Annotated in this window: 53 protein-coding genes and 2 pseudogenes (1 of these 55 only partly in view); 25 read left to right on the top strand and 30 right to left on the bottom strand. The window is 62.3% G+C overall.

Going from position 1 to position 57,051, the window contains the following annotated elements; translation table 11 throughout:
- Positions 1-109, top strand: the 3' portion of a protein-coding gene (locus tag ASD99_RS17835) for an NIPSNAP family protein (RefSeq protein WP_056593620.1). It extends 674 nt beyond the left edge of the window; 109 of the gene's 783 nt are visible here — the last part of the coding sequence; the start codon falls outside the window, past its left edge; it ends in the stop codon at positions 107-109.
- On the opposite strand, the gene ASD99_RS17830 is transcribed toward ASD99_RS17835, so the two are convergent.
- Both ASD99_RS17830 and choX read right to left on the bottom strand, forming a co-directional pair.
- Positions 106-930, bottom strand: coding sequence for an alpha/beta fold hydrolase (locus ASD99_RS17830; RefSeq protein ID WP_057144435.1), 825 nt, complete (start codon positions 928-930; stop codon positions 106-108). The genes ASD99_RS17835 and ASD99_RS17830 overlap by 4 nt on opposite strands.
- Positions 927-1,865, bottom strand: a complete 939-nt coding sequence (gene choX, locus ASD99_RS17825) for a choline ABC transporter substrate-binding protein (protein ID WP_057144434.1) — start codon at positions 1,863-1,865, stop codon at positions 927-929. The genes ASD99_RS17830 and choX overlap by 4 nt, the downstream gene beginning before the upstream one ends.
- 82 nt (positions 1,866-1,947) lie before the next feature.
- On the opposite strand from choX, the gene betI reads away from it, so the two are divergent.
- The gene (gene betI / locus ASD99_RS17820) at positions 1,948-2,586 is read left to right on the top strand and encodes a choline-responsive transcriptional repressor BetI (protein WP_056593611.1); all 639 of its coding nucleotides are present in this window, start codon (positions 1,948-1,950) and stop codon (positions 2,584-2,586) included.
- A 121-nt stretch (positions 2,587-2,707) separates the two neighbouring features.
- The gene (locus ASD99_RS17815) at positions 2,708-3,466 is read left to right on the top strand and encodes an SDR family NAD(P)-dependent oxidoreductase (protein WP_057144433.1); all 759 of its coding nucleotides are present in this window, start codon (positions 2,708-2,710) and stop codon (positions 3,464-3,466) included.
- Here ASD99_RS17815 and ASD99_RS17810 read toward each other — a convergent pair.
- Positions 3,451-4,449 (bottom strand): LysR family transcriptional regulator, encoded by a 999-nt coding sequence (locus tag ASD99_RS17810; protein ID WP_057144432.1) that lies wholly within the window; start codon positions 4,447-4,449, stop codon positions 3,451-3,453. The genes ASD99_RS17815 and ASD99_RS17810 overlap by 16 nt on opposite strands.
- A gap of 105 nt (positions 4,450-4,554) precedes the next feature.
- Here ASD99_RS17810 and ASD99_RS17805 point away from each other — a divergent pair, with 105 nt between their 5' ends.
- The 4 genes from ASD99_RS17805 to ASD99_RS17790 all read left to right on the top strand — a co-directional run bounded on the left by ASD99_RS17805 (position 4,555) and on the right by ASD99_RS17790 (position 7,733).
- Entirely contained in the window at positions 4,555-5,034 is a 480-nt protein-coding gene (locus ASD99_RS17805; RefSeq protein ID WP_056593605.1) for a cupin domain-containing protein, read from the top strand.
- A 156-nt stretch (positions 5,035-5,190) separates the two neighbouring features.
- Positions 5,191-6,588 carry a class II fumarate hydratase gene (fumC, locus tag ASD99_RS17800; RefSeq protein ID WP_056593602.1) on the top strand — a complete coding sequence of 466 codons (1,398 nt, stop codon included), beginning with the start codon at positions 5,191-5,193 and terminating at the stop codon, positions 6,586-6,588.
- A 174-nt stretch (positions 6,589-6,762) separates the two neighbouring features.
- The gene (locus ASD99_RS17795) at positions 6,763-7,185 is read left to right on the top strand and encodes a DoxX family protein (protein WP_057144431.1); all 423 of its coding nucleotides are present in this window, start codon (positions 6,763-6,765) and stop codon (positions 7,183-7,185) included.
- A 143-nt stretch (positions 7,186-7,328) separates the two neighbouring features.
- A complete protein-coding gene (locus ASD99_RS17790; protein ID WP_056593596.1) occupies positions 7,329-7,733 on the top strand; it encodes a DoxX family protein in 405 nt (134 codons plus the stop codon).
- Between the two features lie 39 nt (positions 7,734-7,772).
- On the opposite strand, the gene ppx is transcribed toward ASD99_RS17790, so the two are convergent.
- Together ppx and ASD99_RS17780 are read right to left on the bottom strand one after the other, a co-directional pair.
- Positions 7,773-9,308 (bottom strand): exopolyphosphatase, encoded by a 1,536-nt coding sequence (gene ppx, locus ASD99_RS17785; protein ID WP_056593593.1) that lies wholly within the window; start codon positions 9,306-9,308, stop codon positions 7,773-7,775.
- The gene (locus tag ASD99_RS17780; RefSeq protein WP_056593589.1) at positions 9,308-11,509 is read right to left on the bottom strand and encodes an RNA degradosome polyphosphate kinase; all 2,202 of its coding nucleotides are present in this window, start codon (positions 11,507-11,509) and stop codon (positions 9,308-9,310) included. Before ASD99_RS17780 ends, ppx begins: the two co-directional genes overlap by 1 nt.
- A 144-nt stretch (positions 11,510-11,653) precedes the next feature.
- On the opposite strand from ASD99_RS17780, the gene ASD99_RS17775 reads away from it, so the two are divergent.
- Together ASD99_RS17775 and ASD99_RS17770 are read left to right on the top strand one after the other, a co-directional pair.
- Positions 11,654-11,899 carry a zinc-finger domain-containing protein gene (locus ASD99_RS17775; RefSeq protein WP_056593585.1) on the top strand — a complete coding sequence of 82 codons (246 nt, stop codon included), beginning with the start codon at positions 11,654-11,656 and terminating at the stop codon, positions 11,897-11,899.
- Positions 11,900-11,914: 15 nt separating this feature from the next.
- On the top strand, positions 11,915-13,156 hold the full coding sequence (locus ASD99_RS17770; RefSeq protein WP_057144430.1) for an FAD-dependent monooxygenase: 1,242 nt from the start codon (positions 11,915-11,917) through the stop codon (positions 13,154-13,156).
- A gap of 28 nt (positions 13,157-13,184) precedes the next feature.
- Here the strand turns inward: ASD99_RS17770 and ASD99_RS17765 are convergent, their stop codons facing one another.
- The 7 genes from ASD99_RS17765 to ASD99_RS17735 all read right to left on the bottom strand — a co-directional run bounded on the left by ASD99_RS17765 (position 13,185) and on the right by ASD99_RS17735 (position 20,144).
- Positions 13,185-13,853, bottom strand: a complete 669-nt coding sequence (locus tag ASD99_RS17765; protein WP_057144429.1) for a TIGR02117 family protein — start codon at positions 13,851-13,853, stop codon at positions 13,185-13,187.
- A 115-nt stretch (positions 13,854-13,968) separates the two neighbouring features.
- Complete coding sequence (locus ASD99_RS17760) at positions 13,969-14,718, bottom strand: amino acid ABC transporter ATP-binding protein (protein ID WP_031260969.1); 750 nt, start codon at positions 14,716-14,718, stop codon at positions 13,969-13,971.
- Positions 14,719-14,796: 78 nt separating this feature from the next.
- Positions 14,797-15,954, bottom strand: coding sequence for an amino acid ABC transporter permease (locus ASD99_RS17755; RefSeq protein ID WP_056593576.1), 1,158 nt, complete (start codon positions 15,952-15,954; stop codon positions 14,797-14,799).
- 4 nt (positions 15,955-15,958) lie between these two features.
- A complete protein-coding gene (locus tag ASD99_RS17750; RefSeq protein WP_056593573.1) occupies positions 15,959-17,146 on the bottom strand; it encodes an amino acid ABC transporter permease in 1,188 nt (395 codons plus the stop codon).
- 63 nt (positions 17,147-17,209) lie between these two features.
- Complete coding sequence (locus tag ASD99_RS17745) at positions 17,210-18,238, bottom strand: amino acid ABC transporter substrate-binding protein (RefSeq protein ID WP_056593570.1); 1,029 nt, start codon at positions 18,236-18,238, stop codon at positions 17,210-17,212.
- A gap of 430 nt (positions 18,239-18,668) precedes the next feature.
- Positions 18,669-19,499 carry a DUF2182 domain-containing protein gene (locus ASD99_RS17740; RefSeq protein WP_057144428.1) on the bottom strand — a complete coding sequence of 277 codons (831 nt, stop codon included), beginning with the start codon at positions 19,497-19,499 and terminating at the stop codon, positions 18,669-18,671.
- Between the two features lie 9 nt (positions 19,500-19,508).
- Positions 19,509-20,144, bottom strand: a complete 636-nt coding sequence (locus ASD99_RS17735; protein WP_056593564.1) for a DUF1326 domain-containing protein — start codon at positions 20,142-20,144, stop codon at positions 19,509-19,511.
- 345 nt (positions 20,145-20,489) lie between these two features.
- Between ASD99_RS17735 and ASD99_RS17730 the strand changes: the two genes are divergently transcribed.
- The 5 genes from ASD99_RS17730 (at position 20,490) to ASD99_RS17710 (ending at position 24,754) form a co-directional block, all read left to right on the top strand.
- Positions 20,490-21,674 carry a cystathionine beta-lyase gene (locus tag ASD99_RS17730; RefSeq protein ID WP_057144427.1) on the top strand — a complete coding sequence of 395 codons (1,185 nt, stop codon included), beginning with the start codon at positions 20,490-20,492 and terminating at the stop codon, positions 21,672-21,674.
- Positions 21,675-21,925: 251 nt separating this feature from the next.
- A complete protein-coding gene (locus ASD99_RS17725; RefSeq protein WP_057144426.1) occupies positions 21,926-23,014 on the top strand; it encodes an HPP family protein in 1,089 nt (362 codons plus the stop codon).
- 104 nt (positions 23,015-23,118) lie between these two features.
- On the top strand, positions 23,119-23,793 hold the full coding sequence (locus tag ASD99_RS17720) for an RNA polymerase sigma factor (protein ID WP_057144425.1): 675 nt from the start codon (positions 23,119-23,121) through the stop codon (positions 23,791-23,793).
- Positions 23,794-23,909: 116 nt separating this feature from the next.
- Positions 23,910-24,434: a DUF4142 domain-containing protein gene (locus ASD99_RS17715; protein WP_057144424.1), complete on the top strand. Its 525-nt coding sequence runs from the start codon at positions 23,910-23,912 to the stop codon at positions 24,432-24,434.
- 11 nt (positions 24,435-24,445) lie between these two features.
- Entirely contained in the window at positions 24,446-24,754 is a 309-nt protein-coding gene (locus tag ASD99_RS17710; RefSeq protein ID WP_057144423.1) for a cupredoxin family copper-binding protein, read from the top strand.
- Here ASD99_RS17710 and ASD99_RS17705 read toward each other — a convergent pair.
- Complete coding sequence (locus tag ASD99_RS17705; protein WP_057144422.1) at positions 24,700-25,596, bottom strand: crotonase/enoyl-CoA hydratase family protein; 897 nt, start codon at positions 25,594-25,596, stop codon at positions 24,700-24,702. The two genes, ASD99_RS17710 and ASD99_RS17705, sit on opposite strands and share 55 nt — an antisense overlap.
- Positions 25,597-25,680: 84 nt before the next feature.
- Here ASD99_RS17705 and ASD99_RS17700 point away from each other — a divergent pair, with 84 nt between their 5' ends.
- Complete coding sequence (locus ASD99_RS17700; RefSeq protein WP_057144421.1) at positions 25,681-26,268, top strand: TetR/AcrR family transcriptional regulator; 588 nt, start codon at positions 25,681-25,683, stop codon at positions 26,266-26,268.
- A gap of 207 nt (positions 26,269-26,475) precedes the next feature.
- On the opposite strand, the gene ASD99_RS17695 is transcribed toward ASD99_RS17700, so the two are convergent.
- On the bottom strand, positions 26,476-26,778 hold the full coding sequence (locus ASD99_RS17695; protein ID WP_056593542.1) for an antibiotic biosynthesis monooxygenase family protein: 303 nt from the start codon (positions 26,776-26,778) through the stop codon (positions 26,476-26,478).
- 340 nt (positions 26,779-27,118) lie between these two features.
- Between ASD99_RS17695 and ASD99_RS32345 the strand changes: the two genes are divergently transcribed.
- Complete coding sequence (locus tag ASD99_RS32345; protein ID WP_082583325.1) at positions 27,119-27,880, top strand: IS5 family transposase; 762 nt, start codon at positions 27,119-27,121, stop codon at positions 27,878-27,880.
- Here ASD99_RS32345 and ASD99_RS17680 read toward each other — a convergent pair.
- Both ASD99_RS17680 and ASD99_RS17675 read right to left on the bottom strand, forming a co-directional pair.
- Entirely contained in the window at positions 27,877-29,103 is a 1,227-nt protein-coding gene (locus tag ASD99_RS17680; protein WP_057144420.1) for an anion transporter, read from the bottom strand. The two genes, ASD99_RS32345 and ASD99_RS17680, sit on opposite strands and share 4 nt — an antisense overlap.
- A gap of 158 nt (positions 29,104-29,261) precedes the next feature.
- The gene (locus tag ASD99_RS17675) at positions 29,262-30,365 is read right to left on the bottom strand and encodes a glycosyltransferase family 4 protein (protein WP_244497783.1); all 1,104 of its coding nucleotides are present in this window, start codon (positions 30,363-30,365) and stop codon (positions 29,262-29,264) included.
- 406 nt (positions 30,366-30,771) lie between these two features.
- On the opposite strand from ASD99_RS17675, the gene ASD99_RS17670 reads away from it, so the two are divergent.
- Positions 30,772-31,530 carry a glycosyltransferase family 25 protein gene (locus tag ASD99_RS17670; protein ID WP_057144418.1) on the top strand — a complete coding sequence of 253 codons (759 nt, stop codon included), beginning with the start codon at positions 30,772-30,774 and terminating at the stop codon, positions 31,528-31,530.
- Positions 31,531-31,650: 120 nt separating this feature from the next.
- On the opposite strand, the gene ASD99_RS17665 is transcribed toward ASD99_RS17670, so the two are convergent.
- Complete coding sequence (locus tag ASD99_RS17665; protein ID WP_056593526.1) at positions 31,651-32,436, bottom strand: GGDEF domain-containing protein; 786 nt, start codon at positions 32,434-32,436, stop codon at positions 31,651-31,653.
- 240 nt (positions 32,437-32,676) lie between these two features.
- The gene (locus ASD99_RS17660) at positions 32,677-32,898 is read right to left on the bottom strand and encodes a hypothetical protein (RefSeq protein WP_056593524.1); all 222 of its coding nucleotides are present in this window, start codon (positions 32,896-32,898) and stop codon (positions 32,677-32,679) included.
- A 1,513-nt stretch (positions 32,899-34,411) separates the two neighbouring features.
- Here ASD99_RS17660 and ASD99_RS32340 point away from each other — a divergent pair.
- The 6 genes and pseudogenes from ASD99_RS32340 to ASD99_RS17625 all read left to right on the top strand — a co-directional run.
- Positions 34,412-34,626 (top strand): annotated as a pseudogene (locus ASD99_RS32340) (integrase core domain-containing protein); the annotation flags it as partial.
- Positions 34,627-34,779: 153 nt separating this feature from the next.
- Positions 34,780-35,706 carry an ArsR/SmtB family transcription factor gene (locus tag ASD99_RS17645; protein WP_056593516.1) on the top strand — a complete coding sequence of 309 codons (927 nt, stop codon included), beginning with the start codon at positions 34,780-34,782 and terminating at the stop codon, positions 35,704-35,706.
- Between the two features lie 104 nt (positions 35,707-35,810).
- Positions 35,811-37,316: an alpha-N-arabinofuranosidase gene (locus ASD99_RS17640; protein ID WP_056593513.1), complete on the top strand. Its 1,506-nt coding sequence runs from the start codon at positions 35,811-35,813 to the stop codon at positions 37,314-37,316.
- 114 nt (positions 37,317-37,430) lie between these two features.
- Complete coding sequence (locus ASD99_RS17635) at positions 37,431-38,705, top strand: extracellular solute-binding protein (RefSeq protein ID WP_057144416.1); 1,275 nt, start codon at positions 37,431-37,433, stop codon at positions 38,703-38,705.
- Positions 38,706-38,764: 59 nt separating this feature from the next.
- Positions 38,765-39,649, top strand: coding sequence for a carbohydrate ABC transporter permease (locus tag ASD99_RS17630; protein WP_057144415.1), 885 nt, complete (start codon positions 38,765-38,767; stop codon positions 39,647-39,649).
- Positions 39,646-40,488: a carbohydrate ABC transporter permease gene (locus ASD99_RS17625; protein WP_057144414.1), complete on the top strand. Its 843-nt coding sequence runs from the start codon at positions 39,646-39,648 to the stop codon at positions 40,486-40,488. The genes ASD99_RS17630 and ASD99_RS17625 overlap by 4 nt, the downstream gene beginning before the upstream one ends.
- Before the next feature lie 64 nt (positions 40,489-40,552).
- On the opposite strand, the gene ASD99_RS17620 is transcribed toward ASD99_RS17625, so the two are convergent.
- From ASD99_RS17620 to ASD99_RS17565, 12 genes are all read right to left on the bottom strand, one after another.
- A complete protein-coding gene (locus ASD99_RS17620; RefSeq protein ID WP_057144413.1) occupies positions 40,553-41,626 on the bottom strand; it encodes an ABC transporter ATP-binding protein in 1,074 nt (357 codons plus the stop codon).
- A 201-nt stretch (positions 41,627-41,827) separates the two neighbouring features.
- Complete coding sequence (locus ASD99_RS17615) at positions 41,828-43,348, bottom strand: zinc-binding dehydrogenase (protein ID WP_082583324.1); 1,521 nt, start codon at positions 43,346-43,348, stop codon at positions 41,828-41,830.
- A gap of 9 nt (positions 43,349-43,357) precedes the next feature.
- Positions 43,358-43,795: an SRPBCC family protein gene (locus ASD99_RS17610; protein ID WP_056593498.1), complete on the bottom strand. Its 438-nt coding sequence runs from the start codon at positions 43,793-43,795 to the stop codon at positions 43,358-43,360.
- A 291-nt stretch (positions 43,796-44,086) separates the two neighbouring features.
- Positions 44,087-46,273, bottom strand: a complete 2,187-nt coding sequence (locus tag ASD99_RS17605) for a flotillin family protein (RefSeq protein ID WP_056593497.1) — start codon at positions 46,271-46,273, stop codon at positions 44,087-44,089.
- 89 nt (positions 46,274-46,362) lie between these two features.
- Entirely contained in the window at positions 46,363-48,600 is a 2,238-nt protein-coding gene (locus ASD99_RS17600) for an ABC transporter permease (protein WP_057144412.1), read from the bottom strand.
- Positions 48,593-49,378 (bottom strand): ABC transporter ATP-binding protein, encoded by a 786-nt coding sequence (locus tag ASD99_RS17595; RefSeq protein WP_057144411.1) that lies wholly within the window; start codon positions 49,376-49,378, stop codon positions 48,593-48,595. Before ASD99_RS17595 ends, ASD99_RS17600 begins: the two co-directional genes overlap by 8 nt.
- Before the next feature lie 26 nt (positions 49,379-49,404).
- Positions 49,405-50,652, bottom strand: a complete 1,248-nt coding sequence (locus tag ASD99_RS17590; RefSeq protein ID WP_056593494.1) for an ABC transporter substrate-binding protein — start codon at positions 50,650-50,652, stop codon at positions 49,405-49,407.
- 51 nt (positions 50,653-50,703) lie between these two features.
- Complete coding sequence (locus tag ASD99_RS17585; RefSeq protein WP_056593492.1) at positions 50,704-51,729, bottom strand: branched-chain amino acid ABC transporter permease; 1,026 nt, start codon at positions 51,727-51,729, stop codon at positions 50,704-50,706.
- Complete coding sequence (locus ASD99_RS17580; protein ID WP_156389011.1) at positions 51,726-52,775, bottom strand: branched-chain amino acid ABC transporter permease; 1,050 nt, start codon at positions 52,773-52,775, stop codon at positions 51,726-51,728. The genes ASD99_RS17585 and ASD99_RS17580 overlap by 4 nt, the downstream gene beginning before the upstream one ends.
- A complete protein-coding gene (locus ASD99_RS17575) occupies positions 52,772-54,112 on the bottom strand; it encodes a metal-dependent hydrolase family protein (RefSeq protein ID WP_056593490.1) in 1,341 nt (446 codons plus the stop codon). Before ASD99_RS17575 ends, ASD99_RS17580 begins: the two co-directional genes overlap by 4 nt.
- A 52-nt stretch (positions 54,113-54,164) precedes the next feature.
- A complete protein-coding gene (locus tag ASD99_RS17570) occupies positions 54,165-54,944 on the bottom strand; it encodes an alpha/beta fold hydrolase (RefSeq protein WP_057144410.1) in 780 nt (259 codons plus the stop codon).
- Complete coding sequence (locus tag ASD99_RS17565; protein WP_056593486.1) at positions 54,941-55,819, bottom strand: fumarylacetoacetate hydrolase family protein; 879 nt, start codon at positions 55,817-55,819, stop codon at positions 54,941-54,943. The genes ASD99_RS17570 and ASD99_RS17565 overlap by 4 nt, the downstream gene beginning before the upstream one ends.
- A 206-nt stretch (positions 55,820-56,025) precedes the next feature.
- On the opposite strand from ASD99_RS17565, the gene ASD99_RS17560 reads away from it, so the two are divergent.
- Together ASD99_RS17560 and ASD99_RS34725 are read left to right on the top strand one after the other, a co-directional pair.
- Positions 56,026-56,697 carry a FadR/GntR family transcriptional regulator gene (locus ASD99_RS17560; protein WP_056593484.1) on the top strand — a complete coding sequence of 224 codons (672 nt, stop codon included), beginning with the start codon at positions 56,026-56,028 and terminating at the stop codon, positions 56,695-56,697.
- 255 nt (positions 56,698-56,952) lie between these two features.
- Positions 56,953-57,051 (top strand): annotated as a pseudogene (locus tag ASD99_RS34725) (integrase); the annotation flags it as partial.

The raw sequence follows: 57,051 nt of genomic DNA, 5'->3' as shown, positions 1-57,051 counted from the left end.
CGCCTCGCCGGCATGGCAGGGCTTTTGGCAGGCCGCGCAAGCAGGCCTGACCAAACCAACGGAGACTTTGCGGCTCTCGCCGACATCGCAATCGCTGGTCGGGCGTTAGACTTCAAATGCCTCGACGATGGCCTTTGCAACAAGGGCCGGATCTTCCCAATGCGGGTTGTGGCTACAGCTCTCGGCGCGGGCGAAGGCGGCTTCTGGAAGAGCGGACCGCAATGCCTGCAGGTGCGCCTCGCCGAATAGCGGGTCGCACGCGCCGGCGATGATCAGCGCCCGCGTCTGCACGGCCCGTGCCGCGTCGGTCAGGTCGGCGCGGCGGATTTCCTCAAGAATCGCGCGCCAGCGCGATGCCGGCATCGCCGAGGCGTCTTTCGCCAGGCCGGCGAGAAAGACTGGGGACACGCCGGGCCGACAGGCATGCCACCAGGCATAAAACGGGTCGGCCGGCGATATCGGATCGCGCAAGGCCTCAACGCCCGCGACTAGAGGGTGATCCGGCGCGAAATCAGGCTTCAACGTGCCGGCCAGGACCACCAGGCCGCCGATCAGCTCCTTGTGCCGCCCAGCCAATGCGATAGCCACCATTGCGCCCAGCGAATGGCCGACGACGACCGGCCGGTCGAGCCGTAAACACTGGATCAGCCCGGCAATATCGTCGGCGAAATCGGCGATGGCGCAGCCCTGGCCCGCTTGCGAGGCGCCATGGCCGCGCAGATCCGGCATGATCAGCCGGCGGCCGGCCAGATGCGGCGCCAAAAGCGAAAAGCTGCGGCTGGTGTCGGTGAACCCGTGCACCAGCAGCAGCGCCGGCTCGGCGCCTGATATCTCGACATAGGCAATGCCGAGATCGCCGACGGTGACGAACTGCTTGCGGCCGGCCCAGGCGTCCTGGTCCGGCAAGGCATCCAGCACCGCCGGTCTCACAGGCCGAGCTTCTCCTTGACCGCGGCAAGGCCGGGTTGGCCGTCGAAGGTGGTGACGCCGGCGAGCCAGGCGTCGAGGCGGCTTTTGTTCGCTGTGATTGCCTTCAGGGCCCCGTCCTCCGGCTTCATGCCGTCATTGATCAGATAGCCCATGCCGACATTCTCGAAATCGATATCGAAGGCGAGGTTCTTCAAGAACTGCGCGACGTTGGGACACTGATCGAGATAGCCCTTGCGCACCTGCGTCGTCACGGTCGCGGCGCCGAAGTTCGGGCCGAAGAACTTGTCGCCACCGGTCAGGTACTTGAAGTCGTACATCGTGTTCATCGGATGCGGCGCCCAGCCCTGGAAGACGATGAACTGCTTTTCCTTGATCTCGTAGCCTACCTCGGAAAGCATGCCAGCTTCGCTGGACTCGACCACCTGCCAGCCGTCCAGACCAAAGGCGGGATCGGCGATGGCGTCCATCATCAATTGGTTGGAGCCGGGCTCGATGCCGTACATTTTCTTGCCGAACCTGTCGGCGAATTTGTGCAGGTCGGCGATGTCCTTGACGCCAGCCTCCCAGACATAGGTCGGCACGGCGAAGGTGTATTTGGCGCCTTCGAGATTGACGCGCACATTCTCGACAGAGCCGTCCTTCTTGTACGGCTCGTAATAGGTGACCATGGCCGGATCCCAGTAGCCCAGGAACAGGTCGAGATCCCTATTCTTCATGCCCTCGTAGATGACGTTGATGCCAAGAACCTGGCTCTGCGGCTGATAGCCGAGCGCCTGCAACAGCACATTGGCGACGCCCGTTGTGAAGGCAAGGTCGTTCCAGCCGGGCTCGGCCATGCGCACAGCCCTGCATTGCTCGGCCTCGGCCGCCTGGGCCGCATGAGAGGCCAACATGAGGGCAGCAAGACAGACGCCGTTTGCAAGGATGCGGAACATTCGGTTCTCCTCATTGTAATCAGATTGACCTATTGGTCTTTTTATTGTCCCATGGGTCAATTCTTGATCTGAGCGGGCGAAAATGTCAACGTGGATTCGCAATGCATGGACCGAGCCCGTGAAACTCAAGCGTCTCAGTGAGATTCGCCGCAAGGAACTGCGGCAGGCGGCCTTCGCGGTGCTGGAGCGCGAGGGCATTGCCGGCGCGACACTGGAGAAGGTGGCGGCCCAGGCCGGCGCCTCCAAGGGCATCGTGCTGCACTATTTCCGCAACAAGCAGGAATTGTTCGAGCACGCGATGCGCGAGGCCAACGCCGTCCTGTGCCAGGCCGTGATCGCGCGGCTTCGCCGGGCGCATACCCCGATGGAGCGCATGGATGCGGTGATCGAGGGCAATTTCGAGGAGCATCTGTTCCAGCCTCCCCTGTGCCATGCCTGGCTGTCGCTCTGCGCCGAGGTGCCGCGCGACGAGAAGATGGCCCGTATCCAGAGAGTGATCCATGCGCGCATGCGCTCGAACCTGTTGTCGGGCCTGCGCGGCCTCGCCTCGCCGGCGGATGCCGACGACATCGCACTTGGCGTCACCGCGCTGATCGACGGGCTTTGGCTGCGGCTCGGCCTGCAGCCGGGCAGCGTCTCGCGCGAACAGGCGGTCCGCCAGGTCAAGAATTATGTCGCGGGCCGGCTGGCCCTGCGGGAGCTTGCGACCGGCGACGCGTAAACCGGCCTCGGCTGGCCTGCGCCGGCAGCGGTCGAAGTTCATACCCGGGGATAGGCCGGCGGCTTGACCGCGGCCGCCAATGTACGGTGCTCTCGACGAGGCAGAAATCTCGGAGCGTCGAATGAGACTTCACAACAGGCGCGCGCTGGTCACTGGTGGCTCGGACGGTATCGGTCTGGCGATCGCCGAGGCTTTTTCGCGCGAGGGCGCGGACGTGCTGATCGTCGGCCGCGACACCAAAAAGCTCGACGCCGCCCGCAAGCACCTTGGCGGTACTATCGAGACGCTGTCGGCCGATCTTGCCACATCGGCAGGCATCGCAGCCGTCGTCGAGCATGTGAAAAAATCCGGCAGGCCGCTCGATACCCTGGTCAACAATGCCGGGGTGGCTTTCCTGGTGCCGTTCGAGATCGTCAGCGAGGAGCAGTTCCAGCAGTCCTTCGCGCTCAATGTGACGGCGGTGTTCTTCCTCACCCAGGGCCTGCTGCCGCATCTCTCGGCCGGCGCATCGGTGATCAACATCTCGTCCTACTTCGCCAACAAGATGATCCCGAAGCGGCCGTCGAGCCTCTATTCCCTGGCGAAGGGCGCGTTGAACTCGCTGACCAAATCGCTGGCCTTCGAACTCGGCCCGCGCGGCATCCGCGTCAACGCCATCGCGCCCGGTACGGTCGACACCGCCATGCGGCGCAAGACCGTCGACAATTTGCCGGCCGAGGCAAAAGCGGAGCTGAAGGCCTATGTCGAGCGCAGCTATCCGCTCGGCAGAATCGGCCGCCCCGGCGATCTGGCCGGCATCGCGGTCTATCTGGCCTGCGAAGAGGCCGCCTGGACCAGCGGCGGCATCTTCTCCGTCGACGGTGGCTATACGGCTGGCTGATCCGTCCGGCCGCCAGACCAGGCGCCGGCATTTTCCGCGGCACCGCTTTCCACAAATCCGAGTGCGCCTACCGCCTCCAGGATCTGATCGCGAACCCAGCGATGAGGTGGCTCGTCGTCGTGGCGCGCGTGCCAGTACATCCTGACTTCAGGAACCGCAATGGGAAGTGGCGGTTCGAAGATGACGAGCGGCAGGGTCTTGGCCGCCCAAACCGCGAACTGCCTGGGAACCGCCGCGAGGTGGTTTCCGTTTGCCACTGCCAATGCGACAGCCTGAAAGTGCGGCAGTGTCAGACTCACACGGCGCGTTCGTCCGATCTTGCGGAGCGCCTCGTCGGTGGAGCCCGACATCGAGCCGTCGATAGAGCGAAGAACATGGGGCAGTTCGCAGAAAAGCCCGATCGGCAGGGGCTCGCCTTGCGTGACCCCCGCCTGCCTGATCGCAGCGTTGTCGTGCGCGGCGATGATGGCGAAAGGTGAATGGAACAGAGGCGTGCTTGAGACCCGGTCGGAGACCTCCAGCGGACGCTCGAGCGCTACGTCGATTTCATCGTCCTGGAGCAGCCGCGAGACGTCGCCGCGCGCACTGTCGAGAAACCTTAGCGACGCGCGCGGCGCGGCACCCGCGATGCGTGCCGCCAAGGTTGGCATCAGCATCATGGAAAAGAAATCCGCCCCCATGAACGTGAAAGTTCGCTCCAGCTCCGCAGGATCGAACGCGTTGGCCGAATGGAAGACGCGTTCGATCTCGCGAAGCGCCACGCGCAACGGCTCGGCCATGCTCTCGGCGCGCGGCGTCGGCATCATGTCATTGCCCCGTCGCACGAACAGCTGGTCGTTGAGGAGATGCCGCAAGCGGTTGAGCGCAGCGCTGACGGCAGGCTGGCTGAGGCCGATCTGCTCGCCGGCACGCGTAACGCTTCTCTCCTGAAGAAGGGCGTCGAACACCCTGACGAGATTGAGGTCGAGCGCATTCAAATTCATCGCATCAATTCGCCCCATACGATCATTCGATTTCCGTTGTCGGCATATCCCTGGCTAGGTCGTCATAGGCAAAGCAGGCACAGGCAACAGAAGGATCAGACAGCCATGACAATGACCCCCGGCACGATCACAGGCAAGGAACTCTTCTGGTTCAACAACACGCTCGTCGCGATCCACGTCTCGTCGGCGGCAGGAGAGGACGGTACCTGCGTCGTCGAGCATCGCATGCCCTATGGCGACTCTCCGCCGCTGCATGTGCATCGCAGGGAAGACGAAGTGTTTCACATACTGGAGGGGAGATTGCGCTTTCAGATCGACGGCTACGAACGCATTGCGGACGCCGGCGAAACCATCATCGCGCCGAAAGGCCTGCCGCACACCTACCGGGTCGAATCCCCGCAAGGTGCGCGCACCCTCACCGTCACGCGAGGTTCGGATTTTGAGACGATGCTGCGTCAGGCGAGCCGTCCCGCCGAGCAGCCCGAACTGCCGCCGCAGATGGAACCGACACCGGAAATCATCGCGGCACTGGTGCAGCTCTGTGCAAAGAACGGCATCGACATTGTCGGCCCGCCGCTGGGGTGAGAGGCCGAAACTGCGCAGCCCTTCCTTCTTCCCTTGTGGGAGAAGGAGAGAAGCGCCGCGCCTTCAACCGATTTGCATCCTTGCCGCCCGCATTCTCTGCTTGAAGCCGTTTGTGCAACGCGATACGCCGTTGCCGACTTCGACGAGGAGAGACCCGTGACCGCTGCAAAGACCAGAACCGAAACCGACACGTTCGGCCCGATCGAAGTCGCCGCCGATCGCTATTGGGGCGCGCAGGCGCAGCGTTCCCTTGGCAATTTCAAAATCGGCTGGGAGAAGCAGCCGGCATCGATCGTGCGCGCGCTGGGCATCGTCAAGCGCGCGGCGGCCGAAGCGAACATGGAATTGAAGCGGCTCGACCCGGCGATCGGCAAGACGATTGTCGAGGCGGCGCAAGAGGTCATCGACGGCAAGCTCAACGACCATTTCCCGCTGGTGGTCTGGCAGACCGGCTCGGGCACGCAGTCCAACATGAACGCCAATGAGGTGATCTCCAACCGGGCGATCGAGATGCTGGGCGGCGTCATGGGTTCCAAGAAGCCGGTGCATCCCAACGACCACGTCAATATGAGCCAGTCGTCGAACGATACCTATCCGACGGCCATGCACATCGCCTGCGCCGAGCGCATCGTGCACGATCTCTTGCCAGCGCTGAAGCACCTGCACAAGGCGCTGGACGCCAAGAGCCGGGCCTTCAATCACATCATCAAGATCGGCCGCACGCACACGCAGGATGCCACCCCCCTCACGCTTGGCCAGGAATTTTCGGGCTATGCCGCGCAGGTCGCCTCATCTATCAAGCGCATCGCGCTGACGCTGCCCGGCCTGCAGGAACTGGCGCAGGGCGGCACCGCCGTCGGCACCGGCCTCAACGCGCCGGTCGGCTTTGCCGAACGGGTGGCGGATCGCATCGCCGCCATCACCGGCATCGCCTTCGTCACGGCGCCGAACAAGTTCGAGGCGCTGGCAGCCCATGATTCCATGGTGTTTTCGCACGGCGCCATCAACGCGGCGGCCGCCGCACTGTTCAAGATCGCCAACGACATCCGCTTCCTCGGTTCCGGCCCGCGTTCGGGCCTCGGCGAACTGTCGCTGCCGGAAAACGAGCCGGGCTCGTCGATCATGCCGGGCAAGGTCAACCCGACCCAGTGCGAGGCGATGACCCAGGTCTGCGTGCAGGTGTTCGGCAACAATGCTGCCCTCACCTTCGCCGGCAGCCAGGGCCATTTCGAGCTCAACGTCTACAACCCGCTGATGGCTTACAACTTCCTGCAGTCGGTGCAGCTGCTCTCCGACGCCTCGGTCTCCTTCACCGACAATTGCGTCGTCGGCATCGAGGCGCGGGAAGACAACATCAAGGCGGCACTCGACCGCTCGCTGATGCTGGTGACGGCGCTGGCGCCGACCATCGGCTACGACAATGCCGCCAAGATCGCCAAGTCCGCGCACAAGAACGGCACCACGCTGCGCGAGGAAGCGCTCGCCACCGGGCTGATCAGCGAAGCCGATTATGACCGGCTGGTGCGGCCGGAGGATATGACGCATCCGGGGTAAGACATCTCGCGACAGGAGAATTTACCCCCGTCGCGACCTGACCTGACCCGAATTTTGCACGGTTTGTCCGACGGAAATGCACTATCTGTGAACAATGTGTTGCCAGATCGGAAGCTTTGGTGAACAGTCGGTATCGTCTATCTGATGGCCATTCAACCCATTCGGAGACCAGCCATGTCCACCAACACTTCCGTCGCCAGCACCGGCACGACATCCAATGCATCAATCGTGATCCTCGTCGGCCGCATCCTGTTGTCGATCCTGTTCATCCTGTCGGGCTTTGCCAAGCTAACAGCGATTTCCGCCACCGCGCAGTGGTTCGGCAGCATCGGCCTGCCGCTGCCGACGGTCGCCGCGGTCGGTTCGGGCCTGCTCGAATTCTTCGGCGGCCTCGCCATATTCGTCGGCTTCCAGACCCGCCTTGTGGCGATCGCGCTCGCAATCTTCACGCTGGGCGCCACGGCTGTCGCGCACCTCAACTTCGCCGACCAGATGCAGCTTCTGATGCTGCAGAAGAATCTCGGCCTCACCGGTGGCTTCCTACTCTTGGCGGTGCTCGGCGCCGGCGCCTACTCGGTCGACGCCAAGCGCGGCTAAGTTTCCCTCCCCAGACTTGAGATGAAAGCGGTGCGGAATTTTCCGCGCCGCTTTTTCGTTGTCCGTGTATGCCCGCCGATCAGCCGGAATTTCTGCTAGGATCGGGGACGAGGCCACCCGCGGCCGACAACGGAGGTGAACGCATGCCCCGCAACGTGCTGCTCCTGCTTTCCCGGCTGCTGCTCGCCGCCCTGTTCGTGCCCTCCGGTTTCCAAGCGTTGAGCGATATTGCCGGCACCACAGGCTATTTCGCCGGCCTCGGCCTGCCGCTGCCGACGCTTGCCGCCTGGGGCACGGGACTGTTCGAACTGATCGCCGGGCTGCTCATCCTGGTCGGTTTCCAGACCCGGATCACAGGGCTGCTGCTTGCCGCCTTCTGCATCGCCGCCGGTTTCATCGGCCATTACGGCCAAGGTGGCGGCGACGCGATGCTCGCCTTCCTGCACCAGCAGATGCTGATGAAGGACATCGCCATATCGGGCGGCTTCCTGGCATTGGCGATGGCCGGTGCCGGCGCATGGTCGGTCGACGGGCGTGGTTTGGCGTAACGCCTACTTCACCGACACGCTTTATTTGACCGAGACGCCCTATTTCACCGACACGCTCGGGCCGCCCTCGACGGCCAGCACCAGCCGGCGGTTGGTTATCCTTGCCAGTTGCGCCAGGCGCCCGGCCGGCCGTTCGCCATAGAGATCGGCCAGCGATGCCGGCAAGACCAGCGCCAGCACGCCATTGCCGCGCTGTTCCCATTTCAGCCTGGGCATGATGCCGGGCATCGACGCCGTCAGCAGGTAGACGACGCGCATCATCGCCGCCAGCACCCGTGCCCGCTCCAGATAGCGTGGCGTCGCCAGCGCCTTGATCTCGGGTGCGATGGCTTCGTTGAAGATGCCGTCGTGACGATAGGCGTTGGCCAGCGCCAGGAAGGCGCGGCCGGGATGGTCGACGCCGAAGAAGGATGCGTGCGCGATGATGTTGAGCGATTGCTTGCCGCGATATTCGGGGTGCGCGCGCCAGCCGATGTCGGCCAGCAACGCGGCCGCATGGCGGTAGCGCGCCTCGTCCTCGGTCTCGTCGATGCCGAAGGCGGCAAAGGTCCTGGCGGTCCAGTCGACAAGTTCATGCGCATGGGTGACGGAGCGTGAGCGCAGGCGTGCGAGTTCTTCCGAGGCCGAAATCAGCGGATCGGCCTTCTGCTCGGCCGCGTCGAGCAGCGAATAGAGAAAGCCTTCGCGCACGCCGAGCGCCGAAACGATGATCTTCGACGGCTGCATCGCCGCCATGATCTCCTGCAGCACGATAGCGCCATAAGGCAGCAGCGAACGGCGGTTCTTGGAAACGCCTTCAATCCCCTTGACCTTCTCGATCTCCGCTTTGGCCACCTGCTTGAGGAAGTTCGCCGCGCTTTCAGCCGATATCTCGTAATGGTGCATGACGCCGAGCGGATAGTTGGTCATTTCCATGTGCAGCCGGGCGAGATTTCGCCAGGTGCCGCCGACGGCATAGAAGGGCCTGCCCTGCCCGCCCTTCAACAGCTTCGCCTTCGCCAGTTCGTCGCGCGTGATCTTGGCTGCCTGGGTCAGCGAGTTTTTCGCCATGTCCTGCAGGCGCAGGCCACCCAGCGGCAGCGTTATGCCGTCACCGATCGCTTCGCCGTTGACGTCGACCAGCTCGAGGCTGCCGCCGCCCAGATCGCCGGCGATGCCATCGGCCGGGTGAAAGCCGGAAATGACGCCGAGCGCCGAATAATAGGCTTCCTGACGGCCGCTGATGACACGGATCTCCGTCTTCAGCACGTCCTCGGCGCGGTGGATGAAATCGGGACCGTTGACCGCCTCGCGGGCGGCGGCGGTCGCCAGCACATACATATGCTCGGCGCCGGCTTGGTCGGAGAGCGCGCGAAAGCGGCGGAACTCTTCCATCGAGCGGGTCACCGCCTCGGGATCGAGCTTGCCTGTCGAAACAATGCCACGGCCGAGACCGGCCAGCATCTTTTCGTTGAACAGCATGGTCGGCGAGCGCGCCAGCCCCTCATAGACGACGAGACGGATCGAGTTCGATCCGATGTCGATGATGGACAGCGGTCGGCGGTCCTGCAGCCGGCCCTGGGAATAAGACAGCATCAGCCGGACGCTGCGGCGTTCTTCTTGCGACGCTTGAACTGCGCAATGCGCTTGGGCGCATGCGACTTCAGCGCGTCACCCCGTCCCGACAGGCTCGGATTGGTCATGAAATATTCCTGCGCGTTGAACGGTTCCTCGCCCTCCTCCAGCACCACGCGCCGGGAGGTTCCATCAGCCAATACGTCGAAACTTTGCTGATTGTCCATGATGTTGCCCAGCATGATCTGGCCAAGGATCTGTTCATGCACAGTTGGATTGGTGATCGGCACCATGGTCTCGACGCGGCGGTCGAGATTGCGCGGCATGAGATCGGCCGAAGAGATGTAGACGATAGCCTCGTCCGACGGCAGGCCGTGACCGTTGCCGAAGCAATAGATGCGGCTGTGCTCGAGAAAACGGCCGACAATGGATTTTACACGGATGTTTTCCGACAGGCCTGGAACCTGCGGCCGCAAGCAGCAGATGCCGCGCACGACAAGGTCGATCTCGACGCCGGCTCGGCTGGCATCATAGAGCGCGTCGATGATGATCGGATCGACGAGCGCGTTCATCTTCATCCAGATGCGCGCCGGTTTCCCCTCCACCGCATAGGCGATCTCGTCCGCAATGTGCTTCAGGATACGGCTTCTCAGCGTGAACGGCGAGATCGCCAACCGCATTTCATCCGTCGGCTCGGCGTAGCCGGTGATGAAATTGAAGAGCTGGGCGACATCGCGGGCGATCGTCGGATCGGTGGTGAAGAAGGACAGGTCGGTATAGATGCGCGCTGTGACCGGATGGTAGTTGCCGGTGCCAAGATGCACATAGTTGCGCAGCTTGCCGTCCTCGCGCCGCACCACCAGCGACATTTTCGCATGCGTTTTCAGTTCGAGGAAGCCGAACACGACCTGCACGCCGGCACGCTCCAGGTCGCGCGCCCAGCGGATATTGGCTTCTTCGTCGAAGCGCGCCTTGAGCTCGACCAGCGCTGTCACCGACTTGCCGGCCTCGGCCGCGTCGACCAGCGCGCGCACGATCGGGCTGTCATTGGAGGTGCGGTAAAGCGTCTGCTTGATTGCCACCACTTCCGGGTCGGCCATCGCCTGGCGCAGGAACTGCACGACGACGTCGAAGGATTCGTAGGGGTGATGGACGACGATGTCCTTCTCGCGGATGGCGGCGAAACAGTCGCCGCCATGCTCGCGGATGCGCTCGGGAAAACGCGGATTGTAGGGCGTGAATTTCAGATCGTCACGTGGGACGGCGACGATCTCGGAGATCTGGCTGAGCGCCAGCGGTCCGGTCAGGACGCTGATGCGGCTCGACGACACTCCAAGCTCGCCTGCCACGAAGTCGCGCAATTCGGAAGGCATCAGTCTGTCGAATTCGATGCGGATCACCGACCCGCGCCGCCGCCGCTTCAGCGCCGTTTCGAACAGACGCACCAGATCCTCGGACTCCTCCTCGACCTCGATATCGCTGTCACGAATGATGCGGAACGTGCCGGAGCCCTTGACCTCGTAGCCGGGAAACAGCTTGCCGATGTACAGGCCGACAGCCTCTTCCAGCGGGATGAAGCGGACATGATGCTTGCGGTCCGGCAGGCGGATGAAGCGCTTCAGCGCAACCGGCAGACGCAGCAGCGCGCTCATCTCTTCGCCGTTCTTGCGGTGGCGCAGTTGGAGCGCCATCGAGAAGCCGAGATTGGGAATGAACGGGAACGGATGCGCCGGGTCGATCGACAGCGGGGTGAGCACCGGGAACACCTGCCCCTGGAAATGGTCTTCCAGCCAGACCTTTTCCTCCTTGGTCAGCGCATCGCGGGTGATGCTCTCGATGCCTTCCTTGTTGAGCAGCACGGTGAGCGCCGAAAGGCTCTTCTGCTGGTCTTCCTGCAGCCGCTCGACCTCACGCAGCAGCTGTTCGAGCTGCTGTTCGGGGGTGCGGCCGTCAGGGCTCTTCAGCGTGATGCCCTCGCGCACCTGGCCGGCGAGGCCGGCGACGCGGACCATGAAGAATTCGTCGAGATTGGCGGCCGAGATCGACAGGAAACGGACGCGCTCCAGCAGCGGATGATTGAGGTTCAGCGATTCCTCGAGAACGCGCCGGTTGAACTGCAGCCAGGAAAACTCCCGGTTGACGAAGCGATCCGGGTTGCCGCCCTCCGGACGAGCCACCTCGACGTTCACGAATTCGCTCTGGACCGGCTTCAGTTCGTTCATGGTTCCTGCTCTTCCCACACCGTCAGCCGGTTAACCGGCTTAACTTATCCTCTGACAGGCTTTTGCGACAGTTTGATTTCATCGATCTTGCAAAGAGGCCTGTTATGATCCAGATGCAGAGGAGACTGCGTTAAGGAGACGACGATGGCAGGCGGTTCCATTCCCCATTTTCAGAACGATGCGGGCCACCCGGCAATCGACATCGGCGTCAAGGAATTCATGTGCACTGGTGCCAATCCGCCTTTCGACCACCCGCATGTGTTTCTCGACATGGGTAGCGACGATGAAAAAGTCTGCCCCTATTGCTCGACGCTTTACCGCTATTCGCCAAAGCTGAAGGCGACGGAAACGCTGCCGGCCGGCTGCATCTATATCGACCAGGCCGCCTGAGTCGCGACAAGCCCGATGAATGACACGCGTTCCCGGCAAGTCGTCATCGCCGGGGCGGGCGTCGCCGGGCTGACCGCAGCCCTTGCGTTCGCCGAACGCGGCTACTCGGTACGGGTGTTCGAACAGGCGCGGCGTCTGGAAGCAGCCGGTGCTGGCCTCCAGCTTTCTCCTAACGCGACACGCATCCTTCGCCAGCTTGGCGTGCTCGACCGGCTGCTGCCGGCAGCGGTGCGGCCGGAAGCGGTGGTCTTGAAGGACGCAGCGACGTTGCGCGAACTGGCGCGGGTGCCGCTGGGACAAGCCGCTGAAACACGCTGGCAAGCGCCCTATCTCGTCGCTCACAGGGCCGATCTGCAGAGCGCACTGACCGCGCGCGTCGCCGAGATGCCGGATATCCGTCTCACCACCGGCGTCCGTATCGGCAGCGTTGCCACCGGCACGCATGGCATCACCGCGACGGCGGAGTTCGACGGCAAGACCATCGCGGCCGAGGGCTTCCTGCTGGTTGGCGCCGATGGCGTCTGGTCGTCAGTGCGCGCCCTTGTCGATTCGGCCAAAAGGGCGACCTCGCCAAGAAGCCGGTTTTCCGGCGAACTGGCTTGGCGCGCGACCATTGCCGCGCAGAGTGCCGCAGGGCAGGCTTTCGCGGCGATCGGCACTCCGGACTGCGTCACCACCTTCCTGTATCCGGGCTTCCATATGGTGGCCTACCCCGTCAGCAAGGGCGACGCCTTCAACCTCGTCGCCTTCACCAGAGGCGAGCGTATTGCCGAGGGCTGGTCCGGCCATGCCGATCCCGGGATCCTCGCCAGCGCAATGCGCGGCACCGCGCCTGGTCTTACAGAACTGGTGGAAATGGTTGGTGCGTGGCTGACCTGGCCGCTTCATACTGTCGAACAGAACCAGCCTTGGACGAGGCCGGACGGCATCGCGCTGATCGGCGACGCCGCGCATGCGATGACCCCGTTCGCGGCGCAAGGTGCGGCCATGGCGATCGAGGATGCGGCGATGCTTGCCGATATCATCGCCGACTTCCCCGCCGATCCGGCACAAAGTCTTCAAATCTGGGAGAACCTGCGGCGGCCGCGCGTCGCCAGGGTCGCGCGTCGCGGCGCCGTCAACCGCCTTGCCTGGCATGCCACAGGCCCCGTAGCTATCGCCCGCAATCTGTTCCTGAAGATGCGCTCGTCAGAGAAACTCGCTGCCGATCTCGACTGGCTCTATGGCTGGCAGCCGCAGAAAATCATCCGACGCTGAAGCTTGAATACCAGCACATTGAACACGGCTAGTTATACAGCCGCATCGACAGGCCAAGCGATACAGGCAGCGGGTTCCACCAGCCGGTGCGCAGGCCGGCGGTGCGCAAGGCGGCCGCCGTCCAGATGTTGCAGCCGACCAGCGCGTTGAAATGGCCCTTGGCTTCGTAGAAGCCGTCGAACCTGGAATAGGCCGCATCCGGAACAAGGATCGGACCCTTCGGCCCCTGCTGGAAACTCGCATCGATAAAGTCGAGCAGCGCCGTAAAATGCTCCTCGCCGATGTCGAAACCCGCGACGTCCGGGCGCGATTCTGCGATATCACCGGCGACATCGACATGCATGACCGAAGCATCGATGGTCAGCGCCTTCATCACCGGCACCGCCTTCAACTCAGACCATGTCGGCGTCTCCAGGTAGAAAGCGCGGCCGCCCCAGCCGAAGACGATGTAGCGCACCTCCGGACTGTCGGCTGGTATGCCGGCGTCGACCAGGAAGCGGAAGCGCTGGCGCACGGCATCGTCGACCGGAATGGCGATGTCCGTGTGGATCGGGTTCTTCAGCACCAGGATGTGGCGCGCCGCGGCGGGCGTGGCGGCGGCCGACCGCCACAGCGGCCGCGGCACGAGAGCGCCCATCGTCGCAGCGAGCGCAACGACGATCAACAGCAGGCCAAGAAAACGTCCCAGCTTTCTCATGAATGACGGCCCTGCAAACGCGCCCCGGCGCAACACAAACCGCCCCCCTCCTGCTCATCCATACGCAAAAGAGCCCGGCACTGTTTCAGCCGGGCTCCCCGTGGCCGTCAAAGGCCTAGTGCAGGATCTGCGACAGGAACAGCTTTGTGCGCTCGTGGCGCGGGTGGTCGAAGAACTCGGCCGGCGTGTTCTGCTCGACGATCTGGCCCTGATCCATGAAGATCACGCGGTTGGCGACCTTGCGGGCAAAGCCCATCTCGTGGGTGACGCACAGCATGGTCATGCCTTCTTCGGCAAGGCCAACCATCGTCTCCAGCACTTCCTTGATCATTTCCGGATCGAGCGCCGAGGTCGGCTCGTCGAACAGCATGATGCGCGGGTTCATGCACAGCGAACGGGCGATCGCCACGCGCTGCTGCTGGCCGCCGGACAGCTGGCCGGGATATTTGTGGGCCTGTTCCGGGATCTTGACGCGCTTGAGGAAATGCATGGCGATTTCCTCGGCCTGCTTCTTCGGCGTCTTGCGCACCCAGATCGGCGCCAGCGTGCAATTCTCCAGGATGGTCAGATGCGGGAACAGGTTGAAGTGCTGGAACACCATGCCCACCTCGCGGCGCACCTCGTCGATCTTCTTGAGATCGTTGGTCAGCTCCTTGCCGTCGACAATGATCTTGCCCTTCTGGTGCTCTTCCAGGCGATTGATGCAGCGGATCATTGTCGATTTGCCGGAGCCTGACGGGCCGCAGATGACGATCCGCTCGCCGCGCATCACTTTCAGATTGATGTCCTTGAGCACATGGAATTCGCCATACCATTTGTGCATGGCGATGATGTCGATGGCGACATCGGTGGTGGAAATCTGCATCTTGGCGGCGTTGACCTTGATCTCTTCCGCGCTGACGGCGTTTTCGGTGGCCATGACGGGATCCCCTTGTTCTTTTGTTTAGCGTTTATGGCCGGTGTCGAGCCGGCGTTCGGTGAACATTGAATAGCGCGACATGCCGAAACAGAACAGCCAGAAGACGAAGGCCGCGAAGATCAGGCCGGATCTGGCCGTCTGCGCTGTTGCCCAGTTTGGGTCGGAGAAGTTCTGCTTCACGATGCCGAGCAGGTCGAACATCGAAATGATGATGACCAGGCTGGTGTCCTTGAACATGCCGATGAATGTGTTGACGATGCCCGGAATGACCAATTTCAGTGCCTGCGGCATGACGATGAAATACATCTTCTGCCAATAGCCGAGACCGAGCGAATCGGCACCTTCATACTGGCCCTTGGGGATCGCCTGCAGGCCGCCGCGCACCACTTCAGCCATGTAGGCGGCGGAAAACAGCGACACGCCGATCAGCGCGCGCAGGAACTTGTCGAAGCTTACTCCCTCCGGCAGGAACAGCGGCAGCATGACGCTGGCAAAGAACAACACGGTGATCAGTGGGATGCCGCGCACCGTCTCGATGAAAACGACGCACAGCGTCTTGATGATCGGCATCTTGGAACGCCGGCCAAGCGCCAGCACTATGCCCAGCGGCAGCGAAACGGCAATACCGACGAAGGACAGGCTGAGCGTTACCAGCAGCCCGCCCCACAGCGAGGTCTCGACATGTGGCAGGCCGAACATGCCGCCGACCAAGAGGACGAAGGCGACGATCGGCAGCGCAAAGAACAGCAGAACGGCATTCAGCCCTTTGCGCGGCACCTTCGGGATGAGCATCGGCACCAGCAGCGCCACGAACAGGATGGCGACCAGGATTGGCCGCCAGCGCTCCTCGATCGGATAGCGCCCGACCATGAACTGACCGAATTTGGCGTTGACGAAGGCCCAGCAGGCACCGGTCCAGCCATCCGGCTGGATTCCGCCTTGCGCCACGGTGGCGCATACGGTCCGGTCCGCTCCCGTCCACACAGCGTTGATGAACGCCCAGTTGATGATTTGCGGCAGGATCATCGCCACCAGCGCGATGCCGGCGATGGTCAAAATGGTGTCGCCGGCGGAAGCGATCAGGTTCTTGCGCACCCACGCACCGAGACCCGTGACGCCGGCTGGCGCCGGCTGCGCCAGCGCCATTTCGGTACGCACCCAGGACATATCATGTTCTTGCATGTCCTTACCTCTCCACCAGCGCCATTTTGGCGTTGAACCAGTTCATCACAAGCGAGGTCAGCAGGCTGATGGCCAGATAAATCACCATCATGATCACCACGCCCTCGACAGCCTGACCGGTCTGGTTCAGCACCGTACCGGCGGTCGCCGTCAGGTCCGGATAGCCGATGGCGATGGCGAGCGACGAGTTCTTGGTCAGGTTGAGATATTGGCTGGTCAGCGGCGGAATGACGATGCGCATGGCCTGCGGCACGACGACCAGCCGCAGGATCGATCCGGGCCGCAACCCCAACGCACCGGCAGCTTCCGTCTGGCCCTTGCTGACGCCCCTGATGCCGGCGCGTACGATCTCGGCAATGAAGGCGGCGGTATAGCAGGACAGCGCCAGATACAGCGACAGGAACTCCGGCCTGACCTGGAAGCCGCCGGTCAGATTGAACGTCGATTGCTTCGGGTAGTCGAAAGTCAGGGGAAAGCCGCTCAGCGCATAGGCGAGCAACGGCAGCCCGACGATCAGCGCGGCGGACGTCCAGAACACGGGAAATTGCTGGCCGGTCGCCATCTGCCGTTGCCGCGCCTTGCGCGCGACGAACCACGCCATGGCGATGCCGACAAGCAGAGCGACGAAGATCAGCCAGGAGCCGTCGCCCCACACGGCGCGTGGAAAATAGAAGCCGCGCTGGTTGAGGAAGGAGCCGAACGGCAGGTTGATGCTGTCGCGTGGCGCCGGCAGCACGGCCAGCACGCCGGAATACCAAAAGAAGATGACCAGCAGCGGCGGGATGTTGCGGAACACCTCGACATAGACCGTGCAGATCTTCCTGATCAGCCAGTTCTGCGAAAGCCGGCCAATGCCGACAATGAAGCCGATGATTGTCGCGGTGATGATGCCGACGATGGCGACGATGACAGTATTGAGGAAGCCGACCAAGATGGCGCGGCCATAGGTCGAATCCGACGAATAGGCGATGGCGCTCTCGCTGATGTCGAAGCCAGCGCGGCCCTTGAGGAAGCCGAAGCCCGAAGCGATGTGCAGGCGCGTCAGGTTGGCAATGACGTTGTGGGCAATCCACCAGACGCCCGCCACCAGCACGACGACGACCAACGCCTGGAAAAATATACCCCGGACCTTCGGATCGTTGATGAAGGAACCGCGGCTGGGCTCCTCGCGAAGAACTTCCTGCGATGCCATTCGACCGTCCCCTGGAAAGAGAAACCGGGAGGCAGACGATCTGCCTCCCGGATCACATTTCGATCAGCGGATCGGCGCACCGTATTGCAGGCCGCCCTTGGTCCACAGCGCGTTGATGCCACGCGCGATCTTCAGGGGGCTGCCCGAACCGACATTGCGCTCGAACATTTCGCCGTAATTGCCGACGGCCTTGACGATGTTGACCACCCAGTCATTGGAGACGCCGAGATCGGTGCCGATCTTGGTATCGGCTTCCTGGCCGAGCACGCGCTTGATTTCCGGGCTGGCGGAGTTCTTCATTTCGTCGACATTGGCCTTGGTGATGCCGAGTTCCTCAGCGTCGAGCAGCGCGAAATAGGTCCACTTGACGATGTGGTACCACTGGTCGTCGCCCTGGCGAACGGCCGGTCCGAGCGGCTCCTTGGAGATGATCTCGGGCAGCACGACGTGGTCGGCCGGCGATCCCAGCGTCAGGCGGATGCCGTAGAGACCCGACTGATCGGTGGTGTAGACGTCGCAGCGGCCGGCGTCATAGGCGGCGTTGACCTCTTCCAGCTTTTCGAAGACGACCGGATTGTACTCCATCTTGTTGGCCTTGAAGTAGTCGGCGAGGTTGAGCTCGGTCGTCGTGCCGCTCTGCACGCAGACGGCGGCGCCGGAAAGCTGCAGCGCGGAATTGACGCCCGGCAGCTTCTTGGCGTTGATCATGAAACCCTGGCCGTCATAGTAGGTGACGCCGATGAAGTTCAGGCCAAGTGCCGTGTCGCGGTTGATCGTCCAGGTGGTGTTGCGCGACAGGATGTCGACCTCGCCGGACTGCAGCGCGGTGAAACGCTCCTTGGCGCTGAGCGGCGTGAACTTGACCTTGGTACCGTCGCCAAAGACGGCGGCCGCGACAGCGCGGCAGAAATCCGCATCGATGCCTTGCCAGTCACCCTTGTCGTCCGGCGCCGAGAAGCCGGCCAGGCCGGTCGAGACGCCGCACTGGATGAAGCCCTTCGCCTTGACGGTGTCAAGCGTGCCTGCCGACGCGGCCGACGCCACCAACCCAAGCGTGGCGGCGCCAAGAATGCCGATAGCAATATGTTTCATGACCCACAGACCCTTTTCTCTGTTTTTCAGGGCAAACCCCGATCTTTTTCCCATGTGAACGCAGCTCCCATTCCGGCCCATTCCCGGAACCCCCGCATCGTAACCGACGCGCTGCCTCCCATTCACAAATGTCATCGAAGGCGATAATTCCCGTGAGGTCAAGGGAAATGACCGAAACCGAAAGAGTTTGAAAACCGATTGCCGTAAATGCCTGATTTACAGACAAACGCGCCCGCGATTTGGTCAGGAGCGCAAATAAAGGCGGCAATGCTCGTTCAACACAAATGAGGGCCGCGGCAGCGAAATCCATCCCAGGCAACACCTCGGCGTTATTGACCTCAATGGGCAATGAATTGCCATGTCCAAAGACTGTCATCTGTTGGTTGCCGGGTGGTTGCAGGCCAATACCGCCCGGAGACAAGGACTGTTCTCAAAGAGCTCGAAGGACGAGCCAGGCGCCGATCGCAGCCATCAACGCGCCGGAGACGCGCGGAATCAACTGTCCGGTCGGGACTGTCTTCTCCAGGAGAACAAGGATGGCGATGCCGGCGATCCACAGCACGTTCATGACGCCGCCGACGAACAGCAGAGCCATCAGCGCCCAGCAGCAACCCAGACAATAGGCGCCGTGATCGATGCCGAGCCGAAGCGCGCCGAGCGGAGCGGAGCGGAACCCGCCATGGCTCACCAGGAACGCGATCGGCGACTGACATTGGCGCAGGCAGACTCCCTTCATCGGCGTCCATTGATAGAGACCGGCGGCGATCAGGACGAGGCCACCGAGGATCGCGCTTCCGGTCGCCATCGAAGGATCGAGCAAGGCGAGACGGGCGAGCAGCCATTGAGCACCGGTCGCCAGGACGCTGAAGACGACCCAGACGGCGAGATAGCCGGCAAAAAACCATCCCGTCGAAGCGATGGGCCGGCCATCCGCCCGCGCCTTGCGACCGACGCCGGCATAGAGCAGCAACATCGGCGCGACCGAGGGCGTCATCATCCCGACCATCATCACCGCCCACATTGTGAAGATGAAAGCGAAATCGGCCGATGACCAGGACCGGAAACCAGGCGCCACGGTGGCGCCCATGTCCATTCCGGCCATGTCGCCGCCTGTGCTGTCCGGTACGGGAGAACCAGGCCTGACCATGTCGGCGGTGAGCCACAGCACATAGGCCCAGGCGAGCGCGGCAATCACGACGAGCGCGGCCGTTACGACCGCGCGGTCGCGCCGCAGCAACGCCTCGAGGGCCGTGTCGCCCATTGAATCAGGTCAATGCACGATGCCGCTCTGCGTGAGATGCAGATTGGCGAAATGGCTGTGCGTATCGGCCAACTCGAACTTGATCGGGCCCGTCGCCTTGGTCCAGCCACGTCCGACTTCGGCGATCGCGTATTCGAAGCCGTGCGGCAGGTCGATGCGCGCCCGGTGCTCGGCGCCGGTGACCGGATTCTTGATCGGCTCGCCATGGCCGTCGGTTACGCCCTTGATGTGCAGCCTCCCGGTTCGCGCGTCGACGTCGACCTTCAATTCGATCGGGGCAAAGATCGGATCGTGGAATTTCTCCAGCGTGGTCGAAAAGACCTGGAATATCGTTGCACCTGGTTCGGTGTCCAGACCGCCCAATATGCGAAGCAGTGCTCCACGCTGGGCTTCGGTCGCCCTCTCGTCGATAACCACCGCGGCTTCGCCCTTGCCCTGGTGTATCGCGCCGGGCCAACGGAAAATCCCGACGAACCGCAATCCGTCGAGCTTGGTGTCGCCGTGATGGCCGCTCTCGATTTCCATGCCAGCGACCGCCTGGCAGAATCCGTATGTCGGCATGGCGTTGAACTGGCACGGGCAGCCATAGGCGCAGTTGCAGTTGGTGAATTCGCGCGCCTTCATTGTCCATTTGACGTCGGGCATGGCATTCCTCCCCTTGCCGCGCTCACGCTTCGTGAGCGCGATCCGGATCGTGGAGGACCAGAAGGTCAACCGGCAACAACCATCCGGCAGCATCTGATCGAAGCAATCCGGCGATTAATATTAGCCATAAACCATATACCTTTCCCCGCCGCCTACAATAGGCCGATCGGCGGAGACTGGCGTAGCTGCCGACGATGCACCGCCGGGGTCATGCCGCAGCCGCATGGCCGCCTTTTACCGCGACGAATTGGCATATTCGAAGTCCATCTCCTGGCGGACGGTGGCTGTTGCACGGTCCATGGCGCCGCACTATGGCTAGCGGCTTGTCAAACAAGGCGACGCAGAATGGCGAAAGACGGCAGCGAGCACTTTAGCGGCGGGATGGGCATCAACACGCGGCTCGCCCATTCGGGCAACAATCCGCATGACTATTTCGGCTTCGTCAATCCGCCGGTGGTGCATGCCTCGACCGTGCTTTATCGTGACGCGGCGTCGATGGCGGCACGCAGCCAGAAATACACTTACGGCACGCGCGGCACACCGACGACCGATGCCCTTGCCGACGCCATAGACGTGCTGGAAGGCTCGGCCGGCACGATCCTGGTGCCGTCGGGTCTTGCGGCGGTGACGGTGCCGCTGCTCGCCTTCGTGTCGGCCGGCGACCATCTGCTGATCGTCGATACCGTCTATCATCCGACCCGCAACTTCGCAGACACGATGCTGAAGCGGCTGGGTGTCGTGGTCGAGTACTACGCCCCCGATCTCGGTGCCGGTATTGCCGCGTTGATCAAGCCCAACACCAAGGTGGTGTTCACGGAATCGCCAGCGTCCAACACATTCGAGGTGCAGGACATCCCGGCCATCGTCAAGGCGGCGCACGCCGCGGGCGCCATCGTCATGATGGACAATACCTGGGCGACGCCGCTTTATTTCCGTCCGCTCGACCACGGTGTCGACATCTCGATCCATGCGGCGACGAAGTATCCGGCCGGCCATTCCGACGTGCTGCTTGGCACGGTGTCGGCCAATGAGAGCTGCTGGAAGCATCTTTACGAAAGCTTCTGCACGCTTGGCTGCTGCGCCGGACCAGACGACGTCTACCAGGTGCTGCGCGGCTTGCGCAGCATGGGCGTGCGCCTGGAGCACCACCAGCGCAGCACGCTTGCCATCGCCTCCTGGCTCGAGGGCCAGAAAGGCGTGGCGCGCGTGCTCCACCCTGCCCTTCCCAGCCACCCGGACCACGATCTGTGGAAGCGCGACTTCTCCGGCTCGAGCGGCATCTTTTCAATCGTGCTTGCCGGCGGCGGCCAGAAGCAGCAGCACGCCTTCCTCGACGCGCTGCGGATCTTCGGCCTCGGCTATTCCTGGGGTGGTTATGAGAGCCTTGCCGTACCCGTCTGGCTTGGCGACCGCGTTGTTGTAAAAGCGCCCTATGAGGGACCGTTGATCCGCCTGCAGATTGGCCTCGAGGATGTCGACGACCTGAAGGCCGACATTTCGCGCGGCCTGACCGCCGCGGCGGCTGCCTGAAGGATCAGACCACCCGCCAAACTGATTCAGCTGACCGGCGCAAGCATCTCGAAAGACTGGTGAAACACGCGCATCGCGATACGGAACCCGCATGCCGCCGCGAGGATGCAGCCGCAACATAGCGGAATTCTATTCCCACAAACCGCGGCCTCGCGGATCAATTTGGCTTTCAAATTCCACGAGGTCGCGCCATTGCGGTGCGATCATCGCGGTTTCTACTTCCCCTGATTACCGGCAGAGTTTTCGACGTCATGGCTTTCCGCCTTTTTGTTCCCATTCTTGCCGGCGCGACGCTGCGCGAGCGCATCATCGCCTGCATCGGCGCGACGATCGGCATCGCGTTGACCGGCGTGATCGGCGGTCTGGTGCTCGGCAACGGCCCGCACGTGCCGTTGCTGGTGGCGCCGATGGGGGCGTCGGCGGTGCTCCTGTTCGCCGTGCCGGCCAGCCCGCTGGCGCAGCCATGGTCGATCATCGGCGGCAACACGATATCGGCACTGGTCGGGGTGATCGTCGCGCATTTCATACAAGAAACCGCGCTTGCCACCGGCATCGCGGTGGCACTGGCCATCGCCGCCATGTCGTTCACGCGCTGCCTGCATCCGCCGGGCGGGGCCGCCGCCTTGACCGCGGTGTTGGGTGGGCCTGCGGTCATCAGCGCCGGCTTCCTGTTTCCATTCGTGCCGGTGGCGCTGAACTCGATCCTGCTGGTGGCGCTTGGCTACGGTTTCCATAGACTGGCCCGGCGCAACTATCCGCATGTGCCGGTTGCAGCACCGGCGAACAGCCACGGCACCGTCGATCCGCCGGCACAGTCGCGCGTCGGCTTTCAGTCCGAAGACATCGATGCAGCACTTGGCGCACTCGATGAGACATTCGATATCGATCGCAACGATCTCGACCGACTGCTGCGGCAAGTCGAATTGCAGGCGATGTTGCGCGCGCACAAGACCCTTCTGTGCGAGGACATCATGTCGCGCGATGTGATCTCGGTCGACACCCACACCTCCACTGATGCGGCGCGCCAATTGCTGCTTGACCACAACATCCGTACCTTGCCGGTCGTCAACGCCGAGGCAAGGCTGGCAGGCACCGTCGGATTGCGGGAACTGACCCAGGCCTTCGGCACGGTTGGATCCGTGATATCGCCCGCGGCGACAGCCGCCGCCGGTTTCACCGCCATGGGCTTGCTGCCCGTGCTCACCGACGGCCGCAACCATGCGGTGATCATCGTCGACGACGACAAGCGGATTCTCGGGCTGATCACCCAGACCGATCTCCTGGCGGCCACGGCGCGCCTGCAGGCTGCTGACAGGCCCTCGCTCGGCGCGGTAGGGTAGCCGCCGCCGGACCGGCGAAAAATCTTCGGGAACCTTTTGCCGGCAACGGTGTCCAATCTCTCAATCGAGGTTCCGGTTCGCAGATCGGGTTGAGGAAACTGGCCATGCCTGTTGTGTTGACGGTCCTGCCTTCTGCCGCGTCAGACGACACGCAGCTCGTGCGGCGGGCGCTGGCGCGCGACGGCGATGCCTTCCGCACCATCATCAAGACACACAATCAGCGACTCTACCGGATCGCGCGCGGCGTCGTGCGCAATGACAGCGAGGCCGAAGACATCGTCCAGGAGGCCTATGTCAAGGCCTTCGCCCATCTCGATGCGTTTCGCGGCGACTCCTCGCTCGCCACGTGGCTGTCGCGCATCGTCATCAACGAGGCGCTCGGCCGGCTGCGCAAAAGCCGCAGAACGGTGGCACTGCCGGAAAATCCGCAAGCCGAGATCATCCGGTTCCCTCTCAACCCCAGCGACGATCCGGAGCGGACGATGGCGCAACGGCAGATCCTCCAACTGGTCGAACGGGCCACCGACAGCCTTCCCGATGTCTACCGGACGGTGTTCGTGGCGCGGGTGATCGAGGGGCTGAGCATCGAAGAGACCGCCGATCTTCTGGGGGTGCGGCCGCAAACCGTCAAGACGAGGCTGCACCGCGCCCGCGCCCTGGTGCGCAAGGCACTGGACGACCAGATCGGGCCGGTTCTGCTCGATGCCTTCCCCTTCGCCGGCCGACGTTGCGAAAGGCTGACCAGCGCCGTCATGCGGCGGCTCGGGCTGGAAAGCTGACCCTCAACGGATTCAGTTGATTTTGACGGGAACGTTTGCCGCCGACCAGCATCCAATGACCGTCAACCGAAAAACACTGTCCGGAACGATTTCAGCGTCCGGACGAAGGAGATGCCATGTCTATCCGACACACTGCTGCCCTGGCCGCCCTGCTGCTGCTTAGCACTGCCCCGTTCGCACAGGCCGCCGACAAGCCGACCGATCCGCAGATCGCCCACATCGCCTATACGGCCGGGGTCATCGACGTTGAAACGGCCAAGCTGGCGATCGAGAAATCGAAGACCAAGGAGGTCGTGGATTTCGCCAAGGACATGGTGCGCGACCACGAGGCCGTGAACGTGCAGGCGCTCGACCTGGTCAAGAAACTCAAGGTCACACCGGAAGACAATGCCACCAGCCAGGCGTTGAGCAAGGCCGCCGCCGAGGAGAGAGCCAAGCTTGCCAAGCTCGACGGCGCTGCCTTCGACAAGGCCTATGTCGACAACGAGGTCGCCTACCACAAGCAGGTCAACGGCGCGCTCGAGACGCTGCTCATCCCGTCGGCGCAGAATGCCGAACTGAAGAGCCTGCTGGAAACCGGCCTGAAGATATTCCAGGGCCATGAGCAGCATGCCGAACACGTAGCCGGCATGCTGAAGTAAGGACCGGGAGCATGCCGAAACGCCATCTTTGGATTGCCTTTATGCTGGCCGTCGGCATCGTTCCGGCGCAGGCCGAAACCATCCAGGTCACCATCGACAGGCTGGTGTTCTCGCCAGTTACCGTCGAGGCGAAGGTCGGAGACACGATCGAGTGGGTGAACAAGGATGTGTTCGCCCACACGGCCACCGTGAAAGGTGGCTGGGAGGTAATGATCCCGCCGAAGCAATCCGTAAGCCTCACATTGAAGGCCGCTGGACCGGTCGACTATTTCTGCCGATTCCACCCCAACATGAAAGGCCGTTTGGTGGTGGCGCCCTGATCCAGCGCCAACGAGGCCCGCCTGGCCTCGTCAGGACGCGCGATATGCGTCCATGAGCCGTCATAGCCCGGCTCGCGGCGTGCGATCCAGGCATCCAGCCCTTCGCGCAGATCGGCGGTCGGGGCCATGCGGGCGAACTGCTCGGCCTCGACCAGCAAGCCTTCGGCGATGCTCTGGTTAAGGCCGCGCGCCACTGCCGTGAGGATGCTGGCAATCGCCAGATCGGAGTGCCGCAGGATACGCCTGGCCAGGCCCATCGCGGCCGGCATCAAATCGCCATGCGGCACCACCTGGTTGACCAGACCCAGCTCAAGTGCCCGCGGCGGCGGAAACCAGTCGCCGGTCAAAAGCAGTTCCAGCGCCCGCTTGCGCCCCCCCAGCCTGGGCAAGCGCTGCGTTCCGCCAAAGGTCGGCGGCATTGCAAGATTGATTTCCGGCTTGGCGAACAAAGCACGGTCGCTGGCGATGGCCAGCGGCACGGCCTCGGTGATTTCGCAGCCGCCACCAAAGGCAATGCCGTTGACGGCGGCGATGACGGGTTTGCGAAACGCCTCCAGCCTCGCCGTCAGCCGCTGCCCGCGCATGACGAAGTCACGCATCGCGACATCGACGCCAAGCGCCACGCTGGCTGAGAATTCATGGATGTCGCCACCGGCCGAAAACGCCCGCTCCCCTGCTCCGGTAAGAATGACCGCCCGGACGCTTCCATCGACTTCGATGTCGTCGAGGGCCGAAAGCAGGCGATCGATCAGGGCATAGTTCAGCGCATTGAGTTTCTCCGGCCGGTTGAGGGTGAGAATGGCAATCCCATCGCTGGTCTCGTTAAGGACAAGATCGGTCATTTGGCTTCCTTTCCAACGTGCATTGACCGGAAAGGATCAGGTTTTCGATTGCTTGTATATTCACTAGTCGGTATACTTGATGCTATGCCTGAAGCATCCAGCCCCACCCGCAAACGCATCGTCGATGCCGCGACGAAGCTCTTCTATGCCGAAGGGATTGGCCGCGTCAGCGTCGATGCCATCGCCGAAAAAGCCGGGCTGACCAAGCGGACACTGTACTATCACTTCAAGAGCAAGGACGATCTGATCGCTGCCTATCTCGATGGCCGTGACCAGCCCAATCTGAAGCAGATGGCCGGCTGGTTCGATGCCGCTGAAGGTGGTGCCGACCGCAAGGTCGAAGCGATTTTCACCAATCTGGCGCGTGTCGCCCGCCATCCCAAATGGAAAGGATGCGGGTTTCTGCGCACGGCTGCGGAGCTTGCCTCGATGCCTGGACACCCGGCAGTCATGGCCGGATCGCGGCACAAGACAAATTTCGAAAAATGGCTCGCCGCCGAACTGTCGGCCCGCGGCGTCACGGCGCCGCATATGCTGGCGCGCGAGATCGTGCTGCTCATGGACGGCGCCTTCTCGAGCATGCTGATCCACCACAACCCCGACTATATCGGGGCGGCAGGACACGCCGCCGCAACGCTTGTGCGGGCGCGGATCTCAAGCAACCAAGTCTAGAAGTCTTTGGTTTTTATGCATGTCGTCGCCCCAAAACCGGGGCCACTTTTGGGCGACATGCATTAGGCCGTGTACCCATAAACCCAGCGACGTGATGCGACGAACGCAATGTCCGCTTTACCCCTATAGCGGCCGAGTTCGTGCGGCAGCGCAATATGTCGCGATGGGCCAACAGCGGAAGTCCGGATTCGCGCGCGGGGGCGAGGCCTACCTATCAATAGGCGAGAATGTGCACACGACCTCATACATGCCCGGCTCAAATTTCGCGATCGTGAGCGCCTCTTCGAGAAAGGGTAGCGGTCCAGGATCCTGGCGCATGGACTCATAGTCTTCCACGCTGCGCCACTGCGCATACATAGTCACTTTCGTGCCGTCGAGGCTCCGATGAAGGGTCGAGGAAACAAAGCCAGGTGCCCGGCTGACGAATTCATCGGTCGCGCGCGCAAGCAAATCGAGGAGCCGGTCCTGGTTGGCGGGATCTACCGTGAAGACATTTATTAGGCTGATCATACGGTTCGGTCCTCTCTTTTGTTGCCTGATGCCTTGCCTATCACGAAGGGGGGAGTTCCAATAGGAACGTCACCATTTTTAGCCTCGCGTCGGATCGACCGCCAGAGGTCGTTGCTGGACGCAAATGACTCGCCCCTGAGAGAACCCTATCAAACCAGAGGTAGGCCGCACCGGGTCAAGGCCATTGATGCCCGTTGCGGGTCATTTTCGACGGATTCAGCGGGGGTTGTCGGCTGGTTGACGTCCGCTTTGCCCCGAAAGCGCCGACCGGAGGCGGGCCAGAAGCGTTGCGCTTGGACCGACCCCCATGATTCAAATTCCCAAAACTGGGGGTCGAATCATGCGCTACGAACTCGCCGACTATGAATGGCTTGCCATCAAGCCGATGCTGCCGAACAAGCCGCGTGGCGTTCCTCGGGTAAACGACCGACGAGTCCTCAATGGTATCTTCTGGGTCCTGCGATCAGGAGCACTCTGGCGTGATCTGCCGGATCATTTTGGCCCTTACACGACCTGCTATAACCGTTTCGTCCGCTGGCGGCGGGCTGGTGTCTGGGGCCGCATCATCGACGCACTTGCTGCCACCCACGATGCCGCTGTCCAGATGATCGACACATCCATTGTCCGCGTGCATCAGCATGGAGCCTGCATCACACGAAACCAGCGCCAATCGATGGGAAGGTCACGCGGCGGCTTGACGAGCAAAATTCATGCGGTGGTCGATAGCAATGGTCTGCCGGTGCGGCTGGCGCTGAGCCCCGGTGAGGCCCACGACGTGCGGCTTGCGGGAAAACTGCTGTCTCGTCTGAAAGTCGGTTCAATGCTGCTTGCCGACCGTGGCTATGACGCCGACTGGATCAGAGAGCTTGCCATGAAGAAAGGCGCTTGGGCCAACATCCCGCCGAAAAGCAATCGCAGCGATCCGATCTGCTTCAGCCCCTATCTCTACCGCGCTCGCAACCAGGTCGAGCGGTTCTTCAACAGGATTAAACAATGTCGTCGGGTGGCGACGCGCTACGACAGGCTCGCCGCCAACTACCTTGCCTTCGTTCAGCTCGCGTCAATCAGGCTATGGCTGCGCCTTAATGAGTCCGCGTCCTAGAACCCAAACGCCAGCCATGCCGTGCCGGCCGCCAGCGTTATCAGCGTCAACGGCAGGCCGACCTTGAAGAAGGCGCCGAATGACAGCGGCGTGCCGGCGGCCCGTGCCTGTTCGGCGACGATCAGGTTGGCGACCGAACCCAGCAGCGTGAAATTGCCGGCCAGCGTCGAGCTCATGGCGACGACCAGCCAGGCGCGCTCGGGGTTTTCAAGGCCGGGTATGAAAGGCCGGAGCGCCAGCACGGCTGGGACATTGCTCATGATGTTGGAGAGCACCGCGGTGAAGCCGGACAGCCGCCAGACATCGTCCAGCCCGAGGTTCTTTGCCGAGGCGATCATGTCTGATGTCAGCAGCGTCTTTTCGGCGCCGGCGACGACCACGAACAGACCGGCGAACATGAACAGCAGTGGGCCGTCGATCTCGCGGTAGATGCGCTCCGGCTTGATGGCGCGGGTGAGCAGGAGGATGGCGCCGCCGATGAGTGCGGCCTTGGCAACGGGCACGCCGGCGAAGAAGGCGATTGCCAGTCCGATGCAGACCACCACCGCCTTCAGCACCTGCCCCTTATGCATGCGGCCACGCGAGACCTCGGGCGTCAGTTGGACCGTGCGGGCGAATTCGGCCCGGTAGACGACGCGGATGATGACAACGACCGCGACGAGGCCGAACAGAGCGACCGGAGCGAGCGCCGCCGAAAAGGCCGGATAGGAAATGCCCGACAGCGCGCCGATGACCATGTTTTGCGGATTGCCGGTGATGGTGGCGACGCTGCCGCAATTCGACGCGGTGGCGGTGGCGATCAGATAAGGGATCGGGTTGCGCTTGATGATTCGGGTGACGTGGACCACGATCGGCGCCATGACAAGGCAGATGGCGTCGTTGACCAGGAAGGCCGACAGCACGCCGGTCAGCAGCGTCACCATTACCAAAAGCATCAACGGCGCGTGCGCGTGCTCGATGGCAATGGCGCCAAGACCGCGAAAGGCGCCTGACACTTTCAGATGCGCCACCACGATCATCATGCCGAGCAGCAGCGTGATGGTATCGAAATTGATTGCCCGGTAGGCATCCTCCATGCTGAGCGCGCCGACGGCGATCATGGCGGCGCCCCCGAGCAGTGCGATCCCCGCCCGGTCGAGGCGCAGGCCCGGTATGCGGCCAACGGCGACACCGGCGTAAGTCAGGATCAGGATCAGCAGTGCCGCCGCGCCCATCAATGTCATCGTCAAGAAGTCCTGCTCGGTCCGTGGCGCGCCGCTGCCCGTCCGCCCCGATGGTTCGTTTGCATGCCAGCTTTAGCGCGATGTCGGGATCGATGACAAACACGCCTGGCATGTTGTTGCGCCGCGGGTGTCCGCTCGGCCCAGGGGATGATGTGCCGCTAACGCAGATAGAAATCCAGCCGCTGTCGTAGCGCCTGCGGCGAATACAGTTGCTCTACCGTCTGCCGTGCCTTGAGCCCTACTGCCGCCCTCAGCGCCGGATCGACTTTGAGATCGGCCAGGATCCGTGCCGCTTGTGGCGTCGTCTCGAACAGGAAACCGTTTTCGCCATGCCTGATATGGTCGGCATAGCCGCCCTGCGAATGGCAGACCACGGGCAAGCCGCAGGCCATCGCCTCGAACACCACCCGGCCGAACGTCTCCACCACATTCGAGCCGGTGCGATAGTAGAACGCGTCGAGCGTCTGCAGGAACTCTTCAGCCGCAAACTGCCCCTGCGGCAGGAGTTCCAGTCGCGAATGCGGCGCGAGCCTGTCCTTGAGCGGCATCCCGCCCTGAATCCGCACCGCGGCGCCGTCCGCCAGCAATGCCTCGTAGAGCGGCACATCGTCAGCATGATGCTTGTCTGGCGCATCGCGGCTCAGCCGACCCACCGTGAACGGACCATCCGGCCTCGCCCGCCGTTGCGAGAAACGTTCGATGTCGATTGGCGACGGATGCACGATGCCATCGACCCCCAGCATGCGTTTTTGAAAATCGGAAATCAGCACCAGTTCGGCGTTGGGCCAGTTCAGCATGCGTGGCATGCGTGTCGTCAGCGCGATGACTTTCGGGTGAAAGGTATTGAAGACGTAGATCAGCCGGCGCGGTCGTGGGATCAGGTAAGGCCACACCTTGTTGCGCCAATGCGCGCCGAGAAAGACGTAAATACCGCCGTCCGGCACATGCCACTTTGGCAGTGAGATGCGGCGAATCGGGAAATGCCGCATCAACTCGCCGGACACTCTGGAGGAGGTTGCCCACAGACGCACCTCGGAGTCGACGCTCAACAGCCGGTATAGTTCCAGGGCTTCGAGGTCACTGCCGCCAAAAGGATCCTGAAAACCATTGAACAGATGGAGCATGATCGCTGGGCCTGCCTGGCCGGTTTCTTGCCGTTGGCGAAACCTGGCCGTTGTCGTACTGCCCACCCGGGTGATCGAGGGCGGTATTTGACGCAGAGCAGAGCTAACGCTGCTGCGACAAACACCCCCTTCAAACAACACTAGCCGCCCAAGAACTGTTGGTCGTCTATTGCGCGAATCGAGTCAACTAGGGAGCATTTGATGATTGCCAAGTAATCAATCTGTTGCTCAAATACATCACCGGCAGCACAAGCCGCTTTCCTGCGCGTTCTGTCTCGCTTCCCCGTCGATCACGCTCGCCGAAAGGCAAGCTCTGCCTCAAATTTGCGGAGCCGTGCATCAGTGATCGGGAAGGGTAGACATGGCTCCACTTGCCATGGGAAATCGGCAACGCTATAGGCTCAGTATGGGTGACACTACCTACAGCAAAAATTCTTCCCTGAGCGGGCGGGGAAGTCGGAATTGCCAATATAGTTATAAAGAAAGTGGTCGATATTTTGCGACAGACTTCGATTGTTGATCTGCATAGCCTTTGGGGGCATCAATGAAATGTATGGTCATCAACCTTGATCGGTCTCCCGATCGACTTGCCCACGTCACGGCTGAATTCGCTAGGATTGGCGTTTTGTTCGACCGGGTTCCTGCCATAGACGCGTTGCACCGCTCGGAATTTGCCAAGACTTCGTCCGGTCTAACCCCCACGGAAGTGGCCTGCCTCATGAGCCACAAGGTTTGCTGGAAAATCATCGCGAATGGCGATGATGCCTTTGGTGCGATCTTCGAAGATGACATCCTGTTCTCCGAAGCGGCTGGCCCGATGCTTTCCCACTATGGATGGATTCCGGCCGACGCAGATATCGTCAAGCTGGAAACATACCTAAAGAAAACGGTCATCGCGATGAAGCGCACTTCCGTGGGCCGTGCGTTTTCGGTAGCTAGACTATATGGGCTCCACATCGGAACGGCCGGCTATATCCTTTCGAAGCAAGCAGCGCGCGATCTGATCAGTCGAAGTCTCGATGCGCCCGCAGATCACGTTGTCTTCGATCCGTCGCTTCCGTCGTCGTCAAGCAAAACCATATACCAGCTCTTGCCAGCGCTGTGCGTGCAAAATGATCTTGTGTGCGAGAAGGCGTTCCGGTTGAACAGCCTTCTTAACGAGGAGCGGCTGATGAAACCTAGGGCAAATTCTGCTCCAAAGAGGAGCCCGACCGAAAAGATCGTAGTCGAAACGAGGCGCATAGGTCGGCAGATTTTCGACATCTGCCGTCTCAGGCGGGAGAAGACTATCTCCTTAGCGTGATGTCGGCAAAGCGAAAGCACCGTCAGCGCGACAGCCTGCACAGATCGGCGTGCTGTCCGATTATCCAAGGCAGGCAGCGACGGTTCAAGGTTGCCATGGCCGCCCTTGATCAGACTGCCGTCAATGCACGGTGGCGACGCTGGGCAGAGGCGGCGAGACGCCCGCCGGATCGAAGCTGACTTGATCGCGTCCGTTCGACTTGGCCGTGTAAAGCCGTCTGTCGGCGGCGGAGAAGATCTCCTCATAGGTGATCGGGCCGGTAAAGCTCGTGCCGCCGATGCTGACGGAAAGCGGGCAAGGCCTGCCACCGGGCGAAAAGTCCATCTCCCTGATACGCCGGCGGATGCTTTCGGCAACCACCCAGGATTGCGACGGATCCACGCCGGGAAGAAACACGCCGAATTCTTCGCCGCCGATGCGGCCGACAAGATCGCCGCCACGCAGTTGCCCTTTGATCGCCTGCGCGATCAGCTTGAGCGCCTGGTCGCCGCAGTCATGGCCCAGGCGGTCATTGATCGACTTGAAGTGGTCGGCGTCGATGATCAGCAGCGCCCCCGAACGGGTCTGCTCCTGCTTGCGGGTCTGCTCGAGATAGGCCTCGACCAGCATCGAGAAGGCACCACGGTTCAGCACCGCGGTCAGGCTGTCGGTCGCGGCTATGACGCTGAGGTCGCGCTGGGCGATGGCCAGCTGCCTGATCTTCCACATGAGGAAAAACAGAAACGAGCCGCCCAGCACCAAAGGCAGCATCAGGTCGGTCATCTGCGCCCGCCACACTGCTTCGGGCGAGAGATAGGGGAAGTTGAAGGAATCGACGAAGAACGCCACGGCAATGAAGAATGCCGTACCGACTATGGTGACAGCGATCACCCTGCCCCAGCTCGTCGGTGACAGATCGAGCTTCATCGCGTTCAATTCCGTTAGCCGCCGCTACTATGACGCACCAACGCAAACAAATTGATAAGACTTTCCCTCCAATTCGATATCGGCATAGCGCGGAGCGCAGGCACCGCCGCCCGCGACAGATGCTTGCGTACGGACGCCGCAGGACGGCCGCCGAAAAAGCGGCCATCCTGGTTCCCGGCTTGAAGGCTTGGACCAAGCAGCTGGCAGAGCAAGCGGTGCTCGAAGCCAGACCGCCCGCCGTCAGTTTAGCGTTGGTTCACCCAGCGCGTCGATGACAAAGGAGGCCGCGATCAGGTCGTCGGCATCAAGGCGGAGGGAGCCTTCGCCGCCTCCCATGATGGAAGCCACTTTCTGAAAGGTCTTCATTTCGAATTCCGTGATCCGGGCGTCCTGCATCCTGGCCTTGAGATCGGCGATGCGCCGATCCAGGGCGGAGGATATTCCTATTTCTCGGTTCGACATTGCAACACTCCTCCCCACCCGTGTTTGCCTCCCACCGATCCGCTTTTTGTATGAGGCTTTGCGAATACAGGCGCCGAAACGCGCCGTGCGCGGGAAAGGTTCCGAAATGGATGAGTCACGAATTAATACGATGCAATCGGCACCGACAGGGGCAGATGAGCCGATGGTTGCCGGCAAGCAACACAATACCGGGTTGTTTGAGATTTCTGCTTCGGCTTGGCAATGCCGGGGACGTCGATGTTGGAGAATGGATGGTCAGGCATGACTATGCGCTTGACTTCCCGAAATCGAAATATAGCGACGGGTTTGCTCTCGGACTCAGAAATGAGGCCAAGGCAGCAAAGCGCGGTACGTGGGCCGGATCGTTCGACAGGCCGTGGGAATGGCGCAAGCAGATGACGGTTAGGCTACCGCGAAAACGCTATACGAACCCGTCTCTGACTCTGCTATTAATGTTGATGGCGGACCCCAACCCGCCAAAGGCCGGCGCCTTTCCCCAACGCCCCCCACCCAACGGGCGCCGGCCATCTTCCCGCGAAGGTCTGCGAGTCACATGCTGCTGGCCCGCCGGACCGGAGGCGACGGTCGATGCCCTGGCGTCTGCCTCGGCTTAAACGGAATGTCGGCCAGAGATGCGCGGATCGATCTGGTGGACACCGGTAGTGCGCTGCTCATCCGCACGCCGCGCCGCGTTGGGAAGGTTCGCGTCTACCTCCCATTGTCGCTGTGGGTACAACTTTCGGCGGTGGCCCTTCCTGCGGATGCGCTCTGGCTCTTACATTGGAGTGAGCGCATGCTTCCGGTCAGCCAGCACAGCGCTTCCTCGAGCCATACTGGTCAGGCCCAGCGGCCGCCGCTGTTAGTCCCCACTACGACCTTAAGTCGCTGGGCCGCCCCGGTAAAATCCGCTCCGTCAGCGCTTCACTTCGGCGTGACCTCTTCGATCCGCATCTTAGCCGCACTGAATGCGCGCCACCTACCCGGCGTTGTGGGCATGCATCAACGTCCATGGGATAGCTGTGTGAGCTATCTCATAGTTTATGGCAGCCACGCAGGTATCTTCATTAGCATAGTTGCATATTTTCGCTAAATGGGAGGAAAATGGTGGGTGGTCCACAGCGCAATGTTCGCGGATATCTGACCGGCTACGGCGGGCTCTTGGTAACCCGAGTTGAAGTCCTTGAAGCCGACGGCGAGTGGTTGGTGCGCGTTATCGAACATGATGAAGAGCGCACTTACTCGTTCGCGCTGGAATCTTTTGCCTTAGCCTTCGCGGAAGGCCAGAGGACTCACATAAAGCCTCCCACGCTCGTACGGCTGGAACGCAACCCATCCCCCCTGTTCGTACATGCCCGGTTCACGGCGGTGAACGATCGTTTCTAAGACGTCACAACACGCGACATTGCGGACAACCAAATGGCCGGCCCGGTAGGTGCCACTAATCCCTGGTGCTTCGGCTTTGGCATGACTTCCTCCACCCGCACCTTGTCGCCGATCGCTTTCGCCAGCCAGCCTGCCTGCCGCGATCAAGACCGACAATGGCGTTCCGTTCGCCAGCCCCAACGCGCTGTTCAACCTCAGCAAGCTGTCGGTCTGGTGGCTGCGGCTGGGATTGACATCGAACGCATCAAGCCGGGCTGCCCGCAGCAGAACGGGCGCCATGAGCGCATGCATCTCACCTTGAAGAAGGAGACCACCAAACCCGCAGGCGCCAACTTTCTTCAGCAACCAGGTTCGATGACTTCATCGACGAGCCAGACCGTCGGCATCAAACAAGCCGAGGATCATATCTGGCTGGCTAGGCGGTTCAATTTATAACGCCACCGGCTTTATTTGTATCTGATCTGCTGATACATAACCCGTGTGACGAGTGCGGGCCATATGTCGAATGAAATCATGGTTGTCGATCCGCTTGAGCGGCTCGACTTGTTGAAGAGCCTCGCGAGCGAGGTCCGGGTCCGGATTCTCGATCTGCTGCACCGCAAGGGGCCGAAAAACGTCAATCAAGTGGCCGAAGAACTGGGTCTTCCGCAATCGACAATTTCCGCAAACATCCAGGTTCTTGCCGATGTCGGTTTGATCGAGACGAAATCACAGAAGGCGCGCAAGGGAAGCCAGAAGGTCTGCTATTCGACTTTCTCCGAGTTGGTTGTCGTCTTCAAGGACCGCACCCCGGCGCAGGATCTCGGCGTCATAGAAGTGGCGATGCCGCTTGGACTCTACACAAGATGCGAAGTTTCCGCCCCCTGCGGCCTGTGTTCAAAGGACGGCGTCATCGGACTTCTCGATGTGCCAGACACTTTCCTCGATCCTGACCGCATGCGGGCCGGGCTGCTGTGGTTCACACGCGGCTTCGTCGAATACCAGTTTCCCAACAATGCGACGCTTGCCAATGCCAAAGTCGGCGGGTTGGAGCTGGCGATGGAGCTTTCGTCCGAGGTGCCGGGCACATCGAAGGATTGGCCATCGGACATCACGATCGCGATCAACGGACACGAGATAGATACCTGGACGGCGCCGGCCGACTATGGCGACAAGCGCGGCAAGCATACGCCCGGCTGGTGGAAGTTGGCCGGATCGCAGTATGGCGATCTCGCACACTGGCGCGTCACGAATAACGGCACCTATCGCAACAATGACAAGGTTTCCAAATGCTCGCTGGCTGATCTGGAGCTCGAGCGGCACCGCTCGATCCGGATACGAATCGGCGTGAAGGAAGATGCGCGTCACCCCGGCGGCATAAACATCTTCGGCAGCGGCTTCGGCAATTACAGCAACGACATCGTTCTGCGCCTGCTGAAGGCTTGAGAGCATACTAGGCCCTTGACGGGCGAACGACCTCCGCCCTTAATTGACCCGCAACCCGGATATAGACCGGAAAGTCGGATTGATAGTCCGCAGTGGGAGGGATCATGAAGGCCAGAGTCACCGCGAACGCGGCCTATACCGTCGCGGATATCGACAAACGTCTTTACGGCTCGTTTCTCGAGCATCTTGGCCGAGCGGTCTATACGGGCATCTACGAGCCCGGACATCCGCAAGCGGACGCAGAGGGGATGCGCAAGGATGTGATCGAGCTGGTGCGTGCGCTCGACACTCCGATCTGCCGTTACCCAGGTGGCAACTTCGTGTCCGCCTACAATTGGGAAGACGGCATAGGCCCAAAGGAGAATCGCCCGCGGCGGCTCGATCTTGCGTGGCGCACCACGGAGCCGAACCTGGTTGGAATCCACGAATTCGCCGACTGGGCTGAAAAGGCCGGCACCGAGATGATGCTTGCGGTCAATCTCGGCTCCCGCGGCCTCGACGAGGCGCGGGCCTTCGTTGAATACGTCAACCACCCGAGCGGCAGCTACTGGTCCGACCTCAGGGCCAAGAACGGACGCACGCAACCCTGGAACTGCCGCCTCTGGTGTCTCGGCAATGAAATGGACGGTCCCTGGCAGGTCGGCCACAAGTCGGCGAGCGAATACGGCCATCTCGCCAACGAGACCGCCAAGGCGCTGCGCGGCCTCGACCCAACGGTGGAACTGGTCGTCTGCGGTTCCTCGCACTCCAATATGCCGACCTATCCGCAGTGGGAAGCGACCGTGTTGGAAGCGACCTACGAGCAGGTCGACTACATCTCTCTCCACATGTATTTCGAGAACTACGAGAAGAATACGGCCGAATATCTCGCTCTTCCGGCCAAGCTCGACCGCTACATTGGCACGGTCGCGGGCATCATCGACTACGTGAAGGCCAAGACCCGCTCGAAACGGGACGTGAAGATCTCCTTCGACGAGTGGAACGTCTGGTACCATCAGCGCAAGCGGGACGCCGAGCGCATGCGCGGCTGGGACTGGCCGGAAGCGCCCAGGCTTTTGGAAGACATCTACAATTTCGAGGACGTGCTGCAGGTCGGTTGCATCATCAACACCTTCATACGCCGGTCGGATATTGTTCGCATCGCCTGCATTGCGCAGCTGGTGAACGTTATCGCGCCGATCATGACCGATCCCGGCGGCGGCGCCTGGCGGCAGACGATCTACTGGCCTTTTATGCTGGCCTCCAAGCATGGCCGCGGCACCGCGCTGCAGCTCGCGGTCGAGGTGCCTACCTATGACGCGGCCGCGGCCGACAAGGTGCCATGGCTCGACATTGCAGGCGTACATGATTCGAAAGCCGGCACGCTGACCTTCTTCGCGATCAACCGGCATGGATCCGAGACGATAGAGGCAGACGTCGCCCTCGAGCGGTTCGCAGCCAAGTCTATCGAGCATACGATCATCCGTCATGACGATCTCGAGGCCTGCAACACGAAGGACGCGCCGGACAACGTATCACCGGTCAAAGGCAACGGGGCAGCGCTCAGCAGCAAGGGAATGACGCTGAACTTGCCGCCGCACTCTTACTCGATGGTGCGTGTGACGCTCTGAGTTAATATCCGACCATCAGATATATACCCTGAAATCCGTTGCAGGCGGTTTGGTTTGGTGTAGCATTGAAACGTTCAAGGCGGATCTAATCGCCGTACTCGGGAGGAAGCTGAGATGAACTTTCGCAGGATGATGGCCATAGCGGTGGTTGCGGCCGGAGGATTTTGGGCCGTCGCGGCCCAGGCCGAAGAAACCGTCATATGGTGGGATTTCCTCGGCGGCGGTGACGGTGTGCGCATGAAGCAGATGATCACCGACTTCAACACCGCCCACGCCGGCAAGATCAAGATCGACGCCACGACGCTGGAGTGGGGCACGCCCTTCTACGCGAAGGTGCAGACCTCGGCCGCGGTCGGAGAGGCGCCAGACGTCATGACCTATCATGCCAGCCGCATCCCCTTGGCGGTGAGCCAGGATATTCTCCAAGAAATCACCGCCGACGACATGAGCAAGATGGGCCTCTCGGCCTCGGACTTCGCCCAGACGACGATGGGCGCCGTGACTGTCGACGGCAAGCAATACGCAGTGCCGCTCGATACCCATCCAATCGTCCTGTACTACAACCGCGTCCTTCTGAAGAAGGCAGGCGTGCTCGGCGACGACGGCCGTCCCGTGGGCATGGGTAACAGGGAGGAATTCACCGCGACACTGCAGAAGTTGAAGGATGCCGGCATCGAGTTCCCGCTGGGCAGCGTGACCGCCGACGGCAACTTCATGTACCGCACCATTTACTCGCTGGTGTGCCAGCAAGGCGGCGAGCTTCTGACGGGCAACGAGTTCCTCGCCGGCGACAATGCTGAAAAGCTGGCGAAAGCGTTGGCGGTTCTGCAAGGGTGGACGAAAGCCGGGCTGCAGTCGACCTATACGGACTATCCCGCAACCGTCGCCCTATTCACCTCGGGCAAGGCAGCAATGATGATCAACGGCGTCTGGGAAGTTCCCACGATGACGGACCTCGCCAAGCAAGGCAAGCTGTTCGACTGGGGCGCCGTCGAGATCCCGGTGATCTTCGACAAGCCATGCACCTATGCGGACAGCCACTCGTTCGCGATCCCGAAGAACAAGGGCAAGGAGATCACCCCGGAAAAGCGTGCCACCGTTCTCGAGGTGATCTCATGGATGGACAAGCACTCGCTTTTCTGGGCCACGGCAGGCCACATCCCTGCCTACAAGCCAGTCACCGAGACGGCGGAATACAAGGCAATGGAGCCCAATGCGACCTACTCGACCCTGACGGCCAACATGATCTTCGATCCGAAGTCGCCCAAGGCTGGTGTCGCCGGGCCGATCTTCGACATCATGTCGAATTATTTCGTGCCGACCCTCAACGGAGAGATGGACCCGGGCGAGGCGGTGAAATCCATCAAGGAAGAGCTGAACAGCATGTAGGGCTCAAAGGCTGGGACCGCCCTGCCCGGGACGGTCCCAACCATATTTGAGGAAGAGCCATGCTTCGCAACTCCCGCACTGAACGTCTTGTCGCACTGGTGCTGGTCGCTCCCTTCCTGGCGATCTACTTGCTGGCGTTCGTCTATCCGACGGTTCAGATGTTCCGCATCTCTTTCACCGATGCGCCGCTGATCGGCGAGGGTCGGTGGGTTGGCCTCGACAACTACCTGCGGCTCGACAACGACCCGATGTTCCGGCGCGCGGTCTGGAACACCGCTTACTTCGTGCTGATGACGGTCGTCCCCGGGACACTCATCGCCCTGTTGATCGCGCTTGGCGTGTCACGCCTCAAGGGCCGGTTCCAGGCGATCGTGCTGGCGTTGTTCTTCCTGCCGTACATCCTGCCGGTGTCCGTGGTCTATCTGATCTGGGACTGGACGCTGAATTTCCAGTTCGGGATCGCGATGCATGTGCTGGACTGGCTGGGAATCCCGCGCGTACCGGTCTTTAAGTCGCGCGTCTGGTTCTTGCCGGCGGTGGCCGGGGTGACGATCTGGTGGACCGCGGGTTTCTCGATCCTCCTCTTCCTCGCCGGACTGCGGTCCATACCCGCCGAGATCTATGAAGCCGCGGCGCTCGACAACTCGACCCGATGGACCACGTTCCGGCGTATCACCTGGCCACTGCTATGGCCGGTCACTTCGCTGGTATTAACCATCCAACTCATCCTGCAGCTCAAGATCTTCGATCAGGTCTATCTGTTCTCGATCGGCGGCCGGCCGAACGACAATATGGTGCTCGTCTACTACGTCTTCCAGAAGGCTTTCCAGCAGAACCAGGGAGGTAGGGCGGCGGCTGTCGCCGTCACCCTCTTCGTGCTTGTGGTCGTCGTCTCGGTCCTGCAATTCCAACTGCTCCGGTTCGCCGAAAGGCGGCGCCGATGAACGCCATGGCTGCGCAGCGCTGGAACTTTTGGGGCGGGATCATCACGGCACTGACGCTCGTCTGGGCCATCCTATGGGCGTTCCCGCTCTATTGGGGTGTGATCTCATCGCTCAAACCGGACGACGAAGTCGTCCAGCCATACATCGAACTCTGGCCCGAGACGCCGACGCTGGAGAACTACATTGACGCCCTGACCACCACACAGATCGGCACCTGGTACGTCAATTCGGTGGCGGTCGCGGTCGGCGTAACGGTCATCACCATCTTCATCTCGATGCTGTGCGGCTACGCGATTTCGCAGTTGCGGTTCCCGGGGCGGATCGCGCTATGGTGGCTGATACTCGCCTCCTTCATGGTGCCAACTTCGGCGCTGATCATCAATCATTTCGTGCTGGTGGCCAACCTTGGCCTGCTCAACAGCTGGGCTGGAATCATGTTGCCGCAGCTTATCCACCCCGTCATCATCATCGTGTACAAGCAGTTCTTCGATCAGGTCCCGAAGGACTTCCGCGAGGCCGCGGTCATGGACAATGCATCTGAATTCGGGATCCTCTTCAAGATCTACATGCCGATGAACTGGGGGGTGACGACGGCGCTGTCGATCGTCTGCTTCATCTGGACGTGGAACGCGTTTTTGTGGCCGTTCCTCTCGGTGACCCGCACCGAGATGATGACGATCACCGTCGGCATCACGCAGGTCAATGACGCCTTCGGTGTCTACTACGCGCGCCAGCTGTCGGCAGCTGTACTGGCCGGCCTTCCGGTGGCGCTAGCCTACCTCTTTTTCCAACGACGAGTGACCGAAGCGATAACGCTCTCGGCAGGTATCAAGGGCTAGCCTCGGCCCGCGAGCGAACCGCGATGCCAGAGGGCAGGACCCCGCTCGGCGGATTCAGGCCCCGTCAGCGCGCGTGCCAGGTCGATCCGTCCGCGGCGAAGAGATGCAGGGCGGCGGTGTCGAACTTCAGCCGAACGGCATCGCCCGGTTTGACGTTCGAAAGCCCGCGATCTTGTGCCGTAACCTGCGTCCCATCGGCGAGCCGCGCATAGACGAGCGTTCGCTCACCAAGGCGCTCGACAACGGTGGCCGTGGCGGATGCTTCATTGCCCTCGGAGACGACAATCAGCGATTCCGGCCGCACTCCCAGTTCGCGCCAATCCATGTTGGCCGGCGCGCCAGGAAGCCCGACGAGCGATCCATCCGTCAAGCGCGCATTGAGCCTGTCGCCTGAGCCCGAAACCGTAACAGGCAGAATGTTCATCGCCGGAGATCCGACGAAGGTCGCGACGAATCGCGATGCCGGACGTGCATAGACCTCGTCGGGTCTTCCCATCTGCTCTATCCGGCAATCATTGAGGATCACAATACGGTCGGCGAGGGTCATCGCTTCCACCTGGTCGTGGGTGACGTAGATCATCGTCGACTTCAAACGCTGATGCAGCTCGGCAAGCTCGACGCGTGTACGGGCTCGAAGCGCCGCGTCCAGATTGGAGAGTGGCTCGTCGAACAGGAATGCCTTGGGCTCCTTGACGATCGCACGCCCGATAGCCACGCGCTGGCGCTGCCCGCCGGAGAGCTGCGACGGCCGCCGGTGGAGCAGCGCTTCGATCTCCAAGATGCGCGCAGCCTCAGCGATCCGTTGGCGTATAACATCCGGCGCGACCCGAATGTTCCTCAGCCCAAAGGCCATGTTCTCCGCGACTGTCATATGTGGGTAAAGCGCATAGTTCTGGAAGACCATCGCAACGTTGCGCCTGCCCGGCGCAAGGTTCTCCGAGCGCACCCCGTCGATCGTCAGCGTGCCCTCGTCAATGCTTTCGAGGCCGGCGATCATCCGGAGCAGCGTCGTCTTGCCAGAACCGGACGGGCCGAGAAACACGACCAGCTCTCCTGGCTTAATGTCCAGGCTCACGTCGCGGATCACTTCGACTGCGCCAAAGTGCTTTGATACGCCCGACAGCGCGATTCCCGTCATGCTTTGCGATCCTTCTTTCCTACATAATTTCGGATAAATACCCGATGTCAAGGAACGTGGGGGCGGACCTTGCGAGCGCAAGCGGCAGGTCGAGGGTACGCCGACAGCGGCCATTCCCAAAGGTCTCGAAATGGATAGTGACCATAGCGACCGAAAGCTTCGTCTGACGCCCCCAGGCGGCTTCGACTGTGGCAACTCGTCTCACACTTTTAGCACCAGCGCGCCGGTCGTTCGTCGCGACTCCAGATCGCGATGGGCCTCCGACGCCGCTGCCAGATCGTAGTGCCTCGGAGGCTCGACCTTGATAGTCCCCTGTCGCAGCGCGGCAAAGAACCGGTTCAATTGCGGAGCAAGCTTCTGCGGTGTGTCGGTATAGTGGGCGTAGTTCGGCCGGGAAATCGTGACGGACTTCGAAGAGAGCCGACCGATATCCCAATTGCCGACTGGGCCGGAAGCCTGGCCGAAACTGACGAGATGGCCTCGTACTCCGAGCGCCGCCAGCGACCCACCGAAGGTATCGTTGCCGACAGCGTCATAGGCGACATCCGCGCCGGCGCCGCCAGTCAATCGCATGACGGCCTCGGCGAAATTCTCTCGCGAATAGACGATGACGTGATCAGCGCCGAGCCGTTCGACGATCCGCGCCTTATCGTCGCTCGACACCGTCGCAATGACCGTCGCTCCGAGATGGCGGGCCCACTGCACCAACAATTGGCCGACGCCGCCAGCGGCGGCATGGATCAGGACGACCTCGCCAGGACGGACAACATGAACTTCGTGCAGCAGAAAACTCGCGGCGATGCCTTTGAGCAGCCCAGCGGCGGCAATGTCATCGGAGATATCATCAGGAAGATGGACCAAAAGATCAGGCACCATGTTGCGCCGCTCGCAATAGGCGCCGACCGGCGGACACGCATAGGCGACACGGTCGCCGACAGAGAAGCCCGACGCCGCGGACCCAACCGCCTCGATGACGCCGGCCGCCTCCATGCCCGGCACGCCAGGCGGCTGCAGAAGGTCGAAATAGCCGGTGCGGCAATAGACATCGATGAAATTGACGCCGATCACCGTATGGCGGATCTGCACTTCGTTCGGCGCCGGCTGCGGCAGTCCGATTTCCCTGAGCTGCAGCTCTTCCGGTCCGCCATAGCGCTCGACAACGATCGCCCTGGTTGTCGCGGCCTGACCCGGAGTGATAGTTGGCACGACTCGCGGCACGCTTGCCGATGGGGCAGGAGCGGCAACCGCCCGGGAAGGCCTCACATCGATCGGCGAGCCCCCGCTTCGGCCTCGTAGAAGATCGCGCACGGCCGCGAAGCCGGCCTGATAGATGCCTTCGGCGACCAGCTTGACCAGTTCGTCGCGCCGATGCGCCGGCGGATTGAACTCCGAACGCCATTCCCAGAAGGTCGCGTTATCGTCGGTCACCGGTTTCAGCCGCACCGAGGCGACATAGCCCATCAAGGGAAGCGGCGCTTCGAGCAGGCAATAGCTGAGCCGCCGGTCCTTGTCGGACAGCGCCAGCAATTGTTCACGCAACTCGCCGCCGTCGTTCAGCCTGAAGTGGCGGACCGAGCCGACCGCGTCGACCGGCTCACCACCCTCGATCTCGCTGAAGGAAATTGCCGGGTGCCAACGTTCGTGGCCGTTGAAGTCGCGCAGGATTTCCCAGACCTCGTCGATCGGTGCATCGATGATCGTGCTCTGGCGAACCTGGACCATCGCGCCGCGTCAGCGCCCGAACCGGTTTTTCAGTGCGGTCAAGGCGATCTGGAACACGCCGGTGCCGATCTGGTGCATCAGGGCTGCTTCGCGATCCGGCGCACAGTCGAATTCCGCCTGCCATTCGGCAAGCGTCAGGTTGCCGTCGGTGATAGGCGTCAATGACAGGGTGGCGACATAGTTCTCCACCGCCATCGGGCTTTCGAGGATCGCGTAGCTGCAGGACAGATCGTAGTCCGACAGGGCCAGCAGCCTTTCACGAATCCGCCCGCCGTCCTTCAGCGTGAAACTTCTGATGCAACCGATCTGATCGGCCTGCGCGTTCTGCTCGATGCGGCTTTCGGCAACGAAAGGCGCCCAAGCCGGCAAGCCATTGAAGTTGCGGACCAGCTTCCAGACTTCCGCCGCTGGAGCGGGAATGACCGAGGATACATAGACCTTGGTCATGCTTGCGGGCCGGCTATGGGCATGGCAGTCCGCGTATGCATTGTCTCGCGCCGCGCCAGATCGACCCCCACTCCGTCGAGCTCCCCCGATCGACGGGGGAGAGGAAGGGTGCGAACCATCCACGGCGGGCTCCCTTCCTCTCCCTCCGGAGGGGGGAGAGGTGGCGCTGCGAAGCAGCGACGGAGTGGGGGAACCACTTGGCAACCATCGCGAACCGACGCAGCATCGCGATCAGGCGCAAGACATCGTCTCGCACGGCCCAACCAAGCGCGACGAAATACCGGCCTCACCTCAATGATCGCGGTCGTCATCGTCGTCCTTGGCGGCCTTTCCCTTGCCCTTCTTGTCGCGGGTCAGGCTCGAAATGTCCTTGGCATCGCGCAGCACATCGGTCATGCGGCCGAGCGAGCCGCCCTCAATGCCGATCTCCTTCATCAGATTGTCGATCATCGGCGCCTGCACCCGGTAGCGCAGCGCCGAGTCAATGACTTCGTCGGTGACATTGCGGTTGCCGCCGTTGCCACCATTGATGCCGTCGACATGCAGGATCTTGATGCCCTCGATCTTCTCCATCGGCTTGACGCTTTCGCGGATGATGCCTTCCATGTGGTCGAGCAATTTGCCGCGCAAGCGCCCTGCCCGCGCCTCGTTCGAGAGCAGGTTCTCGGCCTCGTTGAGCTGGCGATGGCCGGCGGCGTCGACTTCGTAGCGCTGGGCGGCGGCAAGGGCGTGGATCTTCTCCGATTCCGCCGAGGCGACAGCGGCGATCTTCTGTGCTTCTGCGAGGCTCTTCGCCGCCTTCATCTCGGCATCGGCGGCTGAGACGATGCGCAAGGCGTCACGCTCAGCCTCGCGCTGCGCGCCGATCAGGTCGGTCAGCTTGCGGCGTTCGGCAATCTCACGCTCGCGGGCAGTGAAGGCCTGTTCTTCGGCCTGGATAGCCTTGGCGCGAACCGCCTCCGAGGCCGCGATCGCCGAGGAACGCTCTTGCGTCTTCTTGGCGATGTCGATTGCCTTCTGGATTTCGGCGATCTCGATCTTCTGGTCTCGGTCGACGCCAAGCTGCCTGATATCGCGATCCTTGATCAGCCGGGCCTCCTCGATGCCGCGCTCGGTGGTGATACGGGCGCGTTCGACCTCCTCGCCGGCCGAGATCTCGGCTTCCTCGAAAGCCTGACGCTTGGCGATCTGCAGCGCTTCGAGGTGACGCTCCCTTGCGATCCTGACCTCGTCGATGGCGCGATCCTGCGCGATCCGCGCCGTCTCGGTTGCCTGGTTCTCGACGATCTCGGCGCGGCGCTTTTCCGCCTCTGCCTTCGTCACTTCCAGCGCCTTTTCAGCCAGAGCGATCTGGCGCTCCAGTTCAGCGACCTCGAGCAGTTTCCTGCGCTCGATCTCGAGCTGGCTCTGCGTGCCCTCCCGCTCGATGCGAGCCTTTTCCAGCGACAGTTCAAGCGCAATCTGCTCGCGCTCGGTCATTTCACGCATCTTCATCTCGGTCTCGTCGAGCGAACGGCGCCGCGCGATCTCGCGACGCTGCGTATCTTCCTCGCTCTTGATGCGCTCCTCGGTGATGTTGCGCTCCTGGTTGAGGCGCGACTTCTCTACGGCTTCGCGCGACGAAAGCTGTGCCTGTTCGGATTCCTGGTCGCGCAGCGCGCGCTCTATGGCGAGCTCCGAACGTTGCGCGGCACGGCGGATCTCGACCTCGCGTTCCTGTTCGAGGCGGGCATATTCGCTGTCGCGGTCGATCTCCAGCACCTTGCGCTGGGTGTCGAGGTTCTGGTTACGGATATCGACCAGCGTGCGCTGCTCGATCTCGTTGCGCATCCGGCGCCGGGTCTCGATCGATTCCGTCAGTTGCGTCAGGCCCTCCGCGTCGAAGGCGTTGGACGGGTCGAAATATTCGAGGCTGGTCTGGTCAAGATCGACGATGGCGACGCTTTCCAACTCGAGCCCGTTGGCGGCGAGCGATTCCGAAGCAAGGCTGCGCACTTTGGCGGCGTAGTCGCCGCGCAGTTCGTGCATCTCTTCCAGCGTCATCTGGGCCGCGACCGTGCGCAGGGCGCCGGCAAACTTGCCTTCCAGCAGTTCGCGCAAACTGTCGGGCTGCAGCGTGCGGCGGCCCAGCGTCTGCGCGGCAGCGGCGACCAGCTCGCGGCTGGCGCCGACGCGGACGAAGAACTCGGCGATCAGATCGACGCGCATGCGGTTTTTGGTGATCAGCGCAAAACCGTCCTCGCGGCGCACTTCGATGCGCAACACATTCATATTGACCGGGGTGATCTCGTGCAGCACCGGAATGACGAAGGCGCCGCCATTCACCACCACCTTCTCCCCCATGAAGCCGGTGCGGACAAACGCCGTCTCCTTGGTCGAGCGGCGATAGAGCCAGCGCAAGATATAGACGGCGATCACCACGACGACCGCGGCAATGATCAGCCACAACAGGAATGCGCCAAAGGTTTGCGCGTCCATGATCTATCCTCCCCAAGACAATCCGGTCGGCACGGGGCGACCGGCAGTATTTTCAAACATCCACCCGCACGGTGGCGAAGTCCAATTCTTCATGCCCGCCTCTGCAGTTTCGGCGTGATCGCGTGGAACGCATTGATTACCGCATCGACGAAAGGCGTATCGTTGATGTGCGCCCGCACCCGCTCGACATGGCGCAACGGAGTCTGGCGAACGGTTTTCTCGATCGCCTCGAACAGGACGTTGTCAGCTTCAGGATCGTGAAAGGCTTGACCGGGCGCATCGAGCATTGACACTCCGCCTTCGGGCAGCAGGAACCGCACCGGGCCATTCATGGCGTTGAGCCGCGCGCCGATCCATTCGCCAAAGGCGCGGTTCTCGTCGCGCGTGGTGCGCATCAGGGTGACGTTCGGATTGTGGATGACGAATTTGCGGCTGCGGAATTTCTCCGGCACGCTGTCGCGCGGGCCGAAATTGACCATGTCCAGCGCGCCGGTCGAGCCCACATAAGGCAGCCCGGTGCGGATCGCCGCGCCGAAACGATCCTCGGTCGCCGGGAAGATGCCGCCGACGATCATGTCGGCCACTTCCGTGGTGGTCAGGTCGAGGAAGGCCGACAGCAGGCGAGAGTCGCCGAGATTTTCCATGGCCCGTCCGCCGATGCCCGTGGCATGGAAGACGAGGCAGTCATAGTCGGCTTCAAGACGTCTGGTCACCGCCTGCACCGCCGGTGTGGTGACGCCGAACATGGTGATGCCGAGAGCCGGCCGCGCCAGCTTGCGTCTTGCTTCCCACGCCTCGGCATTGGGCAGTTGCGCGACCATGCCGGCCATGGCGTGCGCGGCGTTGGATAGCACCTGTTCGGTGATCGAGTTCAGCCCCTGCACATCGGCGACCGAATGGAACATCATGATGTCGGCGCCGCCGACATATTTGGCGACATCGCCGGCCGCCACCGTCGACACCATCAGCTTGGGTATGCCGACAGGCAGCACACGCATGCCCGCCGTTGCCAGCGTGGTGCCGCCGGAGCCACCGGCCGAGATGACGCCGCCGATACGCGGCTCGCGCTCGATCCAGCGCGCGAAGGCTTCCGCCATGGCACTGACCGAGCCGCCGCGATCATTGGTGAAGACGGCGGACGAACCGCGCGCGTGCATGCCGGCCACCTGCATGGCGGGCACATCGGCGCTGGTCGGTTTTCCCGATGTCGAGAGATCAACGGTGCGCACCGGAATGCCCAGCGACTTCAGCCGGTCGGCGACGAAGCGCAGTTCCTTGCCCTTGGTGTCGAAGGTGCCGGCGACAAGCACGGTCCGGCCGATGCGCTCGGCAAAGGGGATGGCGAAAACCTTCTTCAGATCGTCCTGAGGTGCTGCCTTGTCGACCGCCGCCTGCCGCATCTCAGTGACCGGCACGTTCCAGCGGTTGGGCAAGTTGGTAACCGGGCGATACATGCCGTTCTGCGGCATTGGCTCGGTCGAGCCGGCGCCAGTGCGATCAACGCGATAGACCTCCGCCAGTTGTTCCCTGGCCTGCGCCGCGTCCGCCGGCGTGATCGGCGCTTCCTCGGCATGGCGGCCGACGCCAAGGAGACGCTGCTGTAACTCGCGGTCGGCGGCGAGCGCCTTTGCATCCATCAGTCGGTTGATGCGGCCATTGACCATGATGGCGACCTGGTTCGACACCGCGGTCGCCACGCCGATATTCTGCTCGATGACAAGCACCGCCATCTCGCCTTCGGCGGCGAGGTTGATCAGCATCTGCTCGACTTGCTCGACGATGATCGGCGCCAGGCCTTCGGTCGGTTCGTCCATGACCAGCAGCTTCGGGTCGCTGAGCAGCGCGCGCGAGATCGCCAGCATCTGCTGTTCGCCACCCGACAACTGCGAGCCGCCATTGCCGCGGCGCTCGGCCAGGCGCGGAAAGGTCTGATAGACACGCTCGACGGTCCAACTGGCATCGCGCCTGTTGCCGGCGGCAAGCCGCAGATGCTCGTCGACCGTCAGGCTAGGCCAGACGCGACGGCCCTGCGGCACATAGCCAACGCCGAGGCGATGGATCTCGTGCGGTTCGAGCGCCGAGATCTCGCGGCCGTCGATACGAATGGAACCGGAACGCGCGCGCTTCAGCCCGACGATGGTGTTGCACAGCGTCGACTTGCCCATGCCGTTGCGGCCGACCACGGAAAGCACGCCGCTTTCCAGCGTCAGCGAAACGCCCTGCAGCGCATGGCTCTCGCCGTAGAAGACCTGCAGGTCTTCTATCCGCAGGATTGCCTTGGCTATCTTGCCAGAACTTTGGCGGGAAGAAATTGGGCGCTCAGCCATGCTTGCCCCCGAGATAGATTTCCTGGACCTCGGGATCGGCCTCGATCTCTTGCGGGGTGCCTTCCTTGAACAGGCGGCCATTGTGCATCATCGAGACATATTCCGAAACACGCAGCGCGACATCGAGATCATGCTCGATGATGATGTAGCCGATGTGTTTCGGCAGCGCGTTGAGGATGGCGACGAGGTCGCGGCGCTCTGTCGGCGAAAGACCGGCCGCCGGCTCGTCGAACAGGATGAAGCGCGGCGCTCCAGCCAATGCGAGTGCGATTTCCAGTTGGCGTTGCTGGCCGTGGCTCAGCGTCGCCACCAGCGTGTCGCGGTAGGCTTCGAGATGCACGGCGTTCAGGATCGATTCCGCCTGCACCATGTTGACGTCTGATGCGGCGGGACGCAGCAGCGAAAACCGGCGGCGCGAGACGCCGCGGCAAGCGAGAAAGATCGAATCGAGGACCGACAGGCCCTTGAACAATTGCGAAATCTGATAGGTGCGCCGCAGCCCGCGCCGGATGCGTTCATGCGGCGGCAGGTCGGTGATGTCCTCGCCGAAGAAGCGGATGCGTCCTGCCGTCGGCAGGAAATCGCCGGTCACGGCGTTGAACAGCGTCGTCTTGCCGGCGCCATTGGAGCCGAGGACCGCGCGCCGTTCCCCGGCCGCGATCCTCATATTGATGCCCGAGAGGGCCACCAGTGCTCCGAAATGCCGCGCCACGCCATCGAGCTCCAGCGCATAGGCGCCGGAACTCTGGAGACGGGTTGCTGCGAAGCTTTCGGTCACTGGCGACTGCACTCGAAGTCCGTTTGTTACGGGCAGCTCGGATTGTCGCGGTTGACCGCGCCGAGCTTCATGAACTCGTCTTCGGGAATGCCGAGCGTCTGGTTGACCTGCGGCACCACCTTGACCAGCTTGTTCATGAGATTGCCGTCGGCACCTTCGGTGACCTCAGTCAGGAAGATGTCGGCAATCGCGTTGCGGTTCTTGTCGAGCGACACCTTGCCGGTCGGCGTGTCGAAGGACAGCTTCGACAGCGCATCGCGCAGCTTCTTGCCGCCGTCGGAGACATCCCCGCCGACCTGATCGAGACCGAGCAGCGTCGCCTTCATGTCGACATAGTAGCCGTGGGCGAAGAGTGACGGCGAGGGAAAGGCCCCCGGTTGCTTTTTGTAGGCCTCGACAAACGTCTTCCATGCCGGCGCGTCATTGGTGTCTGCGGTCGGCCCGGCCGACGGCGTGCCTTTCAGCACATCGCGCAGCTTGCCCTTCGAGGTCAGCACCGTCTGGTCGACGGTGATCGAGCCGCCGATCAGCGGTGCGGAGCCGCCACCCTGCTGGTACTGGGTCAGGAAGTTGACGGCGTCGGCGCCGCCGAGCGCGACGTAGATCGCATCGACGTCTTCCGGGATGGCAGCGATGACCGAAGAAAAGTCCTTGTTGCCGATCGGCACCCAGGACTTCGACGGAACATGGCCGCCGGCCTTGCAGAACTCGGCCATGAAGCCGAACACCTGCGTGTAGGGAAAGGAATAGTCTTCGGCGACGGTGGCGACCTTCTTGTAGCCCTTGTCGTTGAAGGCATAGGTGCCGAGGCCGGCCATCCACTGCGCGCCATCAGTTGAGAAGCGGAAGAAATTCTCCGCCGGATCGCGCAACGTGGTATCCTGCGCGGCCGAGGTGCCATTGATGAAGGTCACGTTCGGCTGCGTCTTGGCGTAGTCCTTGACGGCGATGCCTTCGTCCCCCGAAAGCGGGCCGACCAACACCTTGACGCCGTCCTGTTCGACCAGCTTGCGCGCGGCGCGAACGGCGCTGTCGGGCGAGGCATCGGACGAGCCCTTGACGATCTCGACCTTCTTGCCGGCGACCGTTCCGTTCATCTCGGCAACCGCGGTCATGGCGCCGCGCTCGCCGTCCTCGCCGAGCACCGTGAACGGTCCCTCGAAGGTCGCAAGCAGGCCGATCTTGATGGTGTCGTCGGCAGCCAGCGCCATCGACGGTGCGGTCAGCCCGGTGAACACCGCCAGGGCCAGCAATGTGCGTCTATGCATCCTCATGATTTTCCTCCCGTTGATTTCGTTTTGCAGTGGTTCATTCCATCCCGGTTGCTATTGGCCGGGACGCAAGGACTCCTGGGCAAGATGTGGCTTGATCCTCCCCCACAACCCAAGAATTCCATCCGGTGAGACGAAGACGATCACCAGGAACACCATGCCGATCAGCGTGTTGAAACGCTCGGCGCCGACGATGTCGATGGCGAAAGTCTGCATCAGGACGACGACGACCGCGCCGAGGAATGGCCCGATCGGATGGCGCAGGCCGCCGATGACGGCAATGATCAGCACGTCGATCGCGGCGTCGACACCGATGGTGCCGGGCGAGACGCGGCCGTTGAACCAGACCAGCAGCACGCCTGCCAGTCCGGCGATAACGCCCGCCAGCAGCCAGGCGAAGACCTTGTGCGCGGTGACGTGATATCCGAGCGCACGCATGCGGCGCGGGTTGTCGCGGATCGCCTGCAAGGTCATGCCGAAGGTCGAGCGCGAGCCGTAGAGCACGGCTGCGTAGGACAACACCGCCAGACCAAGGCAAAGGTAGTAGAAAGGCCGGGCGTCACGCCAGCCGATGCCCCAGAATGCCGGAGCGCGAATGCCCGTATAGCCGGAATGCCCGTTGAAGATGGCGTAGTTCTGCTGGGCGAAATAATAGGTCGCGGTGGCGATCGCCAGCGTGATCATGATTGTGTAGATGCCCTCGGTGCGCACCGAGATCCAGCCGATCAGCGCCGAGGCCAGTGCCGCCGCAAGAACCGCGAACGGCACCGCGAGCCACCACGGCCAGCCGAAGCCGAGGATGTTGGAATTGTTGTTTCCGAGGATGGCGATGGCATAGGCTGCGATGCCAGCGACCGTGATCTGCGCCAGGCTGACCATGCCGCCGTAGCCGGCGAGCAGCATCAACGACAGACCCAACATGCCGAAGATCAGGGAATAGCCGCCGATCTGCGTCAGGAAGAAATCCGAGGCCACCAATGGATAGAGGACCAACGCGATGGCCAGGATGATGTGACCGGCCCCCAGCCTCTCCAGCCAGTTCTGCTGCGGCGTCACGTTGGCGGTAGTAGCAAGGCTCATCGGGCCTTCCCCATGATGCCTTGTGGCCGGACCGCCAGCGTGACCACCATGATGACGAAGGTCAGCACGATGCCGTAGGTCGGGAAATAGACGAGGCCGATCTGCTCGGCGAGGCCAATCAGCAGCGCGCCGATGGCGGCACCCGTGATCGAGCCCATGCCGCCGACGATGACCACGACCAGCGACGCCAGGAGGTAGCGGACATCCTCGCCGGGTGCGACGGACAGCGCCGAACCGCCGACGACACCGGCGAAGCCGGCAAGGCCGGCGCCGACAGCAAAGACGACGGCGAACACCGCATGCACGTTGACGCCGGAAGCCTGCAGCATGGCGCGATCGTCGACGCCGGCGCGGATCATCATGCCGACGCGGGTCCGGTGCAGCATCAGCCAAAGCCCGACGCCGATGACGATCGCCGCCGCCAGCACGACCACGCGATAGAGCGGATAGGTAAGGAAGACCGATACACCGTTTGAGCGCACCGCGGTGATGATTGGCAGGGTCAAGGCGCCGTCGAGCCATTCCGGCGTGGTGATCTGGTAGGTGCCGCCGGCCCACACAGCCAACATCAGGTCGGCGGCGACGATCGAGATACCGATGCTGACCAAGGTCTGGCGCAGGTCATCGCCTTCGAGGCGGCGGAACACGAAAACCTGCATGACGACGCCGATGATCGCCAGCACGGCGAAGCCGGCGGCGACACCGAGCAGCCAGTAGCCGGTGTGGTTGGTGACCTCGTAGCCGATATAGGCGCCGAGCAGATAGAGCGAGCCATGCGCCAGATTGACGTTGCGCATCAGGCCGAAGATCAGCGTGAAGCCGCTGGCGACGAGGAAATACAGGCCGGCCAGCGTGATGCCATTGAGGATTGCGCTGACGAAGGCCTTCTTCGAGATCAAGATCGCGTTCAGCCAATCCGGCCAGACGGCGAAGACCAGCCACACCATGACAGCGGCGGCAACCAGGCCGACGAGGCCCCAGGCCTGCCGGCGTGTCATGCCGCCGGCCGAAAGCGACGACGAGGAAGGCTGCTCGAGCAGGCTCATGCAGTCAGCCGCCGACGCTGCTCGTTCATGCGCGGCGCCTTGTGGAACTTGCCGTCCTTCATGATGGCGAGGATGCGGTTCTTGTCCTGCAGGATGCGCACGTCGGAAATCGGATCGCCGTCGATCAGCAGGAGGTCGGCGAGGTAACCTTCCTTGATCATGCCGAGTTCGTCGCCCATGTTCATGATCTGACCGCCATATTTGGTGCCGGCCTGGATGGCCTCCATCGGCGAGAAGCCGAGCATCTCGACGAAGGTCTGGATGTCCTTGGCGTTGGTGCCTTGCGGCGTCCATGCAAAGCCGTAGTCGCCGCCGATGCAGACGCGGATGCCGCGCCTATGCATCTTCTTCATCGTCTCGATGCACATTTCCAGCTCGCGCTCATATTCGAGCGAAAGCGGCGAGCCGGGCTTGATGCCCCACTGCTCGGCATGGCGCGCGGTGTTGATCAGCCAGGCGATGCCGGGGGCGACGAAATGCTTGTCCTTGACGGCCTCGAGCATATCGAGCGCTTCCTCGTCGGCGAAGGAGGCGTGGTAGATGTTCTGGATGCCGTGGCGGATGCACTGTTTGACCGAGCCGGACGAGCGCGCATGCGCCGACAGCACCTTGTTGCGGCAGCGCGCCTCGGAAGCCGCCATGGCGACCTCCTCTTCCGACATCGGCGTTTCCTCGGCGCCCATGCCGGTGATGCTCTCGCCTGACAGGTTGAGCTTGATGGAATCGACGCCGTATTTGATCAGTTGGCGCACGGTGCGGCGAATTTCCTCGGGGCCGGAGACGACGATGCCGAGATTGAGGCCTTCATGCGGGATATGGGAGGGCGAGGAATCGCCGAGACCGCCGACCGTGGTGATTTCCGGCCCCGCCGCAAGATAGCGCGGCCCTGGGAAGCGGCCCTGGTTGATGAATTTTTTCGCGACGACGTCGAGACGCGGCTTGGCGGCGGCGGCACCGCGGCCGGCGGTGAAGCCGGCGTCGAGCACCAGCTTGGCCATCTCCATGGTGACCAGCATATGTTCTTCGATCTCCATCATCTGGATGGGGTCGATGCCGGGTGCGTTGTTCCACGACAAATGCAGATGCGCGTCGATCATGCCCGGCATCAGCGTCGCGCCCATGCCGTCGATGGTCGTGACACCCCCTGCTGCACCGCCGCTGTAGGATGAGGACGAAGACGAGCCGAAGCGCGACGAGCCCTTGGTGATCTGCTTGATGCGGTTGCCCTGAACCAGCACCTCACCGGTATATGGATATTCACCTGACGCGTCGAGCACGCGCACATTGGTGAACAGCGTGCTGCCCGAACCGTTGCCGTTCCAGCTGTCGTCTGCCATCACAAGCCTCCCAACTTGCCGAGCGCGCAGTTCTACGCCCGATCTGAAATCCTCACCTATCAACCCGTCTCAAAAAATCGGCGAGCTTCTGGCTGCTGTCGCGCGGGCTTTCCACCGTGGCCCAGTGCCCGCACCGATCCAGTGAGGAGAATACGGCGCCCTTGATCCTGTCGGCAAGCGCCTGGCCGACACCCGCCGGATTGACCGTGTCGGCATCGCCGGTGACGAGCAATGTCGGCGCCGAGATCCGCCGCGCATCGACCGAGGTCGCCTTGGCCAGCGCCTCGCAGGTGCGGGCATAGGATTCCGGGTCCTGGCGGGTGATCGATTCCCGCACGAAGGCGACGGCGGCCGGCGAAGTCTCCCTGGTGTGCGCCGAGATCGCGTTGGCGACGATCTGGTCGGCGATATCGGCAATGCCGCCCGAGCGCGCCAGCCGCGCCCGGTTGGCGAGGCTTTGCCTCGTCGCCTCGGCCGGTTCCGCCAGCGCGCCAAACAGCGTCAGCGAGGTGACCAGCGCGGGCTGCGTTGCCGCAATCTGCTGACAGATGATGGTGCCCATCGAATGGCCGACGAAATGCGCGGATGCGACCCCCATGCCGGCCATGGTGCGGATGACTGCCTCACTCATCCCTTCGATGGTCAGCGACTCGATCGGGCGCGGCGACCGGCCGGAGCCCGGCAGGTCGAGCCGGATGACGCGATAGCTAGAAAGTGCCGCCATCTGCGGCTGGAACATGTTGGACGTGCCGCCGAGGCCATGGATCATCACCACGGCCGCACCCTCGCCGACAACCTCCGCGACGACCTGGCCAACCGTCACGGTCGTCATTGCGCATACTCCACGAAGCGGTTTTCCAGCGTGCCAATGCCGTCGATCTCGATGCGCACTACGTCGCCGGCCTTGAGATATTTCGGCGGATCAAAGCCGATTCCGACGCCGACCGGCGTGCCGGTGGCGATGATGTCGCCGGGCTTCAGCGTGATGCCTTGCGAGAGCGTCGCGATGATGGTCGGGATGTCGAAGATCAGCAGCGAGATCCTGGAGTCCTGGCGCAGATCCTCGTTGACGAAACAGCGGATGCCGGCGGTCGCCAGATCGAGTTCATCCTTGGTCACAGCCCAGGGGCCCATCGGGCAGAACGTATCCTGTGACTTGCCGATCAACCACTGGCTGTATTTGCCTTGCAGGTCGCGGGCGGTGACGTCGTTGACAATCGTGTAGCCCCAGACGTGATCGAGCGCGTTTTCCTTGGCGATGCCGCGCCCGCCCTTGCCGATGATGACGGCAAGCTCCGCCTCGTAGTCGATGGCCGTCGAGACCGAGGAATCGATCAGCACGCTGGCATGGTTGGCGACGACCGATTCGGGCACCTTGGAAAAGATAATCGGGTGTTTAGGGATCGCGCCGGCGCCGGCGCTGGAATCGAAGCCGCTGCGGGCAAACTCGTGCGCGTGCTCATGATAGTTCTTGCCGACGCAGAAGATGTTGCGGCGCGGCTGCGGAATCGGCGCCTCGATTTCCACCTGCGCCAGCGGGATCGGTGACAGGGTGCGCGGCACGCCAGCGCCGTTGCGCTCGATCAGTGCCAGAATGCCGGCCTTGGCCTGATCGACGGCAAAATCGAAAGGAGCGATGATCTGGGCATCGAGATCGACAATACCTAGGCGACGTTCGCCGGCGATCGAAAATGTCGCGACCCGCATCCGATTCCTCCCTGAACCTTTTATGAACCAATACTGGCTCTTTCGCTACACGCTATCGCCGATTGGTTCACGCTTCAAGTGGGGTTCGGCTCACAATCCAACAAAACATGCGCATACGGCGCCTGTTTCTCGTCTGAACACTGGACCAGCCGGCAATCGCTTGATAATATTGGTTCAACATTGGATCAGATAAAAGTTCTCAACGAATGCCGAAACTCGTCGCCAACGATATCGCCACAATGCTCAAGAAACGGATTTCCTCCGGCGAGTGGCTCGAGGACGGCCGCATGCCGCCCGAGCGCGACCTCGCGGTCGAATTCGGCGTCGCGCGCAACACCGTGCGCCGGGCCGTCGGCTTCCTTGAGAACGACGGAACGGTCGTGCGGCATGTCGGGCGCGGCACCTTTCTGACCGCAACCAATCCGACATCGATCGCATCGATGGTCGCACGGATGGAAGGCACTAGCCCCGCCGACATGATGGAGATCAGGCAGCTACTCGAACCGGCAGCGGCTGCCTTTGCCGCGACCAATGCCAGCGCAACCGAACTGAATGCCGTCCGCGAAGCACACCAGACCGCATGCGATGCCATGGAGATGCCCGAGTTCGAGCATTGGGATGCCGAATTCCATCACCGAGTGTTTGCCTGCTGCCGCAATGACTTCCTGAAAGAGATCCACAATCTCATGCGTGCCATTCGCAACCAGTCACCCTGGTTTGAAATGAAGAAGCGCTCATTTTCGGAAGAGCGACGTCAGGTGTATTGCCGGGAACATCAGGTGATTTTGGAGGCGTTGTTCCATCGCGATCCGGAAGGCGCGAAGACGGCGATGCTTGGTCACCTCAAGACAGTCGAGAAGAACTTGCTGGGTAGATGATCAATCTGGCTGCCTTATTTTGGGGCGTGGCCTAACCTCCATCCGCGACATCTCGTGGCGCGGCCAAAAGCCGACATCACGAAAACGCCGACATCACAAAACGTCAGTCATGCGCCGGATGAATACGAAGCCGGCCCAACGCGATTGCGCCAGGCCCCCTTGGCCGCAGAACTGTCCCTGATTGGTGTCTCACCCAAGGGGTGCACTACACCATGTCTCCGGTATGAACCGTAACCTATGTGTCCGGAACGGACCCTGTGGTGCGCCGACTACAAGGGCGAGTTCATGCTCGCCGATCGGCGCTATTGCTATCCGCTGACCATCACCGACTTCGCCAGCCGTTATCTCATCGCC

This window comes from Mesorhizobium sp. Root695 (assembly GCF_001428185.1).
Classification (GTDB): domain Bacteria; phylum Pseudomonadota; class Alphaproteobacteria; order Rhizobiales; family Rhizobiaceae; genus Mesorhizobium.
Note: the sequence above shows the minus strand (reverse complement) of the source record. Positions and strands in the feature narration are given on the sequence as shown.

Coding starts and splice junctions, on each gene's coding strand:
- ASD99_RS17605 (WP_056593497.1), bottom strand. CDS start 46,273: ATGGACGCGCAAACCTTTGGCGCATTCCTGTTGTGGCTGATCATTGCC.
- ASD99_RS17560 (WP_056593484.1), top strand. CDS start 56,026: ATGCCGAAACTCGTCGCCAACGATATCGCCACAATGCTCAAGAAACGG.
- ASD99_RS17720 (WP_057144425.1), top strand. CDS start 23,119: ATGCCTGTTGTGTTGACGGTCCTGCCTTCTGCCGCGTCAGACGACACG.
- ASD99_RS17665 (WP_056593526.1), bottom strand. CDS start 32,436: ATGAAGCTCGATCTGTCACCGACGAGCTGGGGCAGGGTGATCGCTGTC.
- ASD99_RS17715 (WP_057144424.1), top strand. CDS start 23,910: ATGTCTATCCGACACACTGCTGCCCTGGCCGCCCTGCTGCTGCTTAGC.
- ASD99_RS17815 (WP_057144433.1), top strand. CDS start 2,708: ATGAGACTTCACAACAGGCGCGCGCTGGTCACTGGTGGCTCGGACGGT.
- ASD99_RS17770 (WP_057144430.1), top strand. CDS start 11,915: ATGAATGACACGCGTTCCCGGCAAGTCGTCATCGCCGGGGCGGGCGTC.
- ASD99_RS17700 (WP_057144421.1), top strand. CDS start 25,681: ATGCCTGAAGCATCCAGCCCCACCCGCAAACGCATCGTCGATGCCGCG.
- ASD99_RS17795 (WP_057144431.1), top strand. CDS start 6,763: ATGTCCACCAACACTTCCGTCGCCAGCACCGGCACGACATCCAATGCA.
- choX (WP_057144434.1), bottom strand. CDS start 1,865: ATGTTCCGCATCCTTGCAAACGGCGTCTGTCTTGCTGCCCTCATGTTG.
- ASD99_RS17805 (WP_056593605.1), top strand. CDS start 4,555: ATGACAATGACCCCCGGCACGATCACAGGCAAGGAACTCTTCTGGTTC.
- ASD99_RS17705 (WP_057144422.1), bottom strand. CDS start 25,596: ATGACCGATCTTGTCCTTAACGAGACCAGCGATGGGATTGCCATTCTC.
- ASD99_RS17790 (WP_056593596.1), top strand. CDS start 7,329: ATGCCCCGCAACGTGCTGCTCCTGCTTTCCCGGCTGCTGCTCGCCGCC.
- ASD99_RS17640 (WP_056593513.1), top strand. CDS start 35,811: ATGAAGGCCAGAGTCACCGCGAACGCGGCCTATACCGTCGCGGATATC.
- ASD99_RS17630 (WP_057144415.1), top strand. CDS start 38,765: ATGCTTCGCAACTCCCGCACTGAACGTCTTGTCGCACTGGTGCTGGTC.
- ASD99_RS17750 (WP_056593573.1), bottom strand. CDS start 17,146: ATGGCATCGCAGGAAGTTCTTCGCGAGGAGCCCAGCCGCGGTTCCTTC.
- ASD99_RS17710 (WP_057144423.1), top strand. CDS start 24,446: ATGCCGAAACGCCATCTTTGGATTGCCTTTATGCTGGCCGTCGGCATC.
- ASD99_RS17740 (WP_057144428.1), bottom strand. CDS start 19,499: ATGGGCGACACGGCCCTCGAGGCGTTGCTGCGGCGCGACCGCGCGGTC.
- ASD99_RS17760 (WP_031260969.1), bottom strand. CDS start 14,718: ATGCAGATTTCCACCACCGATGTCGCCATCGACATCATCGCCATGCAC.
- ASD99_RS17565 (WP_056593486.1), bottom strand. CDS start 55,819: ATGCGGGTCGCGACATTTTCGATCGCCGGCGAACGTCGCCTAGGTATT.
- ASD99_RS17610 (WP_056593498.1), bottom strand. CDS start 43,795: ATGACCAAGGTCTATGTATCCTCGGTCATTCCCGCTCCAGCGGCGGAA.
- ASD99_RS17725 (WP_057144426.1), top strand. CDS start 21,926: ATGGCTTTCCGCCTTTTTGTTCCCATTCTTGCCGGCGCGACGCTGCGC.
- ASD99_RS17810 (WP_057144432.1), bottom strand. CDS start 4,449: ATGAATTTGAATGCGCTCGACCTCAATCTCGTCAGGGTGTTCGACGCC.
- ASD99_RS17780 (WP_056593589.1), bottom strand. CDS start 11,509: ATGAACGAACTGAAGCCGGTCCAGAGCGAATTCGTGAACGTCGAGGTG.
- ASD99_RS17590 (WP_056593494.1), bottom strand. CDS start 50,652: ATGAGGATGCATAGACGCACATTGCTGGCCCTGGCGGTGTTCACCGGG.
- ASD99_RS17620 (WP_057144413.1), bottom strand. CDS start 41,626: ATGACGGGAATCGCGCTGTCGGGCGTATCAAAGCACTTTGGCGCAGTC.
- ASD99_RS17575 (WP_056593490.1), bottom strand. CDS start 54,112: ATGGCAGACGACAGCTGGAACGGCAACGGTTCGGGCAGCACGCTGTTC.
- ASD99_RS17765 (WP_057144429.1), bottom strand. CDS start 13,853: ATGAGAAAGCTGGGACGTTTTCTTGGCCTGCTGTTGATCGTCGTTGCG.
- ASD99_RS17730 (WP_057144427.1), top strand. CDS start 20,490: ATGGCGAAAGACGGCAGCGAGCACTTTAGCGGCGGGATGGGCATCAAC.
- ASD99_RS17645 (WP_056593516.1), top strand. CDS start 34,780: ATGTCGAATGAAATCATGGTTGTCGATCCGCTTGAGCGGCTCGACTTG.
- ASD99_RS32345 (WP_082583325.1), top strand. CDS start 27,119: ATGCGCTACGAACTCGCCGACTATGAATGGCTTGCCATCAAGCCGATG.
- ASD99_RS17755 (WP_056593576.1), bottom strand. CDS start 15,954: ATGCAAGAACATGATATGTCCTGGGTGCGTACCGAAATGGCGCTGGCG.
- ppx (WP_056593593.1), bottom strand. CDS start 9,308: ATGCTGTCTTATTCCCAGGGCCGGCTGCAGGACCGCCGACCGCTGTCC.
- ASD99_RS17660 (WP_056593524.1), bottom strand. CDS start 32,898: ATGTCGAACCGAGAAATAGGAATATCCTCCGCCCTGGATCGGCGCATC.
- ASD99_RS17615 (WP_082583324.1), bottom strand. CDS start 43,348: ATGGTCCAGGTTCGCCAGAGCACGATCATCGATGCACCGATCGACGAG.
- ASD99_RS17580 (WP_156389011.1), bottom strand. CDS start 52,775: ATGAGCCTGCTCGAGCAGCCTTCCTCGTCGTCGCTTTCGGCCGGCGGC.
- ASD99_RS17585 (WP_056593492.1), bottom strand. CDS start 51,729: ATGAGCCTTGCTACTACCGCCAACGTGACGCCGCAGCAGAACTGGCTG.
- ASD99_RS17695 (WP_056593542.1), bottom strand. CDS start 26,778: ATGATCAGCCTAATAAATGTCTTCACGGTAGATCCCGCCAACCAGGAC.
- ASD99_RS17670 (WP_057144418.1), top strand. CDS start 30,772: ATGAAATGTATGGTCATCAACCTTGATCGGTCTCCCGATCGACTTGCC.
- ASD99_RS17775 (WP_056593585.1), top strand. CDS start 11,654: ATGGCAGGCGGTTCCATTCCCCATTTTCAGAACGATGCGGGCCACCCG.
- ASD99_RS17735 (WP_056593564.1), bottom strand. CDS start 20,144: ATGCCCGACGTCAAATGGACAATGAAGGCGCGCGAATTCACCAACTGC.
- ASD99_RS17570 (WP_057144410.1), bottom strand. CDS start 54,944: ATGACGACCGTGACGGTTGGCCAGGTCGTCGCGGAGGTTGTCGGCGAG.
- betI (WP_056593611.1), top strand. CDS start 1,948: ATGTCAACGTGGATTCGCAATGCATGGACCGAGCCCGTGAAACTCAAG.
- ASD99_RS17600 (WP_057144412.1), bottom strand. CDS start 48,600: ATGGCTGAGCGCCCAATTTCTTCCCGCCAAAGTTCTGGCAAGATAGCC.
- ASD99_RS17635 (WP_057144416.1), top strand. CDS start 37,431: ATGAACTTTCGCAGGATGATGGCCATAGCGGTGGTTGCGGCCGGAGGA.
- ASD99_RS17745 (WP_056593570.1), bottom strand. CDS start 18,238: ATGAAACATATTGCTATCGGCATTCTTGGCGCCGCCACGCTTGGGTTG.
- ASD99_RS17625 (WP_057144414.1), top strand. CDS start 39,646: ATGAACGCCATGGCTGCGCAGCGCTGGAACTTTTGGGGCGGGATCATC.
- ASD99_RS17680 (WP_057144420.1), bottom strand. CDS start 29,103: ATGACATTGATGGGCGCGGCGGCACTGCTGATCCTGATCCTGACTTAC.